Below are 41,028 nucleotides of genomic sequence, written 5' to 3'. Positions count from 1 at the left end.
CTTGAGGACCGTGTCAGCGCTTGAGTTTGCGCTTGTTGCGATACTGGTCGATCACCACCGCCACCACGATGATCAGGCCCTTGATGATGTCCTGGATGTAGGCATCCACGCCGACGAAGGTAAACCCGCTGGCCATCACGCCGAGAATCAACGCGCCGATGACGGTGCCGGTGATGCGCCCTACCCCGCCCGCCAGGCTGGTACCGCCGATCACCGCAGCGGCAATCGCGTCCAGCTCATAGGACATGCCCATGCCCGCCTGCCCGGTGGCCGCCCGTGCCGACGCCACTACACCGGCCAGGCCTGCCAGCAGGCCGGCGATGCTGTAGACGATGATCAGGTGGCGCTTGACGTTGATGCCCGAGGTGCGCGCCGCCTGCATGTTGCCGCCGATGGCGTAGGTGTACTTGCCGTACTTGGTGTAGCGCAGGGCGATATGGAAGATCACCGCCACCACCAGGAAGATCACCACCGGCATCGCGCCGTGGCCGATGGCCGTGTAGGAGTCCGAGAGCATGCTCACCGGCTGGCCTTCGGTGTAGTAACGCGCCAGGCCACGGGCCGAGACCATCATGCCGAGGGTCGCAATAAACGGTGGAATCCCGGTGACCGCAATGATACTGCCGTTGATCGCCCCCGCCAGCAGCCCCACGCCCAGGCCCATCGCCACCGGTATCCACACCGGCAGGTCAGTCAATGACGGAAACACCGCACGGGAAAAGTCGGAAGTCTGCGCCAGGCTGGCGGCGATCATCGCCGACAACGCCAGCACCGAGCCCGAGGACAAATCGATACCGGTAGTGATGATCACCTGGGTCACGCCAATCGCCAGCAGGCCGATGATCGACACTTGCAGGATCATCAATACAAGGCGCTGGGAGTTCATCAGGAAGCTCTGGTCGCGCACGATCCAGCCGAACAACTCAAACACCAGGCCGATGCCAATCAGCACCAGCAGGATGCTCAGCTCGGTGGGCATGCGTCGACGGTGCTTGACCGGCGCCGCAGCGGGCTTCTTTTCCTCGGGTTTGCTTTCCAGTATCGCGTTCATAACCACTCACCTTTTTTATCGCGTTGCGCCGGCCACAACGGGCCGGCGCCGTCTGTTCGTTAGTGGACCGCCGTCATACCGGAAGCCAGTTGCATGACTTTTTCCTGGGTCGCATCCGCGCGGTCCAGGGTGCCCATCAGGTCGCCTTCGTGCATCACCATCACCCGGTCGCTCATGCCCAGCACCTCGGGCAGCTCCGAGGAAATCATGATCACCGCCATGCCTTCGCTGGCCAGGTAGGAAATCAGCCGGTAGATCTCGGCCTTGGCGCCCACGTCGATACCGCGAGTGGGTTCGTCGAGGATCAGCAGCCGTGGGTTGGTCATCAGCCAGCGGGCCAACAGGGCTTTTTGCTGGTTGCCACCGGACAAGGTGTCGATGCACTGCTCCAGCGACGGGGTTTTCACCCGCAGCTTGGTGCACATGTCTTCGCACAGGGCACGCAGGGCTTTTTGCTGGATAAAGCCATTGCCGGAGTAATGCGGCAGCACAGCCATCTCCATGTTTTCCAGCACCGACAGGCAGGGGAACAGGCCGCTGAGCTTGCGGTCTTCGGTCAGCAGCGCGAAGCCCTTCTCGATGGCCATGTGCGGGTCGGTGATGCGCACGGTCTTGCCGTCCAACTGGATCTCGCCGCCGGAGCTTGGGGTGATGCCGAAAATGGTTTCGGCCACATTGGTCCGCCCGGAGCCCATCAGCCCGGCGATGCCGAGAATCTCCCCGGCGTGCAGGTCAAACGACACGCCCTGGAATACCCCGTCCAGGCGCAGGTCGCGCACCGACAGCAACAGATCGCCAATGGGCTTGTCGCGCACCGGGAACAGCTGGCTCAGCTCACGCCCCACCATCATCGAGATCAGGCTGTCGCTGTCCATGCTGTCGGCCCGTTGCAAGCCGATATAGGCGCCATCGCGGAACACCGCGACTTCATCGGCAATGGCGAACACTTCGTTCATTTTATGGGTGATGTAGATGATGCCTTTGCCCTGGGACTTGAGGTCGGCAATGATCGAAAACAGGTGGGCCACTTCCTTGTCGGTAATGGCGGAGGTCGGTTCATCCATGATCAGGATGTCGGAGTCATAGGACACCGCCTTGGCAATCTCGACCATCTGCCGCTCGGCAATGCTCAGGTTACCGACGTGTTCCTCCGGGTCGAGATTGATCCGCAGCCGCTCCAGCAATTGCGCGGTGCAGCGGTGCATTTCCCGGTGGTTGACCATGTGCAGGCCGTTGAGCTGTTCGCGACCGATCCAGATGTTCTCGGCGATGCTCATGTGCGGCATCAGGTTGAGTTCCTGGTGGATCATCGCGATCCCGGCCTTCTGCGCCGCCAGCGGTGTTTCGAATTTGATCGGCTTGCCACGCAAGCGGATTTCACCGGCGTCGGGCTGATAGATGCCGGCGATGATCTTCATCAGTGTCGACTTGCCCGCGCCGTTCTCGCCCATCAGCGCCAGCACCGAGCCGGGGCGCACCCGCAGCTGCACATCGGCCAGGGCCACGACGCCGGGAAAGCCTTTGCTGATGTTGGAGATCTCCAGCAGATAGGGTTCTTCCAGTACCAAGGGCTGGATACCGGGAGGCTGGGAAGCAGTCGCTTGAGCAAACATATCGGGTACTCCGTCAGCAGGGCCGCCGTGGCTGCCCTGCCGGTTTATTGTTGTTATTAAGGGCTACTTGAAGTCTTTGACGTTGTCCGGGGTGATCAGCTTGAACGGGATCACCACGTTCTGCTCGACCGGCTCGTGCCTGGCCATCTTGCGCGCCGCTTCCACCGAACCCACGGCCTGCCCATTGGCGTCCTGGAACGCCGACGCGGCCATGTCGCCCTTGGTAATCGCGTTCAAACCGTCCGGTGTGCCATCCACCCCGGCGATCAACACGGTGCCCGGCTTGGTGCCCGCCGACTTCAACGCCATGGACGCACCGATGGCCATCTCGTCGTTGTTGGCCAGCACCGCGTTAAATTCACGGCCTTGGGTCAGCCAGTCGTTGACCAGGGTCATGCCCTTGTCACGCAGCCAGATGCCGGTCTGTTCTTGCTCGATGGTGATGCCTGGGTATTTGGCCAGGACTTCCTTCACCCCCTTGGTGCGGTTGGTGGTGGAGTTGTTCGCCAGGTCACCCAGCAGGATCACGATCTTGCCCTTGCCGCCGAGCTTTTCGGCGATGTACTGCATTTGCAGGCGACCCGCCTCGACGTCATTGGAGGTCACGGCCACGATGCCTTTGGGCAGATCCGTCTGGTCGGGACGACGGTTGACGTACACCAGCGGAATGCCCGCTGCGAGGGCCGCTTTACTGATATTGGCGGTAGACGCCGTGTCGACCGGGTTGACGATGATGGCGTCGACTTTCTGGCTGATAAAGTTCTCGACCTGGCTCAGTTGCTTGACCACATCGGCGCGGGCGTCTTCGAACTGCAGCTGCACGCCGTCACCCTTGGGGTAGGACTTGGCTTGCTTGTCCATGTCCTCGCGCAGGTAAGTCAGGAAGGTGTCATCGAACGCCGACATGCTCACGCCCACCTTGATATCGGCCGCCGTGGCGAAACCACTGGCGAGCATCATGGACAGGGCCAGCGCGGTAAAACGGATCGGGGTCTTCATGAACGGTCTGTCTCCAATTTCTTGTTGGTTTTGTGGACGTTGCGTTTTTCAGAGCGAAGCGGTCGGCAGTCGAACGATCGGCGCCCCCGGAATGCAGCACACCAGGGAACCCTTGCTTTCGACGCACAGGACATTCAGGAGGGAAAAGTAAAACGGCCGGGCGCGGGGCAGACCGCGTGGCTGGAGGGCAGGACGTAAAACTCGCAGTACAGCGTTGAAGATTTTCATCTGACGGTACCTGGTTGTTTTGATCTTGTTTTTGTCGAGTCGCCCGAATCGAGTCCGAACGTACTTTATGCAACCTGGAATGACTTTATTGGAAAATAATTTCCATATCAACCTGTTTTAGAATTTTATTCTATTTTTCATCCATGAGGCTCCATAGCCGCCATTTCCACTACCTGCTGGCGCTCTGAACTCAGGCGCGCGGCGTCCAGTACGCGGGTGGTTGCCAGCGCATCCAGGACGTTCACCGGCAACTCGCCGTGGCCTTCCACCGCGCTTTGCAACTGACTGTAGAACTGATTCCAACGGCCCTTTTCCGACGGCACCCGCTCACGATCCGGCCCCTGCTCGAACCAGCCCCAGCGTCGATGTTCTTCAGCGCCCCAGTGCTCGCCTTCGGTTTTCGGGGTCTTGCCGGCCAGCAGCGCCTCTTCCTGGCCGTCCAGCCCTTCGATGGTGTAGCAACCGGCCGTACCATTCACCCGAAACCGCGGGGCCTGGCTGTTTTGCAGGGCGCTGCCCCACAGGTGTGAAATCACCCCGTTGGCGTGGGTCAGCGATACAAAGAAGCCGTGGTCTACGTTCGGCTCATCGGCGGTGTAGTGCAACTGCGCGAACACCCGGTCCACCGGGCCGAACAGTTGCATGGCCTGGTCCACCAAGTGGCTGCCCAAGTCCCGCAGGAAGCCGCCGCCGCTGGCATTGCCCACCGAGCCCGGGTTGTAGCGCTCCACCCGGGATTCAAAGCGGGTGACGGAGCCCAGGGCTCCGGCGTCGATCAGCTTGCGCAGGGTCAGGAAGTCCGAATCCCAGCGCCGGTTCTGGTAGACGCTGAGCAGCACGCCCTGGCGCTCGGCGGCGGTGATCAAGGCCTGGGCCTGTTCGGCATTGCTGGCAAAGGGTTTGTCGCTGACCACCGCCACACCGTGCTCAATGGCCTCCAGCACCAGGGCCGGACGGCCCTTGAGGGTGGTGGAGATCACCAGCACGTCGACACCGGCCTCGGTGATCTGCCCGATACTGTCGAAGGCCTTCACTCCGGGGTGATCCGTCGCCAGTTGCTGGCGACGTTCGGGTGACCGTGTCACCACGCCGACAAAGGTCGCCCCCGGCAGGCTGGCTATCAGGGGTGCATGAAATACACGGCCGCCTTTGCCGTATCCAACCAGTCCGATTCGCATACAAATACTCCTTGGTTAATTGTGGCGAGGGAGCTTGCTCCCGCTCGACTGCGTAGCAGTCGCAAGCTTTTCGGGGCAGCAAGCTCCCTCGCCACAGGGCACGCCACAACGGTCTAACAGCACAACTCGCGGGTCACCCGCTCCAGCATCATCCGGTTGGACTCATCCGGCCGGTCTTCCCAGGCAAACACCGACACCGTGGCAATGCCGTCGAACTTGATTTCCCGCAGAGTGCCGAAAAACGCCTCCCAGTTCACCTCGCCCTGGCCGATGTCCAGGTGCTGGTGCACGGTGGCGGTGACGCCCGGCGGGTTGACGATGTAGCGCAGGTTGGACGACGCCCGGTGGTTGTAAGTGTCGGCAATGATCAAGTGGCTGAGCTTGGAGCCTGCGTACTTGAGCATCGAGGCGATATCGCCCTTGCCGTCGTCATAGAAGAAGGTGTGCGGCGCGGCGTAGAGGTAGTTGATCCAGTCGCGGTCGAGGCCGCGAATGATGTCCACCGACTCGTTGTTGCGCTCGCAGAAGTCGTACGGATGCGCCTGGATATCCAGCTTGATGCCTTCGCGCTCGAACTCCGGCATCAGCTCGTCCATGGAGCGCATGAACTGGTTTTCGCACACCAACGGATTGTCGGACTGGCCGGTGAATTCGGTGTTGACCAGCTCGCAGTCCATTTCCACGGCGATCTGGATCGCGCGCTTCCAGTTGCGCACGGCGGCAACCCGCAGGCCTTCGTCGGCGGCGGCCCAGTGGTACATGGGCAGCAGGGATGAGAGTTGCACGCCGGCGTCGCTCAAGGCCTTGCGAAATTCCTTGATGCGCGCGCGGTCGACCCGGGGGGCCTTGTAGAACGGCAGGAAGTCTTCCCGGGGCGAGAGTTCGATGTGCTGGTAGCCGAGCTCGGCGGCCTTGTCGACCATTTGGCCGAGGGGCAGGTGGCGGTACATGTAGGGGTCTAATGCGATGCGCATGCTTGAGATCTCCCGAATTTGAGGTAGGAACTCGGTCAAATGTGGGAGCGGGCTTGCTCGCGAATGCGGTGGGTCAGTCGATGCAAATGTTGACTGAAAGGCCGCATTCGCGAGCAAGCCCGCTCCCACACTGACTGCGTTACATCAGTGAGGGTTGTGGTTAGCCGTAGAAATGCGGACGGGGTGGCAGGCCCACTTTCACAATCTGCCCACTGTTCTGCGCCTCAATACACGCATCCGCCGCCACCGCCGCTGCAAAACCATCCCACGCCGACGGCCCCCCCACTTGCCCTGCCCTTACACCGTCGATAAACGCCTGCAGCTCAACGTCATACGCCGCGATGAACCGGTCTTTCCAATCCATCAGGATCGCATTCGACAACTTGGCCCCGCTGCGCATCTGCACCTGGGACGGCTCCGGCAATTTCGCAATACCGGTCTCCCCCACCACTTCGCACTGGATGTCGTAGCCGTACTGGCAGTTCACAAACACTTCCACATCGATGCGCGTACCCTTGGCGGTTTCCAGCAGCACGATCTGCGGGTCACGCAGATGGGCCAGCGCCTTGCTCGATTTACGCGGGAACACCACCTGCACCGACACGTAGTCATCGGCCAGCAACCAGCGCAACACATCCAGCTCGTGGATCAGGGTGTCGGTGATCGCCATGTCGGTCTTGTAGTTCTCACCCACCCTCGGGTTGCGGTGGGCACAGTGCAGCATCAGCGGCTCGCCGATCTGGCCGCTGTCGATCACGGCTTTCAAGGCGCGATAGCCTTGGTCATACGGACGCATGAAACCCACCTGCACCAGGCGCTTGCCGTGGGCCACTTCGGCCTCGACGATCTTGCGGCAGCCTTCGGCAGTCACCGCCAGCGGCTTCTCGCAGAACACGGGTTTACCGGCCGCAATCGCCGCCAACACAAATTCTTCGTGGCTCGGGCCCCATGAGGTCACCAGGATCGCCTCGACCTGCGGCGAATTGATCAGCGCGTGGCCGTCCGGGTACACCTCGGCGGTGAGTTTCAGGTCAGCGACGACCTTGGCCGCCTGCTCAAGGTTGATGTCGGTCACGGCCACCACCTGGCTGTTGAGCAAGGTCTGGCTGCAGCGACGAATGTGATCCTGGCCGATGGCGCCAGTACCGATAACACCCAACTTCAAAGACATGAAAACACTCCTCTTGTTATTAGTACTGCCGGGCCTTGGCCAGGCGTTCATTGAGTTGTTTGGCCACCGCATCGGTGCGCGCGCTGGTGGACACCTGCGCCACACCGACGCGCCACCACGACAGGTATTTGTGGATCATGGTTTTCGGCAGGACCTTGATATCAATCAGCGTCGACACGGTTTGCGTGCGCGCATCGGCCAACGCCGCCTGCAACTGCTCCACGGTGTTGACCTTGTAGGTCTTGCAACCATAGGCCGCCGCACTCATGGCGAAGTCCACCGGCACAAAACCGCCGTCGAGCTTGCCGGTCTCGGGGTTGCGGAAGCGGAACTCGGTGCCGAAGCTGTCCATGCCGTGTTCCATCTGCAAATTGTTGATGCAGCCGAAGGTCATGTTGTCCAGCAGCACCACGTTGATCTTGCGCCGCTCCTGGATCGAGGTGGCCAGCTCCGAGTGCAGCATCATGTACGAGCCGTCGCCCACCAGTGCGTACACCTCGCGCTCGGGCTCGGCCAGCTTCACGCCCAACGCGGCGTTGACCTCATAGCCCATGCACGAATAACCGTATTCGACGTGGTAGGTGTTGACGCCCTTGCTGCGCCAGCTGCGCTGCAAGTCACCGGGCAGGCTGCCGGCGGCGGCGACGATGATTGCGTCGTCGGCCAGGGCTTCGTTGAGCACACCGAGTACGCGGCTTTGGGTCAGGCAGGAACCGGTCAGCTCGATAAACTCACGCAGCACCGCCGGGTCCATGTGGTCGTTGATTTCCGGGACGAAGTTTTCAGTCTGGTATTCCGCCTGGTAGATCCGGTCGACTTCGACGTCCAATTGCGCCTTGGCATCCCGTGGCTGATCCCCCCAGCTGGAACGGTAGTCGCCCAAGGCTTCAGCCAGTGCTTCCAGGCCAACCTTGGCATCCGCCAGCAACTGCACGCCATCGAGTTTCAGTGCGTCGCACGGGCTGATATTCAGGTTGAGGAACTGCACCTCAGGATGCTTGAACAGTGACTTCGACGACGTGGTGAAATCGGTATAGCGCGTGCCGATACCAATGATCAGATCCGCCTCGGGTGCCAGCAGGTTCGCCGCCAGGCAGCCGGTTTCACCAAGACCGCCGAGGTTCAGTGGATGGCTTGAAACCACCGCACTCTTGCCCGCCTGGGTTTCCGCGAAAGGAATGTCGAAGCGTTCGGCAAAGGCTTGCAGCGCGGCATTCGCCCCGGAGTATTTGACCCCGCCGCCACACACGATCAGCGGTTTGCGCTTGCCCTTGAACGCCGCCACGGCATCCCCCAGCATCGCTTCGGTCGCCGGGCGGCGGTCGATACGGTGCACGCGTTTTTGCAGGAAGTAATCCGGGTAATCCCAGGCTTCGCCCTGTACATCCTGCGGCAGGGCCAGGGTCACGGCGCCGGTTTCCGCCGGGTCGGTGAGCACGCGCATGGCGTGAATCGCCGCCGTCATCAGCTGTTCCGGGCGGTTGATGCGGTCCCAGTATTTGCTGACCGCACGAAAGGCATCGTTGGTGCTGATGCTCAAGTCGTGGAACTGTTCGATTTGTTGCAGTACCGGATCGGGCTGGCGACTGGCGTAGACATCACCGGGCAACAGCAGCAACGGAATCCGGTTGGCGGTCGCGGTCGCCGCGGCGGTCAACATATTCGCCGCACCCGGCCCCACCGAGGAGGAGCACGCGTAGATCTTGCGGCGCAAGTGCTGCTTGGCAAAACCAATCGCCGCGTGGGCCATGCCCTGTTCGTTGCGGCCCTGATGCACCACCAGGTCGCCGCTGTCCTGCTCCAGGGCCTGGCCCAGGCCCAGCACATTGCCGTGGCCAAAAATCGTGAAGATGCCGGCGACAAACTTGCTCTGCACACCATCGACTTCGATGTACTGGTTATCCAGAAACTTCACCAGGGCCTGGGCCATGGTCAATCGGGTTGTGGTCATGGGGTGCTCCTTATCGTTTCTGCAGGTGGGCGATGCTCGCCCCCAATGCCTGCTTGATATCGGCCAGGCCGTGCACGCTTGCGGCGAACGGTTCGAACGACAGGTGGCCGCTGTAGCCGGTGCTGAGCAGCGTGTCGATCTGCGCGGCATTGCCCAGGATATCGGCCTCGCCCACCAGCACACGGTGACCGTCGCGAATCGAATTCAGCGGTGCGTCGGCATCTTCCACACCGGAGATGTGCACCAGCCCGGTCAGCTCGGGAAAGAACTCATGTTCGCTGGCCAGGTGGTGGTGGAAGGTGTCGTGCACCACGCGAAACACATCCAGACCGCCGATGGCCTTGATCGCATCCACTGCCACGCGCTTGCGGCGCAGGGAGCATTCTTCAAACCCCAGGGGTTCGACAAAACCGAGAATCCCGTATTCCCGCAGGATCGGCGCCAGTTCACTCAAGGCGGTGCGCAAACCGGCCGCGCGCTGGGCTTCGTTGCGCGGGTCGGCGCGGTCGTTCAACGGGCACATCACCAACGCCTGCGCGCCGCATTCGCGGGCATAGGCCGCCAGCTTGATGGCCTGGGCGCGGCGTTCGTCATTCCATACATCGAAGGGGTACAGCGCGTTGATCGACAGCACCGTGATGCCATGCACCGCGCACAATTCGCGCACGCGGCTGGCAGGGGTGCCGTCTTCAATCTCGATGCCCTTGAGGTCGTTGCGGATCTCGATGGCGTCGCATTTCAGGGTCACCGCCAGCTGGATAAAATCGGGCAGGGAAAGGCTGGGGGCGACCATGCGGTTCAGGGCAAAACGTAGAGGCGACTTCATTATTGTTGTGCTCCACACTCGAAAACGTTACTTGGCGGTTGGCATGCTGAATTCAGGGCCCTTGGCGATGCTGTCGGGCCAGCGTTGCATGACGCTCTTGTAGCGGCTGTAGAAACGAATGCCTTCTTCGCCATAGGCGTGGTGGTCGCCGAACAGCGAGCGCTTCCAGCCACCGAACGAATGCCAGGCCATCGGCACCGGAATCGGCACGTTGATGCCGACCATCCCGACCTTGATGGTGCGGGCAAAGGCACGGGCAATGCCGCCGTCGCTGGTAAAGCACGACACGCCGTTGCCGAACTCATGGGCGTTGATCAAGGCCACGGCACTGGCAAAATCCGCCACCCGCACGATGCCCAGCACCGGCCCGAAAATCTCTTGCTGGTAGATGCTCATTTCGGTGGTGACGTTATCGAACAAGGTCGCACCGACGAAGAAACCACCCTCCGCGCCCGGCACCTTGAAGCCACGACCGTCGACGATCAGCTTCGCGCCCTGGGCCACGCCCTGGTCGATAAACCCTTCGACCTTGGCCTTGTGTTCGGCGGTAACCAGCGGGCCCATCTCGCTGTCTTTTTGCATACCGTTGCCGACCTTCAACTGGTCGATACGCGGCAGCAGTTTTTCGATCAGCCTGTCGCCGACATCGCCCACCACCACCGCAATCGAGATCGCCATGCAGCGCTCGCCAGCCGAGCCGTAAGCCGCGCCGATCAAGGCGTCAGCCGCCTGATCCAGGTCGGCGTCGGGCATCACGATCATATGGTTCTTCGCCCCGCCCAATGCCTGCACACGCTTGCCGCGCTGGGTGGCCTGCTGGTGGATGTACTCGGCAATCGGGGTGGAACCGACGAACGAAATCGCCTCGATATCCGGGTGCTGCAACAGGCCGTCTACCGCGCTCTTGTCACCCTGCACCACGTTGAACACACCGTCGGGCAGACCGGCTTCGGTCAGCAGGCGGGCCATCAGCAAACTGGCGGACGGGTCGCGCTCCGACGGCTTGAGGATGAAGCAGTTACCGGTGGCCAGCGCCAGCGGGATCATCCACAGCGGCACCATCACCGGGAAGTTGAACGGGGTGATGCCGGCGCACACGCCCAGTGGCTGACGCAGGTTCCAGTTGTCGATGCCGCCGCCGATGTTGTCGCTGAAATCGGTTTTCAACAGGTTTGGCGCACCGCAGGCGAACTCGACGATCTCGATACCACGGGTGACTTCGCCCTTGGCGTCGGAGAACACTTTGCCGTGTTCGCGGCTGATGATTTCAGCCAGCTCATCGTGGTGCCGGTCGAGCAATTCCTTGAATTTGAACAGCACCCGCGAACGGCGCAGGGACGATTGCTCGGACCACGCCGGGAAGGCTTTCAGCGCCGACGCCACGGCCTCATCGACGGTCTTCTGGCTGGCCAGCCCGACGCGGGCCTGGACTTCGCCGGTGGCCGGGTTGAACACATTGCTGAAACGCTCACTGGCGCTGTCGTGCACCTGGCCGTTGATGTAATGGCCGATTACCGGGGCGTTGCTCATTATTGTTCTCCGTCGAAAGTGCTTAAAGATCCAGCAGCCAGCTGTGCTGCGGGTCGTTATGGAAATGCCAGGCGCGCTTGGGGCCGGCCATCACGTTCAGGTAGTAGGACTCGTAGCCATACGGCACGCTGACCGGGTGATACCCCTTGGGCACCACCACCAGGTCGCTGTTTTCCACGGCCATGGCCTGGTCGATGCTGCGGTCGTCGGTGTAGACGCGCTGGAACACGAAGCCCTGGGGCGGGTTGATCTGGTGGTAGTAGGTTTCTTCGAGAAAGCTCTGGTGCGGCAGATCGTCGGTGTCGTGCTTGTGGGGCGGGTAGCTCGACGAGTGACCGGACGGTGTGCGCACTTCCACCACCAGCAGCGAATGGGCAGGCTCGCTGTCGGGCAGGATGTCGCACACGTAGCGGGTGTTGGCGCCCTTGCCACGTACGCTGCGCTTGCATTGCTCGGGGCGAATCAGACGGGGTGCCAGACCTGCGTCGGTTGAGCCGGGAGCGGCGCAGACGGCAATTTGCACGTCGCTCAGCGCGGTGACCTGGGCGTCGGTGCCTGGCGGCAAATAAGCGGCGAAGGGCGACTTGTCTTCGAACACCGAGTGGCGATCACCGAGGTTTTCCCAGTTGAAGCCTTCGCCCTGGATAGTCACCCGGCCGCTGAGCAGCACCAGGCACAGTTCCTTGTCGCCGGCGGTGACTGGCAAGGTTTCACCCAGGCTCAGGCGGTAGGCGGCGAAGCCCACGTATTCCAGGCGCCCTTCTTCCAGCGCCACCAGGGTTTGCCCGCGCTTGCTGCTTTTGACCAACAGGCTCATTGTCCAGTCCTCTCGCTCAACAGTGCGCGCAGGGTGTCGTAACCCTTCTTCGCATAGATGTAGCTCGGCGCCACGGCAGGATCCTGCTCGGCCTCCACTACCAGCCAACCCTGGTAATTGGCGGCCAGCAGCACGTCCAGCAGCGCGGCGAAGTCGATATCGCCGTCGCCGGGCACGGTGAAGGTGCCGTTGACGATGCAATCCGGGAAGCTCCACATCTGGTTGCGTGCCAGTTGCACCACCGGCTTGCGCACATCCTTGAAGTGCACGTGGCAGATGCGGGCGATGTGTTTGCGCAGCACCTCGATAGGCTCGCCGCCACCCATGTAGCAGTGGCCCGAATCAAACAGCAGGCCGACTTCCGGGCCGGTGCGGCGCATCAGTTGGTCGATGTCTTCCGGGGATTCGACGTAGGCGCCCATATGGTGGTGGTACGCCAGGCGCACGCCCTGGGACAGGGTGAAACGCGCCAGTTCGGTGAGTTTGTCGGCGTATTCCTGCCAGGCCTGTTCGCTGTGAAAACGCGGGCGTTCGATCAGGCGCACCGGCGAACCCTGGATCGAGTCGGCGACTTCTCCATACACCAACACGCTGGCGCCGTTTTCACGCAGCAGTTCGACGTGGCTGGCGATGGCTTCGATTTCTTCCGCCACCGAGCGCCGGGCCAGGCGACTGGAGTACCAGCCGGAGACCAGCGCCAGGTCGTAGGGGCGCAATACATCGCCGACGCCTTTGGCGTCCTTGGGGAATTTGCCGTTGAGTTCAAAGCCTTCGTAGCCGATGTCCTTGCCTTCGCTGAGGGCCGTGCTCAACGGCGTTTCACCGCCCAGGGCCGGCAGGTCGTCGTTGCTCCAGGAGATCGGGTTGATGCCAATTCGGATAGCGGGCATGGCTGCACCTATTATTGTTTTTTCAGAGTTGCCTGAGATCTGCTTTATGTGGGAGCGGGCTTGCTCGCGAAGGCGGTGGTTCAGTTGGTGTATCAGTCGACTGACACTCCGCTTTCGCGAGCAAGCCCGCTCCCACATTTGACCGTGTTTAGCTTCGAGAACTGCGCCAAGCCTTAATCAATTGCTCAAAGATGCACTGCACCTGCTCAATCAAGGCTTGATCGTCAATCTCCCCCGCCAGCCAGGCTCGGCTCGGTTCCTGGAAGATCGTGCGACCCACGGCGAACCCGCGGCAGGTCTGGCTTTGGCTGGCTTGCTGGAAGCCATCGGCCAGGCATTCGGCGGAAGCGTTCAGGCCCAGCAGCACCACGCCCCGGCAGTAGGGATCGCGCTCCTGGATAAGCTCGTCGAGCTTTTTCCAGTCCGCCGCCGACTGCGCCTCGATCTTCCACCACGCCGGGTAGATACCCAGGTTGTACAGGCGCTTGAGGCTGCGGTAGAGCACGTCGGGATAAGTGGACGGGTGATCCTTGGGGGGCACGACTTCCAGCAGCAGCTCATGGCCGCTGACCAGGGACGCCTGATACAGGGCCTTCAGTTGCGCTTCCTGTTCCAGGCGCAGCAATGGCTCGTCATCGGGGTGAAATTGCACCAGGCACTTGATGATCTGCTCCCGGGGCCAGGCAATCAGGTTGCTGCCCACCGAGCGCCCGTGTTCAAAGGCCAGCGGCCGTGAATTCTGGACTTCCACCGGGCGGGCGATCCACCAGCCGCGACCGCTGGCGGCGTTCAGCGCGTCCTGGCCGAAGCGTTGGTCGGCCAGAATCCCGACGTCAGCCTCGACGCCCTGCTCCGCCAGTTTGCTTTCAACCCGTTCCACGGCCTGGATAAACAGTTGCTTGAGGGCGCTGATGCGCGCCGGGTCCTGGCCGCCTTTTTGGGCCAGTTCCACCAACTGCCAGCGGTGGTCGAAGGCAAATACAAACAGCTGCTTCCAGACCTTGCGCGGCACGCTGACCTGGTGCAGGCGTTGCAGCACTGCGTCCTGGTCCGGGCGGGTAATCGGCACCGGGCTGTTGAACAGGTAATCAAGTTCGGCGCGGGTCGGCATGGCCGGCGCGCAGGCATGGCGCGACACCACCAGGCCGCCGCAGGCATTCGCCAACTGGCTGCAGCGCTCGTCGCTGGCGTCTTCAAGCCAGCCGCTGAGGAAGCCGGACATGAAGGCATCGCCGGCGCCCAGCACGTTGAGTACTTCCACCCGTACCCCGGGGTAGATCGCGCCGTCTTCAAGGCGGGCCGGGATATCGCCGTGGATCACCGTGCAGCCCTGGGGGCCAAGCTTGACCACCAGGGTGGCCGAGGTCAGGCCACGCACCGTGCGCAATGCCGTGAGCAAATCTTCACTGCCACCGGCAATCAGGAATTCTTCTTCGGTGCCGACGATCAGGTCAAAACGCGGGAGGATTTTCTGCACGTGCTGGCTGACATTCTGGTCGGCCACAAACCGGGTTTCGCCATCGGCCTTGCCGGCCAGGCCCCAGAGCACCGGGCGGTAGTCGATGTCGAGCACGCGTTTGACGTTGTGCTTCTCGGCGTAGTCCAGGGCCTGGATGCTGGCCTTGTACACGCCGTCGGTGGAGAAGTGGGTACCGGTGATCAGCAACGCCTTGCTGGAAGCAATGAACGCTTCACTGATGTCTTCGGCGCGCAGGGCCATGTCGGCGCAGTTCTCGCGGTAGAACACCAGCGGGAAGGTTTCGCGGTCCTTGAGGCCCAGCAGCACCAGGGCGGTGAGGCGTTCCGGGTCGACCTTGATGCCGCTGACGTCACAGCCTTCGCGGGCCAGGGACTCCAGCAGGAAACGCCCCATGTGGTCGTCCCCTACCCGGCTCAACATCGCCGACTTGAGCCCCAGCCGCGCAGTGCCGAACGCGATGTTGGCGGAGGAACCGCCGAGGTACTTGGCGAAGCTCGAGACATCCTCCAGCCGTGCACCCACTTGTTGTGCGTAAAGGTCGACGCCCAGGCGTCCCAGGCAAATCAGATCCAATTGACGCCCACTGGCAAAACGAGTCTGGCCCATGCTGGCTCCTGTTATTTTTATCAGCCTGCGTGTGCCGTCGCGGTGGCGGCATACGCTCTTGGTGCAAGCAGACTAGAACGTCTGGTGACGCCAATCAATATTTATTCTATAAATATTTTATGTGGAATATATTTTCCAATACGCCATCATCGGTATGTTCCAGCCGCAGTGCATCGTTTCAGCTGCACCGTGGGGCGGGATGCCGAGGTATTTTTTTGCGCCTACCCTGTAGACTTGCGCACATCGACTTATTGTCAGGGGCGCCTCGACGCGCCCTATAAGAACAAGCCAGAAGGATTCCCTATGTCCCAGAGCGCCCCGGAAGACGCACTCGCCAGCCCGCCGCTGAACGCCGAGCGGTTGTTGCAGCTGATCACCGATGAATACGAGAGCCTGCCGCGCCAGCTCAAGCGCATCGCCAGCTACATGAGCCAGCAGAGCGACCGGATCATGGTCGACCGCATCAGCGACATCGCCCGTGAATGCGAAGTGCACCCGTCGGCCATCGTGCGGTTTTCCCAGCGTTTCGGGTTCAGTGGTTTCAGTGAAATGCAGGCGCTGTTCCGCGAGGCCTACACCCACAAGACCACGCCGGTGCAGAACTACCAGCAACGCATCCGCAGCATGATCGCCAACAAGTCGCAGAAAGCCAGCGGCGGCGACCTGGCGCGTGAGTGCGTGAATGCCACCCTCTCCGGGATCGAGCGCCTGGGGCTGGAACTGGATGACGCAGCCTTCGACAAGGCCGTGGACCTGGTGGTGAATGCCGACAATATCTACGTGGTGGGCGTGCGCCGCTCGTTCGCCGTGGCGGATTACCTGGTGTACAACCTGCAGCACACCAACAAGCGGATTCATTTGGTGTCGGGGTTGGGCGGCAGTTATCGCGAGCAGATGCGCAGCGTACGGGCGAATGACCTGGTGATTGCCATCAGCTTTACGCCCTATGGCAAGGAAACCCAGCACTGCCTGCGGATTGCCCAGCACCATCAGGCCAAGACCCTGATCATTACCGACAGCAACCTGTCGCCCCTGGCCAAGCGGGCGAGCACGGTGTTGCTGGTGAATGAAGGCTCGTCGTTTGCGTTCAGGTCACTGAGTGCGACGCTGTGCCTGTGCCAGGCGTTGTTTATTGCCGTGGCGTATCGGCTGGAATTGAAGGTCGATGAGATTCATGAGCAGGTGGGATTCGACGACTGACTGCGACCGTTCAGCCACCAAAGATCAAATGTGGGAGCGGGCTTGCTCGCGAATGCGGTCTGTTAGTCAACATCTCCATCGACTGTTCCACCGCATTCGCGAGCAAGCCCGCTCCCACATTTTTGACCGCGTTCACTCAGGCTTAGCGCAGTGCCCGGCGCAACACCTTGCCCACCGTCGTCTTGGGCAACTCTTCAGTACGAAACTCGACAAACCGCGGCACCTTGTACCCCGTCAAATATTCCCGGCAATGCGCCAGAATCTGCTCCTGGGTCAAGCTTGGGTCCTTGCGCACCACGATGATTTTGACCCGCTCGCCGGTCACCCCATCCTCAACCCCGATCGCCGCCACTTCCGCCACGCCCGGATGCAACGCCACCACGTCTTCGATCTCGTTGGGGTACACGTTAAACCCGGACACCAGGATCATGTCTTTCTTGCGGTCCACCAGGCGGATGAAGCCCTGCTCATTCATCACCCCGATGTCCCCGGTAGACAGCCACCCTTCGGCATCCAGCACCTCGGCGGTTTCCGCCGGGCGTTTCCAGTAACCCTGCATCACCTGCGGGCCGCGTACTTGCAGTTCGCCCTGCTCGCCCAGTTCCGCCAACTCACCGTCCTCACGAATGAACCGCACCCAGGTCGACGGCAACGGCACGCCGATACTGCCGGTGAATTCCATCTCGCGCATGCGTGAGATGTCGATGGGGCTGATGCTCACCACCGGCGAACATTCAGTGAGGCCGTAGCCTTCGATGATCGGCAAGCCGGTGACTTCCTTCCAGCGCTTGGCCACAGCGGTATGGGTGGCCATGCCGCCGGCGATCACCATGCGCAAATCGGAAAAATCCCGGGCGCAGAACTCCTTGTTTTCCAGCAGGCCGTTGAACAGCGTATTCACCCCGGCAATCCCGTTGAAACGCTCCTTGCGCAGGATCATCTGCACCCGCTTCACATCCCGTGGGTTGGCGATCAGGATGTTGCGCCCGCCCAGGCACATGAACATCAGGCAGTTCACCGTCAGGGAAAAGATGTGGTACAGCGGCAGCAGGGTGACGTTGGTTTCCTGCTGGTTCTGATCGAGCTGATCACCGACCCACGCCTTGGCCTGCAACAGGTTGGCGATGATGTTGCGGTGGCTGAGCATGACGCCCTTGGCATCGCCGGTAGTGCCGCCGGTGTATTGCAGGAAGGCCAGGTCTTCGCGGTTCATCGGCACGGCGAGATGGGTTTGTCCGCGTCCCTGTTTCAACACCTGGTTGAAACGCACGGCCCCCGGCAGGTTGAAACGCGGCACCTGCTTCTGCACGCTGCGCAGGATAAAGTTCATCGCCGCGCCCTTGAAGGTGCCGAGCAGGTCACCGATGGCCGCGATCACCACACGTTTGACGGTACTGGCGGCCACCACCTTCTCCAGGGTGTGGGCGAAGTTTTCGAAGATCACCAGGGTCTCTGCGCCACTGTCCTTGAGCAAATGCTGCAGCTCCCGGGCGGTGTACAGCGGGTTGACGTTGACCACCACCGCACCCGCGAGAATCGTGCCCAGCAGGCAGATCGGGTACTGCAAGCAGTTGGGCATCATCAACGCCACCCGGTCGCCCTTCTTCACACCCTGGGCTTGCAGCCACGCAGCAAAGGCGATGCCCTGCACCTCCCAGTCGGCGTAGGTCATTTCGGTGCCGATGCTGACGTAGGCCACGCGGTCGCGGAATTTGTGCAGGTGCTCCAGGAACACCTCGCGCAACGACGGGTAATCCTCGATGCCCGCATCGATGTCTGCCGGTACGCCGGGCAGGTAAGCGTTCAACCAGAGGCGTTCGGTCTGTTCCAGGCTTACAGCGTTCATGGCAGTCTCCTTGTTGTTTTTATGGTGGGAACTACTTTTCGACGATAGCGGTAATGCCCAACCCACCCGCCGCGCAGATCGAAATCAGGCCGCGGCCGCCGCCACGCTGGTGGATCGCCTTGGCCAGTGCCGCGAGTTGCCGGCCACCGGTGGCGGCGAAGGGGTGGCCGCAGCCGAGGGAGCCGCCGTTGACGTTCATCTTGCTGCGGTCGATGCTGCCCAGCGGCGCGTCGAGGCCCAGGCGGTCGCGGCAGTAATCCGGGTCTTCCCAGGCCTTGAGGGTGCACAGCACCTGAGCGGCGAAGGCTTCGTGGATCTCGAACAGATCGAAGTCGGCGAACGTCAGGCCCTCGCGCTTGAGCATGCGTGGCACGGCGTAGGCCGGCGCCATCAGCAGGCCTTCGGTGCCGTCGACGAAATTCACCGCAGCGGTTTCACCGGTTCGCAGGTACGCCAATACGGGCAAGCCGCGCTCGGCGGCCCATTCCTCGCTGGCCAGCAGCACCACCGACGCGCCGTCAGTCAGGGGCGTGGAGTTGCCGGCGGTGAGCGTGCCGTTCTGGCGGTCGTAGGCCGGGGACAAGCCGGCAAGTTTCTCCAGGCTGGCGTCGGCCCGCAGGTTGTTGTCCCGGGCCAGGCCGCGATACGGGCTGATCAAATCATCGAAGAAACCCTGCTTGTACGCCGCATCCAGCCGCTGGTGGCTGGTGAGGGTCAACTCGTCCTGGGCCAGGCGCTTGATCTGCCAGCGCTTGGCCATTTCCTCGCAGTGTTCACCCATGGACAAGCCGGTGCGCGGCTCGCCATTGCGCGGCAGCAGCGGCTTGAAAAACATCGACGGGCGCACACCCATCAAGGCCTTCAACCTGGCGCCGGTGCCCTTGGCGCGGTTGGCTGAAAGCAAGGTGCGACGCAGGGACTCGTTGATGCCGATGGGCGCGTCGGAGGTGGTGTCGGAACCACCGGCAACGCCCACTTCGATCTGCCCAAGGGCGATCTTGTTCGCCACCAGCAACGCCGCTTCCAGGCCGGTGCCGCAGGCTTGTTGCAGGTCGTAGGCCGGGGTTTCGGGAGACAGTGTGGTAGACAGCAGGCTTTCCCGGGCCAGGTTGAAATCCCGGGAGTGCTTGATCACCGCACCCGCGGCAAACTCGCCCAGGCGCAGGCCGTGAAGGTTGTAGCGGTCCACCAGGCCTTGCAGGGCGGCGACCAGCAGATCCTGGTTGCTGTCATGGGCGTACACGGTGTTGGAGCGGGCGAACGGGATACGGTTGCCGCCGATAATCGCCACGCGGCGCGTCGGGGCAGGGTTGAAACTGTAGTCACTCATCGATCGGTCTCATTCCAGATAAACAGCCCACGCATATGGGGTTTGTCACCGGCGAAATTACGCACTTCAAACTCACGGCGCGGGCCGGTTGGCGGAACGTTCCACAGCGCCACCTGGCCGGGCAGGAAGATCGGCAGCTTGAAGTCGCAATGGGCCTCGGCCTGGTCCAGTCCGCCGGGGGGTTGCTGGGCGGCCAGGGCGCGGCCAAGGGTCCACATGCCGTGGGCGATGGCCCGGCGAAAACCGAACAATCGGGCGCCGATCACCGAGGTATGAATGGGGTTGAAATCCCCCGAGACCCTGGCGAAACGCCGCCCCAGATCCGCCGGCAGCACCCAGCGTTGAGTGCGCAGCAAACCATCTTCCTGCAAGGGCAACGCGTCGTCCCACGGCTCGCCAACCGGCGCGTTTACGTCACGGCGCAGGTACAGGCTGTCGCTCTCCCATATCAGGGCGCCCGCGCTGTAGCCACGGGTGGCGATTCTCAGCGCCTGGCCTTTCGGATGGGCGACCCAGCGTTCGCAATACACCTCCAGGCGCAAGGCCTGGCCCGCCTCCAGCCGTCGATGCTGGCGGATGCGATTGGCCAAATGCACCATGCCGCTGGCCGGGTACGGGAAACTCGGGCGGGTCAGCAGCATCAGGTGCAAGGGGAACGCCAGCACATGGGGATAGGACAGCGGCACGCCTTGCTCATGGCGGAAACCACAGGCCCGACCGTAAGCCGCGATCCCTTGGGCAGACAGCTCGACGGCCGAACGCACCAGGCGTTCTTTCGGCAACGTCGGCTCGCCTTCCAGCTTCGGTTTGCGCAGCCCCAATACCCCGTCCAGCAACAGCCGCGAGCGCGAGGGCGGCGGGTCAATAATCTGCGTCACATAGTCCATGCTCAGGCTCCCAACAGGCTTTGGCCGCAGACCCGCACCACCTGGCCATTGACCCCGCCGGATGCCGGATGCGCCAGCCAGGCGATGGTTTCTGCCACGTCGATGGGTTGCCCGCCCTGGGACATCGAGTTCATCCGCCGCCCCGCTTCGCGAATCATCAGCGGGATCTTCGCGGTCATCTGGGTTTCGATAAAGCCCGGTGCCACGGCATTCACCGTCACTTGCTGCGCCGCCGCCTGCGGGGCCAGGCCTTGTACCAGGCCGATCACCCCGGCCTTGGAGGTGGCGTAGTTGCTTTGCCCGAGGTTGCCGGCGATACCGGAAATCGATGAGACACACACGATCCGCCCGCCCGGATTCAGGCCCTGGCTTTCCAGCAGCGCCGTGCTCAGGTGCAACGGTGCTTCCAGGTTGACCGCCAGTACGCTGCGCCACGCGGTCTCAGTCATCTTGGCGATGGTCTTGTCACGGGTAATCCCGGCGTTGTGCACCACCACGTCGAATGCACCGTGTTGGCTGACATGGGCGTGCAACTGCTGCGCGGCATCGGTGGCGGTGATGTCCAGCGCCAGTGCGGTGCCTGCGACACTGCCGGCCGCCTGTTGCAGCGAATCCTGGGCCTGGGGCACATCCACGCAGACCACATGGGCTCCATCGCGGGCCAGCACCTGGGCGATTGCCAGGCCGATGCCACGGGAGGCGCCGGTAACCAGGGCACGGCGGCCGCCGAGGGGTTTGTCCCAGTTGATTTCGGTTGGGCTATCGACGGGTTTTTCGAGGCGCACCACCTGCCCCGAAACATAGGCCGAGCGCCGCGACAGGAAGAACCGCAGGCTGCTTTCCAGCCCGTCCTCGGCACCCGGTGCGACGTAGATCAACTGCACGGTGATCGCCCGGCGCAACTCCTTGGCCAACGAACGCACCAGGCCCTCAAGGGCACGCTGGGCAATGGCCTGGGGCAGGTCCTTGCACAACTCCGGCGCGGTGCCGAGCACCACCACCCGGGCGTGCTGCCCAAGGCGCCTGGCGTTGGCGTGGAAGAATTCGTAGAGCTCGTCCAACTGCTTGAGGTCGGCGATGTCGCTGGCGTCGAACACCGCGCCCTGGACCTTGACCGTGGAGGGTGCCTTGAGGGTCGCAGCGGTGGCGGTCACTGTATCGGTGGCGGTGAAGATGCGCTGGATTTGCGCCCCCAGGCGCCCTACCCCCGCGACGATTACCGGGTTGGCCAGGCCTTGCTGGCCGCTGCGGTGACGTTGCAATGCCAGGGGTTGGGGCAGCCCGGCAGTGCGGGCCAACCAGGCTCCCCAGGGGGAATTGACGAAAGAGAGGTAGCTGTCACTCATGGATAAATTCACTCACAAACACGGTGTTGCCATGGAAACCCGATCCTTGTAGGAGCTGGCTTGCCTGCGATTGCGGTGTGTCAGCCAACACATCTGGCACTGAACCAACGCTATCGCAGGCAAGCCAGCTCCTACAGGGGTCGTGTTCCTCCAGTTCCAGTCAGTTGACCGGCGCGTTTTCGCCTTGGTTGGCGCGGCGTCTTGCGCTCGGTTTGGCGGCCTGTTCCAGCGCCTGCTGGCGCTGTTGCAAGGCTTCCAGCAAACCGAAGTCCTGCGGGAAGTCGTCCACCTGGATCGCGTGATCGCCATATTCCACATAGCGCGCGAGCAAGCTGTCGTCTTCCTCGCTGATCAGGTCCAGCGCCCGCGCCTTGACTCGCCACGGAGTAAACGCCGCACTGGAAATCGGCATTGGCTCGATCAGGCCTTGCTTGATCGCCCCCTTGAGCCGCGCCTCGATCAGCTCCACTTGCGGCAACAGGCGCAAGGCCAACTCGCCGTAAGCCAGCTTGTCGATTTCCGGCCGAGGAATGTAGGAATTGCCCAGCAAGCGGTCGCGGGTTTCCCCCGGCACCTGCACCAGCTCCGCCACTTGCGCCAACAGGCGATCCGACGGTTTGCGCTGTGGAATACCGAACGGGAACGTCAAGCCACGCACCACCGCCGCCGCGGCTTTCGACGGGTAGTTGTCGAGCACTTCGGCCAGGGCCTCATGGGCGCGCAGCAACGCGTCCTGGGCCGCCCAATGCACCAGCGGCAAATCTGCCTGTGGCCGGCCATCATCCTCAAAACGCTTGAGCACGCAGGACAGGATGTACAGCTGGGACAGAATGTCCCCCAGCCGTCCGGTGATGCTCTCCTTGCGCTTGAGGGCTCCGCCCAGCACGCCCATGGAAATGTCCGAGATCAACGCCAACACCACCGACAGCCGATTGGCCTGGCGGTAGTAGGACGCCAGCGCCGGATCGGTCTTGCCCGGCACGGAAATCAGCCGTCCGCCCGTCAGCGAATACACTGCGGCACGCACGGTATTGGCCAGCACGAAGCTCAGGTGACCGAACATCGCGCTGTCGAAGTCCACCAGGGCCTTGCGCCGGTCGGTATTGCGCGCCGCTTCCATCTCGCGGAACACATACGGATGGCAGCGGATCAGGCCCTGGCCGTAGATGATCAGGCAGCGCGTCATGATATTCGCGCCCTCCACCGTGATGGCGATGGGGCTTTGCTGGTAGGCCCGGGCGAGGAAGTTGTTGGGCCCCATGCAGATGCCCTTGCCGGCCACGATGTCCATGCCGTCGTTGACGATGATGCGTGCCCGCTCGGTAACGTGGTATTTGGCGATGGCCGAGATCACCGAGGGTTTTTCACCGGCATCCAATGACGCTACCGAGACCTTGCGCACCGCGTCGCAGGCATACAGATGCCCGGCCATGCGCGCCAGGGGCGCCTGCACGCCTTCGAACTTGCCGATGGGCAGGCCGAATTGCTTGCGCATCGCCGCATAAGCGGTGGTGCCGCGCACGGCCACCTTGCCCAGGCCGACGTTGGCCGACGGCAGGGAAATCGCCCGCCCGGCGGCCAGGCATTCCATCAACATGCGCCAGCCGTTGCCGACTTGTTCGCGGCCGCCGATCACCCATTCCAGCGGGATAAACACATCCTTGCCGGTGGTCGGGCCATTCTGGAATACGGCATTGAGGGGCCAGTGACGCCGGCCGCTGTTCACCCCCGGATGGGTGGTGGGGATCAACGCGCAGGTGATGCCCAGGGAGCCCGGCTGGCCGAGCAGACCGTCCGGGTCTTCGGCGCGGAAGGCCAGGCCGAGCACGGTGGCGACGGGGCCGAGGGTGATGTAGCGCTTGTCCCAGGTCACGCGAAAACCCAGTACTTCCTCGCCTTCGTGCATGCCCTTGCAGACGATGCCGAGGTCTGGAATCGCGCCGGCGTCGGAGCCGGCATACGGGCTGGTCAGGGCGAAGCACGGGATGTCTTCGCCCCGTGCCAGGCGTGGCAGGTAGTAGTTGCGCTGGGCGTCGGTGCCGTAGTGCAGCAGCAGTTCGGCCGGGCCCAGGGAGTTGGGCACCATCACTGAAATCGCCGCCGCCGAGCAGCGGGTCGAGAGCTTCATCACCACTTGCGAATGCGCATAGTGGGAGAAGCCTTTGCCGCCGTACTGCTTGGGAATGATCATGCCGAGGAAGCCGGCATCCTTGGTGTACTGCCAGCCTTCGGGGGACATGTCTTGCCAGACCTGGGTGGTTTCCCAGTCGTTGGACATGTCGCACAGGGTCTCCACTTCGTTGTCGAGGAAAGCCTGTTCTTCAGCGCTGAGGCTGGCCGGTGCGGCTTGCAGCAGGCGTTCCCAGCGGGGTTTGCCGCTGAACAGCTCGGCGTCCCACCACACGGTGCCGGACTCGATGGCAGCACGCTCGGTGTCGGACATCGCCGGCATGATGCCGCGAAAAAGGCCCAGGGCCTTGCTGGTCAACAGCGCGCGGCGCAGGGGCTTGATTGTCAGCAGCAGCGCGGGCAACACCACCAGCACCGCCACCACGCCGGCGCCGAAACCGGCGACTGCGTTGAACAGGTAACCGACCGCCAGCCAGACCAGGCCGGCACCCAGCCAGAGGGTGGCAGCGGCTTGTCGATACGCCAGGGCGATCGCTGCTGCGAGTCCCGCCAATAACCAGATAACCATGGGGATACCTCTACTCAATTGGGTACGGCAAACGCCCGGGCAGATCGGAATGACCTGTGACGTAAAGCCACACTACAAACTTGAAAAGATAAATTCAAATTTTGTTTTGAAATTTTTATTTAATGCTTGGGCGAAAAAAATAGCGGCTGAACGGGGTCAGCCTTGCAGGTTAAGCGCAAGGATTCGACATCGGGCGCCAGGGCTACCCATCAATAGACGACAGCGTGGAGCCGGGCAGCAAGATGCGCTGGCTGCCCTTCTCCACGACTGCCCTCGACAACCTTAGAACTTATAGGTTGCCGACAAGCTGACCACATCCCCCGAGGATTCAGCCTCGCCGTCCAACTGCGCCGCACCGAGACGATCAACGTTCTTGGTCTTCAGGTTGACCTTCTGCACGAACTGGTGCGAGTACGCGGCATCCACCGACAGGCCAGGAATAGCCTTGATGTCATAACCGGCACCAAATGCCAGGAAGTAACGGTCACCGTCCGGGATTCGCGGGTCCCGGGTAGAGTTGCGGGTAGGTGTCTGGTCGTAAGCCACACCGGCGCGCAGGGTGAGTTCGTCGGTGGCTTTGTAGTCGCCGCCAATCGAGGTCATCCAGGCGTTTTTGTAGTTGTAGGGAATGGCAACAATGGTGGTGCCCTGGGATTTGAGCGTCAGGTCCTGGAAGGAAGACCATTCAGTCCAGGTAGCACTCACCCCCAACGTCCAGCGGTCGTTGAACTGGTGAACCCAGTCAACCGAAGCGGTAGCCGGGATATCCAGTTGGGTACTGGCGTGGGCACCGTCCGGGAACAGCTTGAGACCTGGGTAGGCGATTTCAACCAGAGTTTCGCCGTTCGGACCGATCGGATTGGTCATCGCGTTACGGCCGACGGCATCTGTATAGATGTTGTATTTGCCGGTCATCTTGTTTTTGATCTTGGCGTGATAGTTCAAGCCAAGTGTGTCTTGCAGCGTCGGCTTCCAAACCACGCCACCAAACCAGCCCACAGAGATGTTATCGACTTTCACGCGCATCAAGGAATGCCCCAGCCCCGTGGGGAGACCCGCGCCGCCAAGTCCTGGAGACACATCCGCAGCGGCCAGCAAATCAACGTTCTGGCTGACGAACCCTTGACTGCGCTGGACGATGGCACCACCACCGACCGAGAACTGATCATTGACCTTGAACGACAGGGAACCGGTCAGACCGATGGTCTCGATTTTGGTATCAACCGCGAAATCCCGCAGTTTGGAGTCTTCGTTCCAAGTGGTTTTCATACCCTGTGGCACGACTTGGCTCAGACCAAAGGCGAAACGGTCGCCCATGGGAATCACCAGAAAGCCCGTCGGCAGCCAAGCGGTGAAACCGCCTTGCCCACCATTGTTAGTGTTGAGGACCGGGTCGCCCGTATTGCCCAGGTCATCCAGTACGGGCGTATTGGTCACCGGGTTGCCCGCGTAGTCATAGGCCTGGCCGGTGTATTTGATCTTGATCCGAGCATAGTCAACGGTTTGCTGCGCGATGGTTGAATCGATAAAGGCCATGGCTGCCGGGTTGTTGTACGCGGCACTGGGGTCATTTTTGAACAGTGAACCACCACCAAACGCACGACCCCATCCTGGCGCGCCGAAGGTCGGTGTGGAGAACCCACCCGCCTGCACTTGCCCCGTGGTCATCAGCCCCCCCAGCAGGGCCAGTCCCAGTAACGTGTGAGCGTGTTGTTTCTTATTGTTCATGCGGTACTCCTTATTATTATTTACACCCGGCCCCTGCCGGTGGGTCGTGTAACCACAGAACGTCTTTCAAAGAACGCCTGTCCTGGAACGGTGTAACGGTGTATCGGTATTCAGGAATGGGTGGTGAGCGAGCCGGTCAGCGTGGCGTTCAACGACACCAAAGTGCAGTAGCCACTCATGGCTTGATTGGTTGCGCTCAACACGTGGGTAGAAACGTCGACGGCAGCTTCAACACAACACTGCCTTTGGTTACGCTGAACGGACCCGGCGGGCTGAAACCCGCCGCAACCGCAATGAATGAGGCAACGCCCAGAGCCGCTGACATCGAACCCAGGCGTGCTGTTTTCACAAGGCTTTGCATTGTCATGTTCCCCAGACAATTAATACCGTATCCAACCGGTGCCTCACACGAGGCACCGGTCTTTCAACGGGGTGATCAGCCCTTTACGGAGTCGCGCTTACGGGTTAACGGTCAGCGTTGGGGCAACAACACTCAGCGAAACCACGGTGCAGTTGCCGGTCAGCGCCTGATTGGCTGCCGAAAGCGTTTTGGTGCCTGGAGTCCAGGTAACAGCGATGGTGGTTGGCCCGCAGTTGGTGGCCGGGATCGAGGTGATCTTGTAGCCGACGTTGGTTACGCTACCGGTGGTACCCGTTGCAGCCGTCAGTACCCAAGGCAGGTTGGTCAGCGTTGGCAGGCCACACAGACCGCCACCGGTCAGGGATGCGCCATTGATCGAGGCCACGCCACCGCTAACGTTGCCGGTAAAGGTGATGCCGCAGGTCACGGCTGCACCGAAGGACGAAGGCGACTTCACGACGATGGTGCCAGCGTTGGTCGAGAACGGACCATCCGGGGAGATGGAAGCCGCGCTGGCCATGGAAGCTGCGCCGAAGCACACTGCGAAAGAAGTTGCACAAACGAGGGTTTTCAAGCTTTTCATTATTTTTCCTCACATGTTATGGCGAGTCATTTCGCCAGGGGTAATGGCCATGATCGAGAGGTCACGGTGAATCTGCAGAACTTCCCTTTCCAGCCAAATTTCAATTCAATTACCGCTACAACATCCCACTGTTACTCAACAACTTTGAAACTCGGCGGCATCTTGATCGACACCGTCTTGATCTTGCAGTCTTCGCCGATAGGCACATTCGACGCTTCCAGCTTGCCGGTGGCGTTATCCCAGGTTCCATCGGCAGTAGAAGGCCCGCACTTGCCGCCCAAACCAAAGGCATGCACATCCACGGCGATCTTCGACATCGAGCCGCTCCTGGTATCTTTAGCCACCAATACCCACGGCAAGTTGATGGCTTCGACCCGGCTGCACTTGAGGCCGCCGTCGAACTCAACTTTGTCGACATTTACTGACGACCCATCCGCCGCCACTTTGCCGGCGACCTTGATGGTGCAATCCGCGCTGATCAGCGCGCCTTTGGAAAAGCTGATGGGGCCCTGGGCAGTAAACGCGCTGCCGGCAGGTTCGATACGGGCGGCCTGGGCCTGGTGGTAAACGATCAGGCCCAGCGCGGCCAATACAATGTGCGTGGTGAACTTGGCAGGGTTTTGCATGGTGTACGTCCTTCCCTTCATTTTATTTTTTGTTCGGGTCAAACAACTGTCTTGCAACTAAGCCGTACTCGAAACCGGTAAAGCCTGGGCGATGAAAACCTGCGCGATACACAGATCCCGAGTACGCCCTACAACTGACTGCTTTCGTTAGAAGGGTCTGGTGGTGTTGCTGTACTTCTCCAGGTACTTCAAACGCTGTGAAGGTTGAAGATTGGTCAGGGTAATATCCCCGGCGTAATGATTAAGTACCCGGTGATCCATGCGTCGTCGCCACAAGTACGGTACATACGCCCAGACAATCATGCTGGCATAACCGTATGGGAGTTGCGGCGATTCATCAAAATGACGCAGTGACTGATAACTTCTGGTTGGGTTGGCGTGATGGTCGGAGTGCCGCTGCAGTTGGAACAGAAAGATATTGGTGACAATCCGATTACTGTTCCAGGAATGGCGTGGCGAGCAACGCTCATAACGACCGTTGGGCAACTTCTGGCGTTTCAGGCCGTAGTGCTCGACATAGTTCACCACTTCCAGCAGCGAGAAACCGTAGATGCCCTGGATGATCAGGAATGGAATCACTGCCGCGCCCAGCCAGGCAATCATCGCGCCCCACAACACCACGCTGTACATCCAGGCGCTGAGTACGGCGTTTTTCCAGTGCCAGGCCGGCAGGCCGAGTTTGCGCAGGCGTTCACGTTCCAGGTTCCACGCCGAGCGTGCGCTGAACCATACCGAGCGCGGCAGGAAGGCCCAGAAGCTCTCCCCCAACCGCGAACTGGCCGGGTCTTCCGGGGTGGCGACGCGCACGTGGTGGCCACGGTTGTGTTCGGTGTAGAAGTGCCCGTAGAAGGTCGGCGCCAGGGTGATCTTGGCCAGCACGACTTCCAGCAGGCGCGGCTTGTGCCCCAGCTCATGGGCGGTGTTGATGGCGATGCCGGTGGCAGCGCCAGTGGACATTGCCATGCCCAGGTAGGTGAACCAGCTCACCTCGCCATGCAGCTCGGTGCGCGCGGTGATGAACGCGGCGGTTTTCGCCAGCCAGCTCGACGGGTCCAGGGTGGCGGTGGCATGCAACAGGCCGCCATTGATAATCCAGTCGATGCCGCCTGCGGCCAGCCACCCGGTGACCACCAGGGATGAGATGACAAACAGCACGCCGGTGTAGACGATCCAGCGGTAGTAGCTTTGGGATTCGAGGTTGCTGACGGCGGACTCGGGCGGGTTGCTGACGTCTTCACCCAGCAGGCCGTCGATCAGCGGGATCAGGCCGAAGATCACCAGCACACCGACCCACCACAGTTGTTGCACGCCGGTAGTGATGGCCAGGGCGCCAGAGAGAATTGGGGTTGCCAGGGGCATGATGCCGAGCCACCACAGGTGGCGCTTGCCGTCGGTCCAGACGTTCGGGGCAGCCAGGGTCTGATTCATGGCAGCCTCCGCACGACGCAGGTAGGCAGGGAGCAAAAATCAACACTGGACAGGTACACGGAGCGGTGACTGCCCCGAGAATTCAACCATGCGATAAAAGGCGTTTTTTTCATTATTTTATTCGCTCTTAGGCATTTCAAAAATTGTTTCAAATTAGACATTGAAATAATTTTTTTAAATAAATAGCGCGGAATCGTTAGGTCGTCAACTAGTTTCTTGAACCCTTTTGAACGTGACCGGGCAGTCTCTTTTTCAGCCGTTTGGTCAGGTGTCTAGGGCAAGCATTGACGAGTTCGAACCGCGAGTTCAGTCGCACAATTATTTACTCGCCAACGCAAACGGCGGGTGCAACACCGTGGCGCTTTCCGGCGGCCGGACGCGCTTGGCTATCTGCTCGACCACCGCCGCGACACGCTCGGTGGCCGTGATCGGCAACATATGCCCGCGCCCTTCCACCAGCTGCAGCTTCAGGCCCGGCACCAGGCTGGCCAGGGCCTGCCCGTGTTTGCGGAAATCCAGCACCTTGTCCTGCGCGCCATAAATCAGCCCGATCGGCAACGTCAGCTGTGGGTAGCGCTTGACCATGTCCGGCAGGAAATCGTTGACCAGGTTGATCTCGGTGGAGGCGGCATAGAAGTTCTCGGGCCGCATGCCCAACAAGCCGCCGCCACGGGTGGCGAAGTCTTCCGGGGCCGGGTCGGGGGCAAACACGCCCTTGACCACCGAGCCTTTGGTCAGCAATCCGATCGGCATGGTCAGGGTGTGCGACATAAAGCGTCGCAGCCATCCCGGGCGTATCGCCAACGACATAAACACCAGCGGCAGCAGGCGCTGGGGATGGGTCAGGGGCGCCACCAGGATCAATCCGGACACCGCGTGGGGATGGTCCAGGGCCAGGGCCAGGGCAATCGCCCCGCCGAGGGAATGCCCCAGCACCAGCGGCTTCTCCAGGTCCAGCGTCTGGATAAAGCTGGCGACTTGCCGGGCCTGGCCAGGCAGGTCCGCGGCCGTGCCGGCATGCCGGGTGGAATAACCCGACCCCGGACGATCCACGGTGATCACTCGAAAGTGCTCACGCAATTGGGCAGACAAGGCGTACGTCAAGTTGCGACTGCTGCCCATCAGCCCGTGGATCATCACCAGCGGTGGGCCCTTGCCCTCGTCTACATAATGAAAGCGCTCGCCGTTGATCTCCAGAAAGCGCCCGTTGATCGGAACAGCAGCCTCTATACGCCGTGTCATCCGGGCACTGAAGGCCCACAACACTACGCTTAACCCTACACACACACCTGCAGCGACAACCCACTCGACAGCCATAGCTCGGTCCTCTGCATCCCTGCGTTGCTGGCGGCCCGACCGGTATTGGTCAAGGCCTCAGCCATCGTCCACCCTGGACCTTAACTGTGTGCGTACAAGCTCTCGTCCGTCGGATAAGTCGCACATGAGGAACTGGGTCGTAGCCTAGACGATATTTTCAGGTAGATTATTTAAAATCTTTTTTAAAATAAATAATTCAATTTTCCTTTGCAATGGTGTTCTATCTAAAAAGCCAAAACAAAAACAAGGAGCACATCCGATGTCGACACCCGTAAGGCGCCACCGGCCCACGAGGGACAGCCTATGAATGCCCATGACACCATCGACATCGCCATCATCGGTTCCGGATTTGCCGGGCTGTGCATGGCGATCAAACTCAAGGAAGCCGGGTTCCACGACTTCTTTATTGCCGAACAGGCCGATGCTCTCGGCGGCACCTGGCGGGACAACCACTACCCCGGTTGCGCCTGCGACGTGCAATCCCATGTCTATTCGTTTTCCTTTGCGCCCAACCCGGACTGGACCCGGCAATTTGCGCCACAGGCGGAGATTCGCGCCTACCTGGAGCAGTGCGCCCGGCGCTTCGAACTGGCGCCGTTCCTGCGCTTTGGCATGGGCCTGGAGAAGGCGGTATTTGATGAGGGGCAACAGCGCTGGAGCCTGAGCTTCAGCAATGGCCGCCAGGTGAGTGCGCGGGTGCTGGTGTCGGGAATGGGCGGCCTGTCGCGCCCGGCACTGCCGGATATTCCGGGCCTGGACAGCTTCAAGGGCAAGCGCTTCCACTCCCAACAGTGGGACCACGAGTATTCATTGAAGGGCAAGCGCGTGGCGGTGATTGGCACCGGCGCCAGTGCCATTCAGTTCGTGCCGCAGATTGCGCCGCAGGTGGCCCACCTGGACCTGTTCCAGCGCACCCCGCCGTGGATCATGCCCAAGCCCGACCGGCCGATTTCACGCTTCGAGCGCTGGGCATTCAAGCACCTGCCGTTCACCCAGCGCCTGGTACGCGGCGCGTTCTATTGGGCACTGGAAGGCCGCGTGGTGGGCTTTGCCCTGCACCCGCGCCTGATGAAAATGGTGCAGAAAATCGCCGTGCGCCACCTGCACAAACAAGTGGCCCGCCCTTCCCTGCGCAAGACCCTGACGCCGGACTACACCATCGGCTGCAAGCGCGTGCTGATCTCCAACGACTACTACCCGGCCCTGTCCCGCAGCAATGTGCAGGTGGTAACCGACAACGTGCTGCGCATCGAGGCCGACGGGGTGATCACCGCCGACGGCATCAAGCACCCGGCTGACTGCCTCATCTTCGGCACCGGCTTCCAGGCCACCGATCCGCTGCCCCGCAACTGCATCATCGGGCGCCACGGCATCGACCTGATGGACACCTGGCAAGACGGCGCCCACGCCTACCTGGGCACCACGGTGCCGGGCTATCCGAACCTGTTCCTGATCGTCGGCCCCAACACCGGGCTGGGGCATAACTCGATGATTCTGATGATCGAGGCCCAGGTCACCTACATCCTCGATGCCCTGCAGCAAATGCAGCGTCATCGCATCGCCACGGTGGACGTCAAGCCGGCGGTGGAACTGGCCTACAACGCCAGGCTGCAGGAAAAACTCAACGGCACCATCTGGTCCACCGGCGGCTGCAAGAGCTGGTACCTGGACCCACGCACCGGCAAGAACACCACGCTGTGGCCCGGCTCCACCTGGCGTTTCAAGCAGGTCACCCGGCATTTCGCCCTCAAGGACTACGTCGCCAGCCTGGTGCCGATACCGTCCACCGCGCGCCCGGCCGCAACGCCCCACACCACCGCAGAAGGGAGCCTGTCATGAAGTCATTCAACGGCCGCGTGGCGGCCATTACCGGCGCCGCTTCCGGCATGGGCCGCGCGTTGGCCCTGGCGTTGGCGCGTGAAGGCTGCCACCTGGCGCTGGCGGATAAAAACAGCCAGGGCCTGGAGCAGACCGTCGCACTGATCAAGGCCCAGGTGCTTGCACCGGTGCTGGTCACCTCGCAGGTGCTGGACGTTTCCGAGCGCCAGGCCGTGGAAGACTGGGGCGCCCGATGCGCCGCCGAACATGGCCAGATCAACCTGATCTTCAACAACGCCGGCGTCGCGCTGTCGAGCACCGTCGAAGGCGTGGACTACACCGACCTGGAATGGATCGTCGGGATCAACTTCTGGGGCGTGGTGTACGGCACCAAGGCCTTTTTGCCGTACCTCAAGGCCAGCGGCGATGGGCATGTGGTCAACACTTCCAGCGTGTTCGGCCTGTTCGCCCAGCCGGGCATGAGCGGCTACAACGCCACCAAGTTCGCCGTGCGTGGTTTTACCGAGTCCTTGCGCCAGGAACTCGACCTGCAGAAAAGCGGGGTCTCGGCCACCTGCGTGCACCCTGGCGGGATCCGCACCGACATCTGCCGCAGCAGCCGGATCGACGCCAACATGACCGGCTTCCTGATTCACAGCGAACAGCAGGCCCGGGCCGACTTCGAAAAGCTGTTCATCACCGACGCCGACCAGGCCGCCAAAGTGATCCTGCAAGGCGTACGCAAAAACAAACGCCGCGTGCTGATTGGCCGCGACGCCTATTTTCTGGACCTGCTCGCCCGCTGCCTGCCTGCCGCCTATCAAGCGCTGGTGGTGTTGGCCAGCAAACGCATGGCGCCCAAGCAACGCAATGCGCCCTCGCCCGTCCTTGAAACCAACGAAGAGCACCGTCTCTGAACTGGAGTACCGACCATGCTGCCGATTCGCCGCGACCTCCGTTTTGCCCTGCCGGCCGAACGCATCAAGGACTGGCATGAACAAGGCCCGTTCATTACCCACTTTTTCAACGCACTGTCGTTGCTGTTTCCCCAGGGCGAACTGTTCTTCATGGACAGCGTGCGTCACTACCGCCAGCGCATCGAAGACCCGGAGCTGAAGAAAGAAATCCAGGGCTTCATCGGCCAGGAAGCCATGCACAGCCGCGAGCACGTGGCCTACAACGATCTGCTGCAAGCCGCAGGGCTGCCGGCGAATACCCTCGACCGTCGGCTGAAGATGATCCTCGACGCGCAAAAGAAATACCTGCCCGCCTCCTTCAACCTGACGGTGACCATTGCCCTGGAGCACTACACCGCGATGCTCGCGGAAATCCTCCTCAGCGACCCGTCGCGGTTCGGGGATTCGGTCAAGGGTTACCAGCAGATGTGGTACTGGCATGCCCTGGAAGAAACCGAGCACAAGGCGGTGGCGTTTGATGTGTGGAACAGCGTGATCAAGCCCGGGCCCAAGCGTTATCTGCTGCGCACTTCCACCATGCTCATCACCACGGGGCTGTTCTGGCTGACGATCCTGGACTTTCACCTGCGCCTGTTGTTTGCCGACCGGCGTTCGGGCGGGCATTTGAAGGGCTTCTGGCGGATGCTCAAGTTTCTGTACGGACCCAAGGGCGTGTTCCCGCGCATGGCGCTGCCCTGGTTGCATTACTTCAAGCCCGGGTTCCATCCCTGGGACCACGACAACCGGGCACGCCTGGCGGGCATTGACCGCCTGGTGGAAGAGATCGAGCAGGCCCATAAAGGTTATGGGCCCGCCTGAGTCAGCTTAGCGCTGGGTCGGGATCCGAATATCGCCATCCCGGCACTGGCTCTTGACGCTGCGCGGGCAGCCGGCAAACGCCAGGTCCTTGGTCAGGCACACCCGCACCTCGGTCAGCACGGCACCCTTGCAGATCACCGCAAGGCCATGGTTGCCCATGGCCGGGTTGCTCTCGCGAAACAGCGCTTCGATGTCCCGCGCGCCCAGGCCGCTTCGGACATTGAAGGGCTCAAGCTGCTGCGGGATCTTGACCACGCTGAGCGCTGCATCGGTCTTGTCCAGGTAAGCCGAAGCCTCAAGGCCGCTGCAGGTGCCGTGCTTGGCCCATTCATGCCTGAGCAGTTTGGGCGACGGGAACAGTGTCCTGCCCCGGGCGAAGTCTGCATCCGACAAGCGCGACTGCGGCTCACACGAAGCCGGCCAGCCGCCCTTCGCGTACTGCGGCCACAGCCCATGCAGGACAAACCCGTAGCCCTTGCCCGAACACTGCTGGTCGTCCGGGTGCGTCAGGCAGAAGGTCGGCGACCAGGACAGCGACAACACATAAAAGTCAAACTCCCCGGCCTGCCCCTGGGCCCGTGGCGCTGCCGTCGCGGCCCCGGCCAACGCCAGGCAAAGCACAATCCAGGCTGCTTTCATTTTCATCCGTTCATTCCTTAAAAAGACAAAATTAAAGCACCGCTAAACCGCCAGGTTGGGGTTACGTTGTAGCACCCGGTCCATGACCCGGTCGGTCTTCAACGCCTCGATCGCCAGTGCCGGGTGTTTGCTCTCGCCGCGAATATGCGCATTCATCCCCAGCACGTGATGCCACTGGATATGTGCATGGTTGGGCACCTCCAGCACCTCGCTGGTCTCGCCCTCAAGCCGCAACGGCGCCTCATCGAACACCGAAAACGTGATGCGGCCCTTGCTGCCGATCATCTCCACCCGGTCTTCGCGCCGGTCGGCGACAAAGTTCCAGCAGCCCATGCCCAGCGCGCCCGAGGCGAACGTCCAGCAGGCGGTGACGGCATCTTCGGCGGCATAGCGCCCCGCCTGGCGCGCGGTAAACCCTGCCACCTCGACGATATCCCCGACCAGGTACTGGAACAGGTCAAAACCGTGGCTGGCCAGGTCGGCAAAATACCCGCCGCCGGCAATCGCCGGGTCGGTGCGCCAGTTGGCACTGCTGGCATCGTCTTCCGAAGGCGGCTTGCACAGGGTCCAGGTCAGGTGACGCAATTCGCCGATGCGCCCGTCCTGCAGCCAGTCCCGCACCTGCTGGAAGCGTGGCAGGGAACGCCGGTAATAGGAGACAAACAGGTGCAGCCCGGCCTGTTCGAAGGTGCGCTGCATCAGCGCGCTTTGCTCGGCATTCAGGGACATGGGCTTCTCGACGCAGCAATGCTTGCCGGCAGCGGCCACCATCAGGCTGTATTCGAGGTGGCTGTCGGGCGGTGTGGCGATGTAGACCGCGTCTACTTCCGGGTCGTCGATCAGCGCCTGGGCGTCAGTGTAGAAACGGGCAATGCCGTGGCGTGCCGCATAATCGCGCACGGCCTCCTCGCGCCGCCCCATCACGGCCACCAGCGCAGAACCTGGCGCTTTGTAGAAGGCGGGTCCACTCTTGAGTTCAGTGACATCGCCACAGCCGATCATGCCCCAGCGTACGGTGTTCATCTGCATCTCCTTCAGGTGAGTTTTTTTCGATGGGGCAGTATCGGTGTTTTCCGGCCCCCTCTCCACCCTGCCGGATAAAGACTGAGCATGACAATTGCATTACACTTTTATGACAATCATCCAGCTGCGGGGGCACAGACGATGAAAATAAGGGCCACGGTGATTTGCGAGCACGACGGGCACATCCTGTTCGTGCGTAAAGCCCGCTCGAAATGGGCATTGCCCGGCGGCAAGGTCGAGCGCGATGAGCGGCCAGTGGGCGCGGCCGCGCGGGAGCTGGAAGAGGAAACCGGGCTGAACGTGGACGGTTTGCTGTTATTGCAGGAGCTGAAGGCCAGCGACACCCTGCACCATGTGTTCGAGGCGTCGGTGGTGAATATCGAAGATGCCCGGCCCCTGAGTGAAATCAAGGAATGCCAGTGGCATCCCTACAGTCGCCTGGATGACCTGGACACCACCCAGGCCACCCAGAAAATCGTCAAATCCTTCCTGCGCCGTCTCTAAGGCGCCGCCAGTTCCGGGCTTTGCCCGCTGCACAACAACGCCTGTCTTACCAGACCATTGGCTTTCTGCCGTTCGACAAAGGATTTGACGAACGCGGCAGCGGCTGCGTGCGCTACCGGTACCGCGACCGCCTGGCTAATGCTCATGAAGTCATCCTCCAGCAGGCGCCAGCGCTCATCCAGCCGGGTTCGCAGGTAATCCCGAACCCCGGCCGCGGCGTTCAGGCCTTGCTCGATAAACAGGTCTACGGCACCCGCCGAGGTCGGCGCGCGTACCAGTTCGGCATGCTGCACCGTGCGGCTCAGGTACAGGTCATACGCGGCACCCTGGCCGACGGCGATGCGTTGGCCCGGAGCATCGAGTTGGGTCACGCTGCCCAGGGGTGAATCCACCGCCACCAGGTACGTACCCTTGATGATCACGTAGGGCGCGCTGAAGGCGATTTCCTGCTCGCGCACCGGTTCGATGGCCAGGAATGCCACGCGCCAGCGGTCATCGCCCAGCGCGGCGAAGACCTTGCCCGCCGCATCAAAAGTGATCAACTCAAGGTCGACCGCCAACTCATCGGCCAGGGCCCTGGCCAGCGCCACCGACACGCCCTGGGGCTGGCCGTCCTCGCCACGCTGGGCCAGCACCGGGTTGCCAAAGTTGATGGCAGCCCTGAGCACACCCTCGGGGGCCAGTTGTTGCAGTACCTGCGGGTCAATCATTACGCGCTCCTAGAACAGTTCTTTGCACGGTCTTGCGAATGACGAAGGGCAAGACGCCGCCGTGTTCAAGGTAACCAACCTCCTGCAACGAGTCGAGGCGCAAGGTCAGGGGGGTACGCGTGGTCTCACCGGTGGCGCGGTCAATCTGCAAGGTGATCGGGTTGTCGCCGACCTGCAACGCGTCCAGGCCGAGGAAGCTCAGGGACTCACTGCCGTCGAGGTTCAAGTCCTGCACCGATGCGCCTTCATCGAACACCAGCGGCAACACACCCATGCCGATCAGGTTACTGCGATGGATTCGCTCGATACTGCGGGCCACCACCACCTTGATCCCCAGCAGGGTCAGGACTTTAGCTGCCCAGTCGCGGCTGGAGCCGGCACCGTAGTTGATCCCGGCGAACAACACGGTGGGTGTACCGGCGTAGCTCTGCGCGGCGAGGTACAGCGGCAGGTAGTCGCTGCGGTCGGCATTCCAGGCCCAGACACCCTGGCGCGGGGGCTGGTCGCAGGACAGCAGATTGTTCAGGCGCGGGTTGGTAAACGCGCCGCGCACCATCACTTCGTGGTTGCTGCGCCGGGTCGAATACTGGTTGAGGTCCGCCAGCGCTTCACCGCGCTCCCGCAGCCAGTGCCCGGCCAGGCTGTCGGCCGGAATCGTGCCAGCCGGGGAGATATGGTCGGTGGTGACGTTATCCCCCAGCACCACCAAAGCCCGGGCGTTGCTGATGGCCAAGGACGCGGCCGGCACCGGCGTTACCCCGGCAAGGTACTGCGGGCGGCGCAGGTAAGTGGAGGCCGGGTGCCAGGCAAACTGCACGCTGGCGTCGGCTTCCAGCGCCTGCCAATGGTGAGTGCCTTGCCACAGCAGTGCCTGGCGCTGGTGAAACAGCGCCGGGCGCACCACCGCCGCCACTTGCGCGGCCACCTCGGCTTCGCTGGGCATCAACTCATGCAGGAACACCGGCTGGCCGTGGGCATCCATCGCCAGCGGCTGGGCCGACAGGTCGGTGTCGATGCTGCCGGCAATCGCATAGGCCACGCACAACGCGGGCGAAGCAAGGTAGCCGGCAGGGACTTTCGGGTTGACCCGGCCTTCGAAATTGCGGTTGCCCGAGAGCACCACCACGCCTTTCAAGCCCTGCTCGGCGAACGTCTCGACATGGCGTTCGAGGCTGCCGGAATTACCGATGCAGGTCATGCAGCCAAAGCCCGCCAGGTCGAAACCCAGCGCGGCGAAATCCTCCAGCAAGCCGGCGGCTTCCAGGTAATCGGCCACCACCCGTGAGCCTGGCGACAGCGACGTCTTGACCCACGGTTTGCGCGTCAGCCCACGGGCGCGGGCGTTACGGGCGAAGAGCCCGGCCTGGATCATCTGCGCCGGGTTGGCGGTGTTGGTGCAACTGGTGATGGCCGACATCACCACCGCGCCATGGGTGATCGGCACCTGGAATGACGGCTCGAAGAAATCCTGCTTTTGCGCGCATACATGCTGATGAAACGACGCCCCGGCCTGGGCCAGGGACTGGCGCTGATGGGGCTGATGCGGGCCGGCGACACTCGGTTCAACCTGCGCCAGATCCAGCTCGATCAACTCATCGAACACCGGCTCGGGATCGTCGTCCCGGCGCCACAGAGATTGCGCCGACATGTAGGCCGAGACCTTGTTGATCAAGGCCTGCGGGCGCGCACTCAGGGTCAGGTACGCCAGCGTCTCGTCATCAAACGGGAAAAACACCACGGTCGCACCGTATTCCGGCGCCATGTTCGCCACGGTGCCCCGCGCCGCCCAACTCAGGGACGCCAGGCCCGGTCCGGTGAACTCGACAAACTTGCCGACCATGCTGCGCCGGCGCAGCAGTTCAGTCACCGTCAGTGCCAGGTCAGTGGCCGTCACGCCGTCGCGCAACGCATTGGTGACGCGAATGCCCACCACCTGCGGATAAGGAATCGGCACCGGTTCGCCGAGCATCGCCGCCTGCCCTTCCAGCCCGCCAACGCCCCAGCCCAGCACGCCGATGGCATTGATCATCGGCGTGTGGCTGTCGGTGGCGACCATGCAGTCGGGGTGCAACAGCACGTGGCCGTTGCGCGGCGCGCTTTCCCACACCACCTGGGCGATGGACTCCATGTTCATCTGGTGGATGATCCCGGTGCCCGGCGGGATCACCTTGAAGTTATCCAGGCTGGCCTGGGCCCACTTGATAAAACGGTAGCGCTCGCTGTTGCGGCGAAAATCGATGTCCAGGTTGGCATCCACCGCGCCCGCCTCGGCGTAGTGCTCGACGATCACCGAATGGTCGATGGTCAGCACCGCCGGGATCGAGGGGTTCACCGCCCGGGGATCACCGCCCAGTTCGGCCACCACATCGCGCATGCCGGCGAAATCCGCCAGGGCCGGCAGGCACGTGGTGTCGTGGAACATCAGCCGGTTGGGCTGGAACGGCACCTCGCAATCCGGCCCTTCGCCGATGGCCCGCGCCACTACCTGTGGCAACGAAGCCGGGGCGCAGCGGGCAATGTTTTCCAGGAGGATGCGCACGGAATACGGCAGGCGCTGCAGTTGCGCCGGGGTCAGCAACTGGTGCAGGTCGATCCAGGCAAAGCGCTGGCCGTCGATGTCGAGGTGACTGAGATACTCACTCATAGCTGTTTGAATACCCGCTCGATACGCTCAAGGCCCCAGTCCAGTTCTTCGCGGGTAATGGACAACGGCGGTGCGATGCGCAGTACGTTTTCGTGGGTTTCCTTGGTCAGCAGCCCTTCGGCCAGCAGCGCTTCGCAGATGGGCCGCGCATCGCGGTCCAGTTCCACGCCGACCCACAAGCCACGCCCGCGAATCTCGCGGATGGCCGGCGAGTGCATGGCCTTCAGGCGCTCCACCAGGTAATGGCCCAGTTGCGCGCTGTTATCGATCAAGCCCTCCTCTTCCAGCACCTTCAACGCTTCCAGGCCAATGGCCGCCGCCAACGGGTTGCCGCCGAAGGTCGAGCCGTGGCTGCCGGCGTCGAACAGGTCCATGATCGAATGATCAGCGACGAACGCCGACACCGGCATGATCCCGCCGCCCAGGGCTTTGCCGAGGATCAATGCATCGGGGCGAATGCCTTCGTGCTGGAAGGCAAACCACTTGCCGGTACGGCCCAGGCCGGACTGGATCTCATCGAGGATCAGCAAGGTGTTGGTCTGGTCGCACAGCTGGCGCAGTTCCCGCAGGAAACCCGCGGGCGGCACGCGAATGCCGGCCTCGCCCTGGATCGGCTCGATCAGCACCGCGCAGGTGTCGGCGGTAATGGCCTGGCGGAAACTCTCGATGTCACCGAAGCGCGCCTCGGTGAAACCGTTGCAGAATGGGCCGAAGTCGGCCTTGTAGTCCGCCTCCGACGAGAAGCCGACGATGGTCGAGGTGCGGCCGTGGAAATTGTTGTCGGCCACCACGATGTTGGCCTGATTGGCCGGGATGCCCTTGATCCGGTAGCCCCAGCGTCGCGCCGCCTTGATCGCGGTTTCCACAGCTTCGGCGCCACTGTTCATCGGCAGGGCCGAGTCGAAGCCCGTGATGCGGCACAAGGTCTTGAGGAAGTTGCCCAAGGGTTCGCTGTAGAACGCCCGGGACACCACGCTGATCTTGTCGATCTGCGCCACGGCGGCGGCGCGGATGCGCGGGTGGACATGGCCGTGGCTGACGGCGGAATAGGCCGACATCATGTCCAGGTAGCGCTTGTCATCATCGCCAATGGCCCAGACGCCCTCGCCCTTGACGATCACCACCGGCAAGGGGGAATAGTTGTGGGCGCAGAATTGGTTTTCGAGGGTGATTGCCGGGTTGGGGTGCATGGTGGGGATGTCCTGCCGAATAAATAATGAATGAACAACAAAGACCCAATGTGGGAGCGGG

At 62.1% G+C, this 41,028-nt stretch carries 32 protein-coding genes; 5 read left to right on the top strand and 27 right to left on the bottom strand.

The features are described from left to right. Positions 1–13: 13 nt before the first annotated feature. The 12 genes from HX815_RS12455 to iolC form a co-directional block, all read right to left on the bottom strand. Entirely contained in the window at positions 14–1,051 is a 1,038-nt protein-coding gene (locus HX815_RS12455) for an ABC transporter permease (protein ID WP_003214704.1), read from the bottom strand. A gap of 59 nt (positions 1,052–1,110) precedes the next feature. Beyond that, positions 1,111–2,664: a sugar ABC transporter ATP-binding protein gene (locus tag HX815_RS12450; protein WP_177028334.1), complete on the bottom strand. Its 1,554-nt coding sequence runs from the start codon at positions 2,662–2,664 to the stop codon at positions 1,111–1,113. Between the two features lie 63 nt (positions 2,665–2,727). Beyond that, positions 2,728–3,663: a sugar ABC transporter substrate-binding protein gene (locus HX815_RS12445; RefSeq protein WP_003214701.1), complete on the bottom strand. Its 936-nt coding sequence runs from the start codon at positions 3,661–3,663 to the stop codon at positions 2,728–2,730. 365 nt (positions 3,664–4,028) lie between these two features. Next, positions 4,029–5,069, bottom strand: a complete 1,041-nt coding sequence (locus HX815_RS12440) for a Gfo/Idh/MocA family oxidoreductase (RefSeq protein ID WP_087694123.1) — start codon at positions 5,067–5,069, stop codon at positions 4,029–4,031. Between the two features lie 113 nt (positions 5,070–5,182). Next, positions 5,183–6,043 carry a sugar phosphate isomerase/epimerase family protein gene (locus tag HX815_RS12435; protein ID WP_003214697.1) on the bottom strand — a complete coding sequence of 287 codons (861 nt, stop codon included), beginning with the start codon at positions 6,041–6,043 and terminating at the stop codon, positions 5,183–5,185. Between the two features lie 160 nt (positions 6,044–6,203). Beyond that, positions 6,204–7,214 (bottom strand): Gfo/Idh/MocA family protein, encoded by a 1,011-nt coding sequence (locus HX815_RS12430; protein ID WP_008437157.1) that lies wholly within the window; start codon positions 7,212–7,214, stop codon positions 6,204–6,206. A gap of 19 nt (positions 7,215–7,233) precedes the next feature. Next, positions 7,234–9,165: a 3D-(3,5/4)-trihydroxycyclohexane-1,2-dione acylhydrolase (decyclizing) gene (gene iolD / locus HX815_RS12425; protein WP_087694124.1), complete on the bottom strand. Its 1,932-nt coding sequence runs from the start codon at positions 9,163–9,165 to the stop codon at positions 7,234–7,236. Positions 9,166–9,175: 10 nt separating this feature from the next. Beyond that, positions 9,176–9,991 carry a TIM barrel protein gene (locus HX815_RS12420; protein WP_177028333.1) on the bottom strand — a complete coding sequence of 272 codons (816 nt, stop codon included), beginning with the start codon at positions 9,989–9,991 and terminating at the stop codon, positions 9,176–9,178. A gap of 27 nt (positions 9,992–10,018) precedes the next feature. Then, the gene (locus HX815_RS12415; protein WP_003214689.1) at positions 10,019–11,521 is read right to left on the bottom strand and encodes a CoA-acylating methylmalonate-semialdehyde dehydrogenase; all 1,503 of its coding nucleotides are present in this window, start codon (positions 11,519–11,521) and stop codon (positions 10,019–10,021) included. Positions 11,522–11,543: 22 nt separating this feature from the next. Further along, positions 11,544–12,338, bottom strand: coding sequence for a 5-deoxy-glucuronate isomerase (gene iolB / locus HX815_RS12410; protein WP_177008224.1), 795 nt, complete (start codon positions 12,336–12,338; stop codon positions 11,544–11,546). Then, complete coding sequence (gene iolE / locus HX815_RS12405) at positions 12,335–13,228, bottom strand: myo-inosose-2 dehydratase (RefSeq protein WP_087694126.1); 894 nt, start codon at positions 13,226–13,228, stop codon at positions 12,335–12,337. Before iolE ends, iolB begins: the two co-directional genes overlap by 4 nt. Positions 13,229–13,376: 148 nt before the next feature. Continuing rightward, positions 13,377–15,314 carry a 5-dehydro-2-deoxygluconokinase gene (iolC, locus tag HX815_RS12400; RefSeq protein WP_102605499.1) on the bottom strand — a complete coding sequence of 646 codons (1,938 nt, stop codon included), beginning with the start codon at positions 15,312–15,314 and terminating at the stop codon, positions 13,377–13,379. A gap of 303 nt (positions 15,315–15,617) precedes the next feature. Between iolC and HX815_RS12395 the strand changes: the two genes are divergently transcribed. Beyond that, entirely contained in the window at positions 15,618–16,514 is an 897-nt protein-coding gene (locus HX815_RS12395; RefSeq protein WP_003214679.1) for a MurR/RpiR family transcriptional regulator, read from the top strand. A 142-nt stretch (positions 16,515–16,656) separates the two neighbouring features. On the opposite strand, the gene HX815_RS12390 is transcribed toward HX815_RS12395, so the two are convergent. The 10 genes from HX815_RS12390 to HX815_RS12345 form a co-directional block, all read right to left on the bottom strand. Further along, entirely contained in the window at positions 16,657–18,360 is a 1,704-nt protein-coding gene (locus HX815_RS12390) for an AMP-binding protein (protein ID WP_003214676.1), read from the bottom strand. 31 nt (positions 18,361–18,391) lie between these two features. Further along, positions 18,392–19,690: an acetyl-CoA C-acetyltransferase gene (locus tag HX815_RS12385; protein ID WP_102369297.1), complete on the bottom strand. Its 1,299-nt coding sequence runs from the start codon at positions 19,688–19,690 to the stop codon at positions 18,392–18,394. After that, positions 19,687–20,577, bottom strand: coding sequence for a MaoC/PaaZ C-terminal domain-containing protein (locus HX815_RS12380; protein WP_177028332.1), 891 nt, complete (start codon positions 20,575–20,577; stop codon positions 19,687–19,689). Before HX815_RS12380 ends, HX815_RS12385 begins: the two co-directional genes overlap by 4 nt. A 2-nt stretch (positions 20,578–20,579) precedes the next feature. Further along, positions 20,580–21,923 (bottom strand): 3-oxoacyl-ACP reductase, encoded by a 1,344-nt coding sequence (locus HX815_RS12375; protein ID WP_177028331.1) that lies wholly within the window; start codon positions 21,921–21,923, stop codon positions 20,580–20,582. Positions 21,924–22,083: 160 nt separating this feature from the next. Next, positions 22,084–24,621 carry an acyl-CoA dehydrogenase gene (locus HX815_RS12370; protein WP_177028330.1) on the bottom strand — a complete coding sequence of 846 codons (2,538 nt, stop codon included), beginning with the start codon at positions 24,619–24,621 and terminating at the stop codon, positions 22,084–22,086. A gap of 282 nt (positions 24,622–24,903) precedes the next feature. After that, entirely contained in the window at positions 24,904–26,349 is a 1,446-nt protein-coding gene (locus HX815_RS12365; protein ID WP_177022785.1) for an outer membrane protein transport protein, read from the bottom strand. Between the two features lie 458 nt (positions 26,350–26,807). Further along, on the bottom strand, positions 26,808–27,293 hold the full coding sequence (gene praB / locus HX815_RS12360; RefSeq protein WP_177022784.1) for an alkane oxidation protein activator PraB: 486 nt from the start codon (positions 27,291–27,293) through the stop codon (positions 26,808–26,810). A gap of 131 nt (positions 27,294–27,424) precedes the next feature. Then, entirely contained in the window at positions 27,425–27,919 is a 495-nt protein-coding gene (praA, locus tag HX815_RS12355; RefSeq protein WP_177019417.1) for an alkane oxidation protein activator PraA, read from the bottom strand. A gap of 147 nt (positions 27,920–28,066) precedes the next feature. Continuing rightward, positions 28,067–29,347, bottom strand: coding sequence for an alkane 1-monooxygenase (locus HX815_RS12350; protein ID WP_087694132.1), 1,281 nt, complete (start codon positions 29,345–29,347; stop codon positions 28,067–28,069). Positions 29,348–29,665: 318 nt separating this feature from the next. Then, positions 29,666–30,664 carry an alpha/beta fold hydrolase gene (locus tag HX815_RS12345; RefSeq protein ID WP_032899598.1) on the bottom strand — a complete coding sequence of 333 codons (999 nt, stop codon included), beginning with the start codon at positions 30,662–30,664 and terminating at the stop codon, positions 29,666–29,668. A gap of 303 nt (positions 30,665–30,967) precedes the next feature. Here HX815_RS12345 and HX815_RS12340 point away from each other — a divergent pair, with 303 nt between their 5' ends. The 3 genes from HX815_RS12340 to HX815_RS12330 are packed head-to-tail and all read left to right on the top strand — an operon-like array spanning position 30,968 to position 34,257. Beyond that, the gene (locus HX815_RS12340; RefSeq protein WP_102369303.1) at positions 30,968–32,503 is read left to right on the top strand and encodes an NAD(P)/FAD-dependent oxidoreductase; all 1,536 of its coding nucleotides are present in this window, start codon (positions 30,968–30,970) and stop codon (positions 32,501–32,503) included. Then, on the top strand, positions 32,500–33,399 hold the full coding sequence (locus HX815_RS12335; protein ID WP_177028329.1) for an SDR family oxidoreductase: 900 nt from the start codon (positions 32,500–32,502) through the stop codon (positions 33,397–33,399). The genes HX815_RS12340 and HX815_RS12335 overlap by 4 nt, the downstream gene beginning before the upstream one ends. A gap of 15 nt (positions 33,400–33,414) precedes the next feature. Next, positions 33,415–34,257: a metal-dependent hydrolase gene (locus HX815_RS12330; protein ID WP_177028328.1), complete on the top strand. Its 843-nt coding sequence runs from the start codon at positions 33,415–33,417 to the stop codon at positions 34,255–34,257. A 6-nt stretch (positions 34,258–34,263) separates the two neighbouring features. On the opposite strand, the gene HX815_RS12325 is transcribed toward HX815_RS12330, so the two are convergent. Both HX815_RS12325 and HX815_RS12320 read right to left on the bottom strand, forming a co-directional pair. Next, entirely contained in the window at positions 34,264–34,902 is a 639-nt protein-coding gene (locus tag HX815_RS12325; RefSeq protein ID WP_003214647.1) for a ribonuclease T2, read from the bottom strand. A gap of 36 nt (positions 34,903–34,938) precedes the next feature. Further along, positions 34,939–35,919: a Gfo/Idh/MocA family protein gene (locus HX815_RS12320; protein ID WP_087694134.1), complete on the bottom strand. Its 981-nt coding sequence runs from the start codon at positions 35,917–35,919 to the stop codon at positions 34,939–34,941. A gap of 141 nt (positions 35,920–36,060) precedes the next feature. Here HX815_RS12320 and HX815_RS12315 point away from each other — a divergent pair, with 141 nt between their 5' ends. Further along, complete coding sequence (locus HX815_RS12315) at positions 36,061–36,423, top strand: NUDIX hydrolase (protein WP_102369305.1); 363 nt, start codon at positions 36,061–36,063, stop codon at positions 36,421–36,423. Here HX815_RS12315 and HX815_RS12310 read toward each other — a convergent pair. The 3 genes from HX815_RS12310 to rocD are packed head-to-tail and all read right to left on the bottom strand — an operon-like array spanning position 36,420 to position 40,967. Further along, entirely contained in the window at positions 36,420–37,133 is a 714-nt protein-coding gene (locus HX815_RS12310) for a transporter substrate-binding domain-containing protein (RefSeq protein WP_003214641.1), read from the bottom strand. The two genes, HX815_RS12315 and HX815_RS12310, sit on opposite strands and share 4 nt — an antisense overlap. Next, complete coding sequence (acnA, locus tag HX815_RS12305; RefSeq protein ID WP_177022779.1) at positions 37,126–39,777, bottom strand: aconitate hydratase AcnA; 2,652 nt, start codon at positions 39,775–39,777, stop codon at positions 37,126–37,128. Before acnA ends, HX815_RS12310 begins: the two co-directional genes overlap by 8 nt. After that, a complete protein-coding gene (rocD, locus tag HX815_RS12300) occupies positions 39,774–40,967 on the bottom strand; it encodes an ornithine--oxo-acid transaminase (protein ID WP_087694138.1) in 1,194 nt (397 codons plus the stop codon). The genes acnA and rocD overlap by 4 nt, the downstream gene beginning before the upstream one ends. Positions 40,968–41,028: the final 61 nt, after the last annotated feature.

Origin of the sequence: Pseudomonas sp. E6002 (assembly GCF_013385565.1) — a bacterium.
Lineage (GTDB): Bacteria > Pseudomonadota > Gammaproteobacteria > Pseudomonadales > Pseudomonadaceae > Aquipseudomonas.
Note: the sequence above shows the minus strand (reverse complement) of the source record. Positions and strands in the feature narration are given on the sequence as shown.

What these genes read in the sequence shown, in the direction of transcription:
- praB (WP_177022784.1), bottom strand. Translation starts at nt 27,293, where the DNA reads ATGAAAAGCTTGAAAACCCTCGTTTGTGCAACTTCTTTCGCAGTGTGC.
- HX815_RS12385 (WP_102369297.1), bottom strand. Translation starts at nt 19,690, where the DNA reads ATGAGTGACTACAGTTTCAACCCTGCCCCGACGCGCCGCGTGGCGATT.
- HX815_RS12455 (WP_003214704.1), bottom strand. Translation starts at nt 1,051, where the DNA reads ATGAACGCGATACTGGAAAGCAAACCCGAGGAAAAGAAGCCCGCTGCG.
- iolE (WP_087694126.1), bottom strand. Translation starts at nt 13,228, where the DNA reads ATGCCCGCTATCCGAATTGGCATCAACCCGATCTCCTGGAGCAACGAC.
- HX815_RS12380 (WP_177028332.1), bottom strand. Translation starts at nt 20,577, where the DNA reads ATGGACTATGTGACGCAGATTATTGACCCGCCGCCCTCGCGCTCGCGG.
- HX815_RS12375 (WP_177028331.1), bottom strand. Translation starts at nt 21,923, where the DNA reads ATGAGTGACAGCTACCTCTCTTTCGTCAATTCCCCCTGGGGAGCCTGG.
- HX815_RS12310 (WP_003214641.1), bottom strand. Translation starts at nt 37,133, where the DNA reads ATGATTGACCCGCAGGTACTGCAACAACTGGCCCCCGAGGGTGTGCTC.
- HX815_RS12395 (WP_003214679.1), top strand. Translation starts at nt 15,618, where the DNA reads ATGTCCCAGAGCGCCCCGGAAGACGCACTCGCCAGCCCGCCGCTGAAC.
- HX815_RS12440 (WP_087694123.1), bottom strand. Translation starts at nt 5,069, where the DNA reads ATGCGAATCGGACTGGTTGGATACGGCAAAGGCGGCCGTGTATTTCAT.
- HX815_RS12345 (WP_032899598.1), bottom strand. Translation starts at nt 30,664, where the DNA reads ATGGCTGTCGAGTGGGTTGTCGCTGCAGGTGTGTGTGTAGGGTTAAGC.
- HX815_RS12450 (WP_177028334.1), bottom strand. Translation starts at nt 2,664, where the DNA reads ATGTTTGCTCAAGCGACTGCTTCCCAGCCTCCCGGTATCCAGCCCTTG.
- HX815_RS12370 (WP_177028330.1), bottom strand. Translation starts at nt 24,621, where the DNA reads ATGGTTATCTGGTTATTGGCGGGACTCGCAGCAGCGATCGCCCTGGCG.
- HX815_RS12330 (WP_177028328.1), top strand. Translation starts at nt 33,415, where the DNA reads ATGCTGCCGATTCGCCGCGACCTCCGTTTTGCCCTGCCGGCCGAACGC.
- HX815_RS12335 (WP_177028329.1), top strand. Translation starts at nt 32,500, where the DNA reads ATGAAGTCATTCAACGGCCGCGTGGCGGCCATTACCGGCGCCGCTTCC.
- HX815_RS12435 (WP_003214697.1), bottom strand. Translation starts at nt 6,043, where the DNA reads ATGCGCATCGCATTAGACCCCTACATGTACCGCCACCTGCCCCTCGGC.
- iolD (WP_087694124.1), bottom strand. Translation starts at nt 9,165, where the DNA reads ATGACCACAACCCGATTGACCATGGCCCAGGCCCTGGTGAAGTTTCTG.
- HX815_RS12320 (WP_087694134.1), bottom strand. Translation starts at nt 35,919, where the DNA reads ATGAACACCGTACGCTGGGGCATGATCGGCTGTGGCGATGTCACTGAA.
- iolC (WP_102605499.1), bottom strand. Translation starts at nt 15,314, where the DNA reads ATGGGCCAGACTCGTTTTGCCAGTGGGCGTCAATTGGATCTGATTTGC.
- HX815_RS12415 (WP_003214689.1), bottom strand. Translation starts at nt 11,521, where the DNA reads ATGAGCAACGCCCCGGTAATCGGCCATTACATCAACGGCCAGGTGCAC.
- HX815_RS12315 (WP_102369305.1), top strand. Translation starts at nt 36,061, where the DNA reads ATGAAAATAAGGGCCACGGTGATTTGCGAGCACGACGGGCACATCCTG.
- rocD (WP_087694138.1), bottom strand. Translation starts at nt 40,967, where the DNA reads ATGCACCCCAACCCGGCAATCACCCTCGAAAACCAATTCTGCGCCCAC.
- praA (WP_177019417.1), bottom strand. Translation starts at nt 27,919, where the DNA reads ATGCAAAACCCTGCCAAGTTCACCACGCACATTGTATTGGCCGCGCTG.
- HX815_RS12445 (WP_003214701.1), bottom strand. Translation starts at nt 3,663, where the DNA reads ATGAAGACCCCGATCCGTTTTACCGCGCTGGCCCTGTCCATGATGCTC.
- acnA (WP_177022779.1), bottom strand. Translation starts at nt 39,777, where the DNA reads ATGAGTGAGTATCTCAGTCACCTCGACATCGACGGCCAGCGCTTTGCC.
- HX815_RS12420 (WP_177028333.1), bottom strand. Translation starts at nt 9,991, where the DNA reads ATGAAGTCGCCTCTACGTTTTGCCCTGAACCGCATGGTCGCCCCCAGC.
- HX815_RS12340 (WP_102369303.1), top strand. Translation starts at nt 30,968, where the DNA reads ATGAATGCCCATGACACCATCGACATCGCCATCATCGGTTCCGGATTT.
- iolB (WP_177008224.1), bottom strand. Translation starts at nt 12,338, where the DNA reads ATGAGCCTGTTGGTCAAAAGCAGCAAGCGCGGGCAAACCCTGGTGGCG.
- HX815_RS12390 (WP_003214676.1), bottom strand. Translation starts at nt 18,360, where the DNA reads ATGAACGCTGTAAGCCTGGAACAGACCGAACGCCTCTGGTTGAACGCT.
- HX815_RS12325 (WP_003214647.1), bottom strand. Translation starts at nt 34,902, where the DNA reads ATGAAAATGAAAGCAGCCTGGATTGTGCTTTGCCTGGCGTTGGCCGGG.
- HX815_RS12430 (WP_008437157.1), bottom strand. Translation starts at nt 7,214, where the DNA reads ATGTCTTTGAAGTTGGGTGTTATCGGTACTGGCGCCATCGGCCAGGAT.
- HX815_RS12350 (WP_087694132.1), bottom strand. Translation starts at nt 29,347, where the DNA reads ATGAATCAGACCCTGGCTGCCCCGAACGTCTGGACCGACGGCAAGCGC.
- HX815_RS12365 (WP_177022785.1), bottom strand. Translation starts at nt 26,349, where the DNA reads ATGAACAATAAGAAACAACACGCTCACACGTTACTGGGACTGGCCCTG.